50 protein-coding genes (1 of these 50 running past the window's edge) are annotated in these 56,404 nt (G+C 72.7%); 28 read left to right on the top strand and 22 right to left on the bottom strand.

Annotation, left to right across the window (positions count from 1 at the left end; all coding sequences use genetic code 11):
• Window positions 1-298: 298 nt before the first annotated feature.
• Window positions 299-781 (bottom strand): DUF456 domain-containing protein, encoded by a 483-nt coding sequence (locus tag AB0C66_RS24170; RefSeq protein WP_362442222.1) that lies wholly within the window; start codon window positions 779-781, stop codon window positions 299-301.
• A gap of 86 nt (window positions 782-867) precedes the next feature.
• Here AB0C66_RS24170 and AB0C66_RS24175 point away from each other — a divergent pair, with 86 nt between their 5' ends.
• A complete protein-coding gene (locus tag AB0C66_RS24175; protein ID WP_362442225.1) occupies window positions 868-2,253 on the top strand; it encodes a protein phosphatase 2C domain-containing protein in 1,386 nt (461 codons plus the stop codon).
• A gap of 94 nt (window positions 2,254-2,347) precedes the next feature.
• A complete protein-coding gene (locus tag AB0C66_RS24180; protein WP_362442228.1) occupies window positions 2,348-4,090 on the top strand; it encodes a pyruvate dehydrogenase in 1,743 nt (580 codons plus the stop codon).
• A 30-nt stretch (window positions 4,091-4,120) separates the two neighbouring features.
• Here AB0C66_RS24180 and AB0C66_RS24185 read toward each other — a convergent pair whose 3' ends face one another.
• Window positions 4,121-5,869 carry a hypothetical protein gene (locus tag AB0C66_RS24185; protein WP_362442230.1) on the bottom strand — a complete coding sequence of 583 codons (1,749 nt, stop codon included), beginning with the start codon at window positions 5,867-5,869 and terminating at the stop codon, window positions 4,121-4,123.
• A gap of 82 nt (window positions 5,870-5,951) precedes the next feature.
• On the opposite strand from AB0C66_RS24185, the gene AB0C66_RS24190 reads away from it, so the two are divergent.
• Window positions 5,952-6,134: a hypothetical protein gene (locus AB0C66_RS24190; RefSeq protein ID WP_362442233.1), complete on the top strand. Its 183-nt coding sequence runs from the start codon at window positions 5,952-5,954 to the stop codon at window positions 6,132-6,134.
• Window positions 6,135-6,170: 36 nt separating this feature from the next.
• Here AB0C66_RS24190 and AB0C66_RS24195 read toward each other — a convergent pair whose 3' ends face one another.
• On the bottom strand, window positions 6,171-9,329 hold the full coding sequence (locus AB0C66_RS24195; RefSeq protein ID WP_362442236.1) for a glycoside hydrolase family 38 C-terminal domain-containing protein: 3,159 nt from the start codon (window positions 9,327-9,329) through the stop codon (window positions 6,171-6,173).
• Between the two features lie 231 nt (window positions 9,330-9,560).
• Between AB0C66_RS24195 and AB0C66_RS24200 the strand changes: the two genes are divergently transcribed.
• Window positions 9,561-9,980 carry an ATP-binding protein gene (locus AB0C66_RS24200; protein WP_362442239.1) on the top strand — a complete coding sequence of 140 codons (420 nt, stop codon included), beginning with the start codon at window positions 9,561-9,563 and terminating at the stop codon, window positions 9,978-9,980.
• A 78-nt stretch (window positions 9,981-10,058) separates the two neighbouring features.
• Here AB0C66_RS24200 and AB0C66_RS24205 read toward each other — a convergent pair whose 3' ends face one another.
• Together AB0C66_RS24205 and AB0C66_RS24210 are read right to left on the bottom strand one after the other, a co-directional pair.
• Window positions 10,059-11,243 carry a DUF2637 domain-containing protein gene (locus tag AB0C66_RS24205; protein ID WP_362442242.1) on the bottom strand — a complete coding sequence of 395 codons (1,185 nt, stop codon included), beginning with the start codon at window positions 11,241-11,243 and terminating at the stop codon, window positions 10,059-10,061.
• A 217-nt stretch (window positions 11,244-11,460) separates the two neighbouring features.
• The gene (locus AB0C66_RS24210) at window positions 11,461-12,327 is read right to left on the bottom strand and encodes a (2Fe-2S)-binding protein (RefSeq protein WP_362442245.1); all 867 of its coding nucleotides are present in this window, start codon (window positions 12,325-12,327) and stop codon (window positions 11,461-11,463) included.
• 119 nt (window positions 12,328-12,446) lie between these two features.
• Between AB0C66_RS24210 and AB0C66_RS24215 the strand changes: the two genes are divergently transcribed.
• On the top strand, window positions 12,447-13,136 hold the full coding sequence (locus AB0C66_RS24215; RefSeq protein ID WP_362442248.1) for a GntR family transcriptional regulator: 690 nt from the start codon (window positions 12,447-12,449) through the stop codon (window positions 13,134-13,136).
• A gap of 85 nt (window positions 13,137-13,221) precedes the next feature.
• Here AB0C66_RS24215 and AB0C66_RS24220 read toward each other — a convergent pair whose 3' ends face one another.
• A complete protein-coding gene (locus AB0C66_RS24220; protein ID WP_362442633.1) occupies window positions 13,222-14,043 on the bottom strand; it encodes a hypothetical protein in 822 nt (273 codons plus the stop codon).
• A gap of 225 nt (window positions 14,044-14,268) precedes the next feature.
• Window positions 14,269-16,056: a PucR family transcriptional regulator ligand-binding domain-containing protein gene (locus AB0C66_RS24225; protein ID WP_362442636.1), complete on the bottom strand. Its 1,788-nt coding sequence runs from the start codon at window positions 16,054-16,056 to the stop codon at window positions 14,269-14,271.
• A gap of 244 nt (window positions 16,057-16,300) precedes the next feature.
• Between AB0C66_RS24225 and AB0C66_RS24230 the strand changes: the two genes are divergently transcribed.
• From AB0C66_RS24230 to AB0C66_RS24255, 6 genes are all read left to right on the top strand, one after another.
• Window positions 16,301-17,191: a xanthine dehydrogenase family protein subunit M gene (locus tag AB0C66_RS24230; protein ID WP_362442251.1), complete on the top strand. Its 891-nt coding sequence runs from the start codon at window positions 16,301-16,303 to the stop codon at window positions 17,189-17,191.
• The gene (locus AB0C66_RS24235; protein ID WP_362442254.1) at window positions 17,182-17,754 is read left to right on the top strand and encodes a (2Fe-2S)-binding protein; all 573 of its coding nucleotides are present in this window, start codon (window positions 17,182-17,184) and stop codon (window positions 17,752-17,754) included. The genes AB0C66_RS24230 and AB0C66_RS24235 overlap by 10 nt, the downstream gene beginning before the upstream one ends.
• A 2-nt stretch (window positions 17,755-17,756) precedes the next feature.
• Window positions 17,757-20,138 carry a xanthine dehydrogenase subunit D gene (gene pucD, locus AB0C66_RS24240; RefSeq protein ID WP_362442257.1) on the top strand — a complete coding sequence of 794 codons (2,382 nt, stop codon included), beginning with the start codon at window positions 17,757-17,759 and terminating at the stop codon, window positions 20,136-20,138.
• 125 nt (window positions 20,139-20,263) lie between these two features.
• The gene (locus AB0C66_RS24245; RefSeq protein WP_362442259.1) at window positions 20,264-21,694 is read left to right on the top strand and encodes an NCS2 family permease; all 1,431 of its coding nucleotides are present in this window, start codon (window positions 20,264-20,266) and stop codon (window positions 21,692-21,694) included.
• 24 nt (window positions 21,695-21,718) lie between these two features.
• Entirely contained in the window at window positions 21,719-22,900 is a 1,182-nt protein-coding gene (locus AB0C66_RS24250) for an XdhC/CoxI family protein (RefSeq protein ID WP_362442262.1), read from the top strand.
• A 131-nt stretch (window positions 22,901-23,031) separates the two neighbouring features.
• Window positions 23,032-24,969 carry a glycoside hydrolase family 6 protein gene (locus AB0C66_RS24255; RefSeq protein ID WP_362442265.1) on the top strand — a complete coding sequence of 646 codons (1,938 nt, stop codon included), beginning with the start codon at window positions 23,032-23,034 and terminating at the stop codon, window positions 24,967-24,969.
• 11 nt (window positions 24,970-24,980) lie between these two features.
• Here AB0C66_RS24255 and AB0C66_RS24260 read toward each other — a convergent pair whose 3' ends face one another.
• Complete coding sequence (locus AB0C66_RS24260; protein ID WP_362442268.1) at window positions 24,981-25,865, bottom strand: phosphatidylinositol-specific phospholipase C; 885 nt, start codon at window positions 25,863-25,865, stop codon at window positions 24,981-24,983.
• A gap of 158 nt (window positions 25,866-26,023) precedes the next feature.
• Here AB0C66_RS24260 and AB0C66_RS24265 point away from each other — a divergent pair, with 158 nt between their 5' ends.
• Window positions 26,024-27,160 carry a winged helix DNA-binding domain-containing protein gene (locus AB0C66_RS24265; protein ID WP_362442271.1) on the top strand — a complete coding sequence of 379 codons (1,137 nt, stop codon included), beginning with the start codon at window positions 26,024-26,026 and terminating at the stop codon, window positions 27,158-27,160.
• Between the two features lie 25 nt (window positions 27,161-27,185).
• Here the strand turns inward: AB0C66_RS24265 and AB0C66_RS24270 are convergent, their stop codons facing one another.
• The 3 genes from AB0C66_RS24270 to AB0C66_RS24280 all read right to left on the bottom strand — a co-directional run bounded on the left by AB0C66_RS24270 (window position 27,186) and on the right by AB0C66_RS24280 (window position 31,024).
• Complete coding sequence (locus AB0C66_RS24270; RefSeq protein WP_362442274.1) at window positions 27,186-28,550, bottom strand: aminotransferase class I/II-fold pyridoxal phosphate-dependent enzyme; 1,365 nt, start codon at window positions 28,548-28,550, stop codon at window positions 27,186-27,188.
• A 130-nt stretch (window positions 28,551-28,680) separates the two neighbouring features.
• Window positions 28,681-29,880 (bottom strand): CorA family divalent cation transporter, encoded by a 1,200-nt coding sequence (locus AB0C66_RS24275; protein WP_362442277.1) that lies wholly within the window; start codon window positions 29,878-29,880, stop codon window positions 28,681-28,683.
• 292 nt (window positions 29,881-30,172) lie between these two features.
• Window positions 30,173-31,024: a LuxR C-terminal-related transcriptional regulator gene (locus AB0C66_RS24280; RefSeq protein WP_362442280.1), complete on the bottom strand. Its 852-nt coding sequence runs from the start codon at window positions 31,022-31,024 to the stop codon at window positions 30,173-30,175.
• A gap of 100 nt (window positions 31,025-31,124) precedes the next feature.
• On the opposite strand from AB0C66_RS24280, the gene AB0C66_RS24285 reads away from it, so the two are divergent.
• Both AB0C66_RS24285 and AB0C66_RS24290 read left to right on the top strand, forming a co-directional pair.
• The gene (locus tag AB0C66_RS24285; protein ID WP_362442283.1) at window positions 31,125-32,825 is read left to right on the top strand and encodes an AMP-binding protein; all 1,701 of its coding nucleotides are present in this window, start codon (window positions 31,125-31,127) and stop codon (window positions 32,823-32,825) included.
• A gap of 47 nt (window positions 32,826-32,872) precedes the next feature.
• The gene (locus AB0C66_RS24290) at window positions 32,873-34,609 is read left to right on the top strand and encodes an AMP-binding protein (RefSeq protein ID WP_362442286.1); all 1,737 of its coding nucleotides are present in this window, start codon (window positions 32,873-32,875) and stop codon (window positions 34,607-34,609) included.
• Window positions 34,610-34,663: 54 nt separating this feature from the next.
• On the opposite strand, the gene AB0C66_RS24295 is transcribed toward AB0C66_RS24290, so the two are convergent.
• The 4 genes from AB0C66_RS24295 to AB0C66_RS24310 form a co-directional block, all read right to left on the bottom strand.
• Window positions 34,664-35,455, bottom strand: coding sequence for a hypothetical protein (locus tag AB0C66_RS24295; RefSeq protein ID WP_362442289.1), 792 nt, complete (start codon window positions 35,453-35,455; stop codon window positions 34,664-34,666).
• A gap of 308 nt (window positions 35,456-35,763) precedes the next feature.
• Window positions 35,764-36,450: a hypothetical protein gene (locus tag AB0C66_RS24300; protein WP_362442292.1), complete on the bottom strand. Its 687-nt coding sequence runs from the start codon at window positions 36,448-36,450 to the stop codon at window positions 35,764-35,766.
• 198 nt (window positions 36,451-36,648) lie between these two features.
• Complete coding sequence (locus tag AB0C66_RS24305) at window positions 36,649-37,557, bottom strand: 2-hydroxy-3-oxopropionate reductase (protein ID WP_362442295.1); 909 nt, start codon at window positions 37,555-37,557, stop codon at window positions 36,649-36,651.
• 37 nt (window positions 37,558-37,594) lie between these two features.
• A complete protein-coding gene (locus tag AB0C66_RS24310) occupies window positions 37,595-38,446 on the bottom strand; it encodes a TIM barrel protein (protein WP_362442298.1) in 852 nt (283 codons plus the stop codon).
• Window positions 38,447-38,586: 140 nt separating this feature from the next.
• Here AB0C66_RS24310 and AB0C66_RS24315 point away from each other — a divergent pair, with 140 nt between their 5' ends.
• Window positions 38,587-38,856 carry a hypothetical protein gene (locus AB0C66_RS24315; protein ID WP_362442300.1) on the top strand — a complete coding sequence of 90 codons (270 nt, stop codon included), beginning with the start codon at window positions 38,587-38,589 and terminating at the stop codon, window positions 38,854-38,856.
• Complete coding sequence (locus AB0C66_RS24320) at window positions 38,853-39,233, top strand: helix-turn-helix domain-containing protein (RefSeq protein ID WP_362442302.1); 381 nt, start codon at window positions 38,853-38,855, stop codon at window positions 39,231-39,233. Before AB0C66_RS24315 ends, AB0C66_RS24320 begins: the two co-directional genes overlap by 4 nt.
• Here the strand turns inward: AB0C66_RS24320 and AB0C66_RS24325 are convergent.
• The gene (locus AB0C66_RS24325) at window positions 39,199-39,657 is read right to left on the bottom strand and encodes a hydrolase (RefSeq protein WP_362442305.1); all 459 of its coding nucleotides are present in this window, start codon (window positions 39,655-39,657) and stop codon (window positions 39,199-39,201) included. The two genes, AB0C66_RS24320 and AB0C66_RS24325, sit on opposite strands and share 35 nt — an antisense overlap.
• A 108-nt stretch (window positions 39,658-39,765) precedes the next feature.
• Between AB0C66_RS24325 and uraD the strand changes: the two genes are divergently transcribed.
• Genes uraD through AB0C66_RS24345 form a run of 4 tightly spaced genes read left to right on the top strand, consistent with a single transcriptional unit; the run spans window position 39,766 to window position 42,884 of the window.
• Window positions 39,766-40,278 (top strand): 2-oxo-4-hydroxy-4-carboxy-5-ureidoimidazoline decarboxylase, encoded by a 513-nt coding sequence (uraD, locus tag AB0C66_RS24330; RefSeq protein WP_362442308.1) that lies wholly within the window; start codon window positions 39,766-39,768, stop codon window positions 40,276-40,278.
• Window positions 40,278-40,613 carry a hydroxyisourate hydrolase gene (gene uraH, locus AB0C66_RS24335; protein ID WP_362442311.1) on the top strand — a complete coding sequence of 112 codons (336 nt, stop codon included), beginning with the start codon at window positions 40,278-40,280 and terminating at the stop codon, window positions 40,611-40,613. Before uraD ends, uraH begins: the two co-directional genes overlap by 1 nt.
• Window positions 40,614-40,618: 5 nt before the next feature.
• Entirely contained in the window at window positions 40,619-41,500 is an 882-nt protein-coding gene (gene pucL, locus AB0C66_RS24340) for a factor-independent urate hydroxylase (RefSeq protein WP_362442314.1), read from the top strand.
• 13 nt (window positions 41,501-41,513) lie between these two features.
• On the top strand, window positions 41,514-42,884 hold the full coding sequence (locus tag AB0C66_RS24345; RefSeq protein WP_362442317.1) for an 8-oxoguanine deaminase: 1,371 nt from the start codon (window positions 41,514-41,516) through the stop codon (window positions 42,882-42,884).
• Between the two features lie 148 nt (window positions 42,885-43,032).
• Here the strand turns inward: AB0C66_RS24345 and aceB are convergent, their stop codons facing one another.
• The gene (gene aceB, locus AB0C66_RS24350) at window positions 43,033-44,652 is read right to left on the bottom strand and encodes a malate synthase A (RefSeq protein WP_362442320.1); all 1,620 of its coding nucleotides are present in this window, start codon (window positions 44,650-44,652) and stop codon (window positions 43,033-43,035) included.
• Between the two features lie 208 nt (window positions 44,653-44,860).
• The gene (locus tag AB0C66_RS24355; protein WP_362442323.1) at window positions 44,861-45,469 is read right to left on the bottom strand and encodes a nucleotidyltransferase family protein; all 609 of its coding nucleotides are present in this window, start codon (window positions 45,467-45,469) and stop codon (window positions 44,861-44,863) included.
• A 295-nt stretch (window positions 45,470-45,764) separates the two neighbouring features.
• Here AB0C66_RS24355 and AB0C66_RS24360 point away from each other — a divergent pair, with 295 nt between their 5' ends.
• Entirely contained in the window at window positions 45,765-46,079 is a 315-nt protein-coding gene (locus tag AB0C66_RS24360; protein ID WP_362442639.1) for a DUF5955 family protein, read from the top strand.
• Window positions 46,080-46,166: 87 nt separating this feature from the next.
• Here the strand turns inward: AB0C66_RS24360 and AB0C66_RS24365 are convergent, their stop codons facing one another.
• Window positions 46,167-46,952 (bottom strand): IclR family transcriptional regulator, encoded by a 786-nt coding sequence (locus AB0C66_RS24365; RefSeq protein ID WP_362442326.1) that lies wholly within the window; start codon window positions 46,950-46,952, stop codon window positions 46,167-46,169.
• Between the two features lie 264 nt (window positions 46,953-47,216).
• Between AB0C66_RS24365 and allB the strand changes: the two genes are divergently transcribed.
• On the top strand, window positions 47,217-48,575 hold the full coding sequence (allB, locus tag AB0C66_RS24370; protein WP_362442329.1) for an allantoinase AllB: 1,359 nt from the start codon (window positions 47,217-47,219) through the stop codon (window positions 48,573-48,575).
• The gene (gene alc / locus AB0C66_RS24375; RefSeq protein WP_362442332.1) at window positions 48,572-49,717 is read left to right on the top strand and encodes an allantoicase; all 1,146 of its coding nucleotides are present in this window, start codon (window positions 48,572-48,574) and stop codon (window positions 49,715-49,717) included. The genes allB and alc overlap by 4 nt, the downstream gene beginning before the upstream one ends.
• A gap of 7 nt (window positions 49,718-49,724) precedes the next feature.
• Here the strand turns inward: alc and AB0C66_RS24380 are convergent, their stop codons facing one another.
• The 3 genes from AB0C66_RS24380 to AB0C66_RS24390 form a co-directional block, all read right to left on the bottom strand.
• Window positions 49,725-50,582, bottom strand: a complete 858-nt coding sequence (locus AB0C66_RS24380) for a hypothetical protein (RefSeq protein ID WP_362442335.1) — start codon at window positions 50,580-50,582, stop codon at window positions 49,725-49,727.
• A gap of 178 nt (window positions 50,583-50,760) precedes the next feature.
• Entirely contained in the window at window positions 50,761-50,940 is a 180-nt protein-coding gene (locus AB0C66_RS24385) for a DUF6126 family protein (RefSeq protein WP_362442337.1), read from the bottom strand.
• Window positions 50,937-51,614, bottom strand: a complete 678-nt coding sequence (locus AB0C66_RS24390) for an XRE family transcriptional regulator (RefSeq protein ID WP_362442340.1) — start codon at window positions 51,612-51,614, stop codon at window positions 50,937-50,939. The genes AB0C66_RS24385 and AB0C66_RS24390 overlap by 4 nt, the downstream gene beginning before the upstream one ends.
• Window positions 51,615-51,783: 169 nt before the next feature.
• Between AB0C66_RS24390 and AB0C66_RS24395 the strand changes: the two genes are divergently transcribed.
• The 5 genes from AB0C66_RS24395 to AB0C66_RS24415 all read left to right on the top strand — a co-directional run.
• Complete coding sequence (locus AB0C66_RS24395) at window positions 51,784-52,206, top strand: ribonuclease (protein WP_362442343.1); 423 nt, start codon at window positions 51,784-51,786, stop codon at window positions 52,204-52,206.
• A 223-nt stretch (window positions 52,207-52,429) separates the two neighbouring features.
• Window positions 52,430-53,395, top strand: a complete 966-nt coding sequence (locus AB0C66_RS24400) for a sugar kinase (RefSeq protein ID WP_362442346.1) — start codon at window positions 52,430-52,432, stop codon at window positions 53,393-53,395.
• Between the two features lie 262 nt (window positions 53,396-53,657).
• The gene (eda, locus tag AB0C66_RS24405) at window positions 53,658-54,311 is read left to right on the top strand and encodes a bifunctional 4-hydroxy-2-oxoglutarate aldolase/2-dehydro-3-deoxy-phosphogluconate aldolase (RefSeq protein ID WP_362442349.1); all 654 of its coding nucleotides are present in this window, start codon (window positions 53,658-53,660) and stop codon (window positions 54,309-54,311) included.
• 219 nt (window positions 54,312-54,530) lie between these two features.
• Complete coding sequence (locus AB0C66_RS24410; protein WP_362442351.1) at window positions 54,531-55,820, top strand: cytochrome P450; 1,290 nt, start codon at window positions 54,531-54,533, stop codon at window positions 55,818-55,820.
• Between the two features lie 160 nt (window positions 55,821-55,980).
• A protein-coding gene (locus AB0C66_RS24415; RefSeq protein WP_362442641.1) for a GntR family transcriptional regulator crosses the window boundary here: on the top strand, window positions 55,981-56,404 show its 5' portion. The gene runs 341 nt beyond the window's last position; only the first 424 of its 765 coding nucleotides appear in the window; its start codon is at window positions 55,981-55,983; its stop codon lies beyond the right edge, outside the window.

Consider the following 56,404-nt stretch of genomic DNA (forward strand, 5'->3'; position numbering starts at 1 on the left):
TAAGGGTGGTGCCCCCCTTTTCGTTCTTACCCTAGTTTTAGCGTTTTGTGCAACGGGGTGCTGGTGACTTCCCGGGGTTTGGTCGTGTCGTTCGGATCTTCGCGGACCCGCGAAAGATCCGAACGACACGGACTAGGTCCGGTCCGGCGATTCCGGCGGCGCGCTGCGAGGGCCTTCTCGTGTGGAGGGCGGTGGTGCGGCGGGGGCTGGTGGCTCCCGCCGTACCGCGCGGTGTGCGCCGGGGCGCTCGTATGCGCTGCCGTACGCCCCCGGCGTGCCCCAGGCGGCCCATGGCGGCTCAGTACAGGATGACCAGCGTCAGCCAGCCGCCCGCGACCAGCAGACAGGCGAAGAGCTCCACCAGCACACTGGTGCCGATCGCCCGCATCACCGTCCGCGTCGACACCCAGGCCTCCCCGTGCCCGCCCAGCCGGTGCCGCTCGGCGCCGTAGATCCCGGCCACGAAGCCGACGGGCGCGCCGATCACCGGGATCACGAAGAAGCCGACGATGCCCGCCGTCCCGGCCAGCAGGAACGTCCGGCGGGTGATTCCCGCCCCACGCATCCGGCGGGCGGGCAGCAGCCATTTCACGGCCTGGTCGAGCAGCAGCAGCGCGGTCGCCCCGACCAGGAAGACCCAGGCCGGTTCGGTCTTCTCGGTCAGCGACCACCACAGGGCCGCGGCCCACACGATGACCGGGCCCGGCAGGCCCGGTACGACCACGCCGACCAGGCCCAGCAGCATCACCAGGCCGCACAGGATCAGCTGCCATGTCGCCATGTCCCCAGGCTGCCGGACGCGGCGGCGGAACGCCCACGGGCCGCGGCGTGGTGTCGCCGTGAAGCCTCCCTGTGGACAATGTGGGGATGAGCCAGCAGGGGGACACACGCGGTCACGAGGACGACTGGTGGGGCGAGTTGTACGACCCCGGTCGGGCCGACGCGGGGCCCGCCGCGGCGACCGACTCCGTCGACGACCGGTTCGACTCGGCCGCCCGCACGCTCGGCTGCCGCCCCGGCGGCGGTGCCGGGCCGCGGCCCGCCGCGGGGGCTCCGTGGGGGCCGCGGGAGGAGGCGGGCGGTGCCGCACCGGGCCCGGACGCCGCCGAGGGAGGTGGCCCGCAGGGGTGGCGATCTCCCGGCGGCGGTGAAGGGCCCGGTGCCGCACCGCCCTCTCCCGCCCGTTCCGCCGCCCGGACCGCGCAGCCGCCTCCCGCCCGGGATTCCGGCACGCGCCCTTCCGCGACGTCCGGCTCCGGCGCCCCGCCCACGGTCCCCTCGCCCGCCGGGCCCGCGGCCCCGGGCCCGGCCCCGGCATCCTCCCGTTCCGGCTCCGGCGCGCCCCCGCCCGACCCCGCCCGGCCCTGGCGGACCGCCTCGGCCGGTTTTGTCGGGAGCGGACCGCCCACCTACGAGGCCGAGCCGACCACCCTGCCGGTCGCCGACCCCGAGGAGCTCGGCGAGCTGGTGCCGGACACCGTGCTGGACGGCGCCCGCTACGGCACCTTCACCCTCCGCGCCGTCTCGCTGCGCGGCGACTCGGCCCGCTACCGCGGGGAGCCCCGCCGGGACGCGCTGCTGACGGCGCGGTTCGGGACCGGTGACGGCGCCCTGGTGCTGGTCGTCGTGGCCGGTGGGGTACGCGCGGCGCCCAGATCGCAGCACGCCGCGCGCGAGATGTGCGAGTGGATCGGCGGCGCGGTCGGCCGCAGCCGTATCCGGCTGACCGAGGATCTGCACACCGCCGACCGCGGCGCCCTGAAGTCCGGGCTGCACCGGCTGACCGCCCGTGGCTACGGCAGGCTGCGCGCCCGCGCCACCACACTCGGCCTGGACCCGGCCGAGTACACCGCCTCGGTGCGTTGTCTGCTGCTGCCCGTCCATCCGGCCTGCCGCACCCGGGCGTTCTTCGGCGCCGGCGGGGGCGGGCTGTTCCGGCTGCGCGAGGGCGGCTGGCAGGACCTGGAGCCCACCCCGGATCCGGCGGCCCCCGCCCACGACATCACCCCCGATGCCCCGGTCGGGGGACCGTTCCTCTTCCGCGCCTGTGTCGCCCGTCCGGGCGACACCCTGCTGCTCTGCGGTGAGGGCCTCGCCGACCCGCTGCGCGGTGAGGCCGCGCTCGCCGACCACTTGGCCGGACGCTGGGCCGGGACCGAGCCGCCGGGGCTCGCCGGCTACCTCGCCGACGCCCAGACCCGGGTGAAGGGGTACGCCGACGACCGTACGGCGGTGGCCGTCTGGGAGGCGTGAGCGCGCCGTCCGTGGGTTGATGGACAGGGATGGACCGGGACGGACAAGGGCTGACGGTCCCCGGTGACCCACGGCGGAAGGGACGAGGCGCGCTATGGGCAAGCAGACGGTCGCGGAGCAATGCGTGGACATCCTGGTGCGCGCCGGGGTGCGACGGCTGTACGGGGTGGTCGGCGACAGCCTCAACCCCGTGGTGGACGCGGTCCGCCGGAACTCCGCCATCGACTGGATCCAGGTCCGCCACGAGGAGACCGCCGCCTTCGCCGCGGGCGCCGAGGCCCAGCTCACCGGTGCCCTCGCCGCCTGTGCGGGCTCCTGCGGCCCGGGCAACCTCCACCTCATCAACGGGCTCTACGACGCCCACCGCTCGATGGCCCCGGTGCTGGCCCTCGCCTCGCATATCCCCAGCAGTGAGATCGGCACCGGCTACTTCCAGGAGACCCACCCCGACCAGCTGTTCCGCGAGTGCAGCCACTACTGCGAGCTGATCTCCAGCCCCCAGCAGATGCCGCGGGTGCTCCAGACCGCCGTCCAGCACGCGATCGGCCGCGGCGGGGTCAGCGTGGTCACCCTGCCCGGGGACATCGCCGCCCGTCCGGCCCCCGAGCGCGCCGAGGAACACGCGCTGGTGACCTCCCGGCCCACCGTGCGCCCGGGCGATACGGAGATCGACGAGCTGGCCCGCATGGTGGACGCGGCGGACCGGATCACGCTCTTCTGCGGCAGCGGCACCGCCGGAGCGCATGACGAGGTGATGGAGTTCGCCGAGCGGGTGAAGGCGCCGGTGGGCCACGCCCTGCGCGGCAAGGAGTGGATCCAGTACAACAACCCCTACGACGTGGGCATGAGCGGACTGCTCGGCTACGGCGCGGCCTACGAGGCCACCCATGAGTGCGATCTGCTGATGCTGCTGGGCACCGATTTCCCGTACGGCGCGTTCCTCCCCGACGATGTGACGACCGTGCAGGTCGATGTGCGCCCCGAACACCTCGGCCGCCGTTCCAAACTGGATCTCGCGGTGTGGGGCGATGTCCGCGAGACACTGCGCTGTCTGACGCCGAAGGTGCGCCCCAAGACCGACCGCCGCTTCCTGGACCGGATGCTGAAGAAGCACGCGGAGGCGCTGGAGGGGGTGGTCCGGGCGTACACCCGCAAGGTCGAGAAGCATGTCCCGATCCACCCCGAGTACGTGGCCTCGGTACTCGACGAGGAGGCCGCCGACGACGCGGTCTTCACCGTGGACACCGGGATGTGCAATGTCTGGGCGGCCCGCTACCTCACCCCCAACGGCCGTCGCCGGGTGATCGGTTCCTTCACCCATGGCTCGATGGCCAACGCGCTGCCGCAGGCCATCGGCGCCCAGTTCCTGGACCGCCGCCGCCAAGTGGTCTCGATGTCCGGGGACGGCGGATTCACCATGCTGTTGGGCGACTTCCTCACCCTCGCCCAGTACGACCTGCCGGTGAAGGTGGTCCTGTTCAACAACTCCTCGCTGGGCATGGTCGAACTGGAGATGCTGGTGTCGGGGCTGCCCGCGTACGGCACCGGCAACCACAACCCCGACTTCGCGGCCCTCGCCGAAGCGGCCGGGATCCACGGCGTCCGGGTGGAGAAGCCCAAACATCTGCGCTCGGCGCTGCGGGACGCGCTGCGGCACAAGGGGCCCGCGCTCGTGGACGTCGTCACGGACCCCAACGCGCTGTCCATTCCGCCGAAGATCAAGGCGGAGATGGTGACCGGATTCGCGCTGTCGGCCAGCAAGATGGTGCTGGACGGCGGTGTCGGCAGGATGGTGCAGATGGCCCGGTCCAATCTGCGCAATGTGCCGCGCCCCTGACCCGCCGCGCGCCGGTGGACCGCCCGCGGTCTAGGGACGTTCTCCCCACTGCGGTGCCGGGGGCCGTGTGGTGGGTTCGGTGATGGGCTTGCCCTTCGCCCAGTCGCGATAGCCGACCTCGAAGGGGTCGTGGTCGAACGTCGACAGCGATCCGGTGTGCCGCACCGGGACGCGGAAGGTCACCTTCACGGGGAGGTAGGAGCGGTCGGTGGTGAGGGTGAAGGCGACCGTGGCGTTCGTGGGCGCCTTTGTGACGTAGGGCCGGTAGAAGAAGCCCCCGTCCCGGTCGGCGGCGAGGGCGCTCAGCGGGGCCCGGCCGGTGAAGACGCGGGTCGTCGCGGTGTTCCGCTGCTGGAACCCGTCGGCCCGGCGCAGCAGTTGGGCGGTGTTCGCGGGGGAGGCGATCCAGCGGGTCTGTAAGGCGTTGCCGACGCGGGTGTCCTTGCTGCCGGACGCCCGGTCGACGACGGTCGTGGGTCCGTAGGCCGAGGTGCCGGTCTCGGCCGGTGTGTTGTCGGGGGTGATCCAGGCGCGGTCGCCGATCACCACCACATCGGGCGGGAACCACGGGTCCTCACCGGGCTCGTAGAGCACATGTGTCGCCGCGGACACGGTGTTGTCGGCCGCCATGTCGATACGGCCGCTCCCGTAGAACTGCGCGGGGTCGCCGATGTTGCGCGCCTTGATGTCGAAGGTCACGAGCCTCTTGCCGGTCATCACCCGGGTGACGGAGGCGGCCACCCGGTCCTGGGTACGGGGCGGCGGTGTGTCGTCGCCCGAGGACCAGGCCCGGAGCGCGAGCACCGCGACGGCGGTCAGGGCGACCCCGGCGGCCGCGGCGCCGATCTGGAGGTTGCGCAGTCGCCGGGTGGTGGGCGGGCGGACGGCCGGCTGCGGGCCCGGGGGAGGGGGCGGGCCGTCCGAGGGGAGGGAGGCGGAGACGTTCGTGGTGCGGATCTCGGTGTCGATCCTGTCCCGCAGCGCCATCCCGGCGGCGACCGGCAGCAGTACGGGCGCGTACGGGCGGATCAGCCGGGTCTTCGTCGCCCGGCAGACCGCGCAGTTGTCGCAGGTCTTACAGGTGTCCAGATGGCGCAGCACGCGCAGCCGCAGCACCTTGGTGAAGTGCTCCCCGTCCCAGGCCGCCTGGTCGAGCAGCCGGGCCAGTTCGGGGCAGTGCGGTCTGCCGTCCCTGGCCAGGACATAGGCGCCGAACCCCTTGGTCAGGCGCCGTTTGTTCTCCCAGGTGTCGTCGTTGGCCTCCTTCTCGCTGACGCCGAGGGCCGTGGCCAGCGCCTTGCCGCGTAGCTGCTGTCGGGTGCTGAGCCGGTAGATCCGCTGCTGGGGTTCGGTGAAGCTGGCGGCGACGATGTCGAGGATGCGGTCGACCTCGGCGAGGCGCCGTCGGCTGGCCGACTCGTACGTGTCCTCCGCCACCTCCGACGGCAGCCCGGCGGATGCCGGACCACGTCCGCGCAGCTCCTCCGAACACCGGTGCCGGGCGATGCCGTACAGCCAGGCGCGCAGCTTATGCGGCTCACGCGGGGGACGCCCCGCGCTCAGATCGCGGTACGCCGCGAGGAAGGCCGCGGCGGCGGCGGACTCGGCGGCGTCCGGATCGTCCGGCAGCAATGACGCGCACCGGTACAGCACGGCATCGGCATGGCGTTCATGGATCCGGGTGAACGCGGCCTCCCGGCCGGTGCGGTCGGGTGCGTCCAGGAACGCCCGCACCAACTCCGCGTCCCCGGCCGGTGCCATGGCCTTTTCGTGATCCACGATTTCCTCCCCCGATTTTCGGGGGAGATTCCGCGCTCTCTCGCCCCAACCCTCCACACGGCAGCGGCCTCCTGGAGGAACCATGAACATCCGGATCGTGACCGGCGTGGTGACCGGTGTCGCGATGGGGCTGGTGCTCCGGCGCGCACCGCGGCTGGTACGGCGGTACCGGACGCACCACTTCCTGCACACGGTCACGCACACCGTCGCCGTCCTCGCCGCCGCACGGCCCAGTGGCGACGACGAGGAACATAGCGTGCGATGAGACGCCGAGACAGTGATTCGGCTGATGTGGGGAGCGCTATCCGGAGACCGGCCGCAGCCGCAGGGTGAGGATCTGATGCGGCCGCAGGGCCAGGCTCAGCCCGGCCGCACCGGCCGCCGCCGGGCGCAGCGGCCGCTCCAGCAGATCGGTCACCTCCGCCCGCGTCACCGGGAATCCGGTGACCAACGTGGACGCCGCCCGGCCGCCGTGCGATTCGTACAGCCGCACCACCACATCGCCGCTGCGGTCCTCGGCCAGCTTGACCGACTCCACGGTGATCGCCGGGTTGTCCACCGAGACCAGGGGCGCCAGCGCCGGGGGACCGGAGGGCAGTGCGCGCAGCGGCAGGTTCAGGGCGAGCCCCCCGGCCACCGCGTCCCCCACCTCCGCGCCCGGCAGCAGGGCGTAGCGGAAGCGATGGGTGCCGAGGTCGGTCTCCGGGTCGGGGCTGTGCGGGGCGCGCAGCAGCGTCAGCCGTACGGTGGTGCCCAGCACCTCCCGCGCGTCCCGGTCACCCGGGTCGCCGTCCGGGACCCGGTGCGCGGTGCGGGTCACCTCGTGGCCGTACGTCGAGTCGTTGAGCAGCGCGGTCCCGTACCCGGGCTCGGCCACCCGCAGCCAGCGGTGGGCGCAGATCTCGAACCGGGCCGCGTCCCAGCCGGTGTTGGTGTGGGTGGCGCGGTCCACATGTCCGAACTGGATCTCCGCGGTGGACACCTGGGCGTGCACATCCAGCGGGAACGCCGCCTTGAGGACCTTCTCCGACTCCTGCCAGTCCACCTCGGTGGCGATGTCGAGACGGTGGCTGCCCGCGGCCAGGGTGAGGTCCTGGACCACCCGCGAGCCACCGAAGGAGCGCACCACCCGGACCGTGGCGCGCAGCGGTCCGGACTCGGTCAGCTCGACGTGCTCCGCCTCGGTGAGATCGGTCCGGGTACGGCGGTAGTGCCGGTCGATATCCCACGCGTCCCACTGGTTGGGGTGGTCGGGGTGGAGCTGGAGGAGGTTGCCGCGGGCGCCGGGGGCCAGCACCTCACGGCCCGCGTCCAGATCCAGCACCGAGGTCAGCAGCCCGTCGGCGTCGATGGTCACCCGCAGCCGGTCGTTGTCCAGCACGATGCTGTGGCCGTCGCTCAGCGCGGTCACCCCCGGCTCGCCCGGGGTGGCGGCGGCCGGCAGCGACGCGGCGCCCAGCCCGGCCACCCGCACCGGCACCGCGGTCCGGCCGTCGCCCAGCGGCTGCGAGGGGGTCTCCGGCGGGAGGGCGGCCGCGGTCTCCGCGTCCACCACGGCCACCTCCTGGCGTTCGTACGGCGAGGAGTTGAGCACCGCGGGACCGCCGCCGCCCAGTGCCGCCACCGCCGTCGCGACGATCCCCTCCAGCTCCGCGAAGACCCGCTCATAGGTCTCCCGCGCCTCGCGGTGCACCCAGGCGATCGACGAACCGGGCAGGATGTCATGGAACTGGTGCAGCAGCACCGTCTTCCAGATCCGGTCCAGGTCGTCGTACGGATAGGCGTAGCCGGGCGCGTGCAGCGCGGCCGCGGTGGCCCACAGCTCCGCCTCGCGCAGCAGATGCTCACCACGCCGGTTGCCCTGCTTGGTCTTGGCCTGGGTGGTGTAGGTGGCCCGGTGCAGTTCGAGATAGAGCTCACCGGACCACACCGGCGCCTTCGCCCCGTACTCCCGCTCGGCCTCGGTGAAGAACACCGACGGCTTGTGGATCTCCACCCGCGGTGAGCCCTCCAGCGAGCCCAGCCGCCGCGCCTTCTCCAGCATCTCGCGGGTGGGGCCGCCCCCGCCGTCGCCCCAGCCGAACGGCACCAGGGAGCGGGTGGCGAGCCCCTTGTCGGCGAAGTTGCGCTCCGCGTGGGCCAGTTCGCTCGCGTGGAACTGCGCGTTGTAGGTGTCCACCGGCGGGAAGTGGGTGAAGACCCGGGTGCCGTCGATCCCCTCCCACCAGAAGGTGTGGTGCGGCATCTTGTTGGTCTGGTTCCACGACAGCTTCTGGGTGAGGAACCACTTCACCCCCGCCAACTTCGCCAGCTGGGGGAACGCGGCCGTGTAGCCGAAGGAGTCCGGCAGCCAGATCTCCTCGGTGTCCACCCCCAGTTCCTCCAGGAAGAACCGCTTGCCGTGCACGATCTGCCGGGCCAGCGCCTCCCCGCCGGGCATATTGGCGTCCGACTCCACCCACATCGAGCCGACCGGTGCCCAGTTGCCGTCCGCCACCGCCTTCTTGATCCGCTCCCAGATATGCGGCTGATTCTCCTTGACCCATGCGTACTGCTGCGCCTGGGAGCAGGCGAAGACCAGCTCGGGGTAGTCGTTCGCGAGCGCGGTGACATTGGCGAAGGTGCGGGACGCCTTGCGCACGGTCTCGCGCAGCGGCCACAGCCACGCCGAGTCGATATGGGCGTGTCCGGCCGCCGAGACCCGGTGGGCGCTGGCGTGCGCGGGACGGCTGAGCGCTTCGGCCAGTTCGGCGCGGGCGGCGGCCGCCGTACCCGGTACGTCGTGCAGGTCGAGGGCGTCGAGCGCGTTCTCCAGGGCGCGCAGGATCTCATGGCGGCGCGGCCGGTCCGCGGGCAGTTCGCGCATCAGCTCCGACAGCACCTCGATGTCCAGCACCAGATGCCAGACGTTCTCGTCGAGGACGGCCAGATCGGCCGAGGCGAAGCGGTACAGCGGGCGGTCCCCGGCGGTCAGTACGTCGCCCAGCCGGGTCGGCGTGAACCCGTCGCGCAGCACCGCGGGGTTGGCGGCCGCCTCCAGCAGCAGCCGCACCGGTTCGCCGCCCTCGGCGGGCGCCGCGACGGGGATATGGCGGTTGCGCGGGTGGATGCCCTTCAACGGCACCCCATGGGCGTCGTACACCAGCCCCTCGGCCTGGAACCCCGGCCCGTCACCGGAGAATCCGGGGTCGATGACGGCCTCGACCCGGCGCCCGGCCCACTCCGCCGGGACCGCGCCCTCCAGCCGGAACCACCAGGTCGACCAGGGCCCGCCCCACTCGGTGCCGGTCTCGAACCGCTCGTACCCGGCCTCCAGCGCCTCCCCGACCGGCACCGGTTCGCCCGGCGCCCGCCAGGCGAAGAGCGCCAGCGGCACCCGCTCCGGATACTGGGCGGGCCGGATGAACTGCTCCAGCGCCCGGTCCAGGCGTCCTTCCACCAACAGTCGGTCGTCGTGCATCACGGCTCCTCGGGCTCGGCGCTGAGCGGATCACTCCCAACAGTTCCCTCGGTGTGTGGGCCGCAACACGCGGGCATGCATCCCGTGAGCGTGTTCGACGGCATTCAACGCTGGACGCCCGCCAGGAACGGGCGGCCGGGGCGGGGGAGGATGAAGCGTCAGCGTGTACGGCCGGACCGGTCGCCGGTCGGCCGGCCGGATCCGAGGACGAAGGCTGCGGAGGCTGTCCAGGTGGAGCGTGGCCCGGTCCTCAGCAGACGATTGGCGCGGGACGAGCTGGCCGCGGTGGCGGAGGTCCGGGCGGGGCTGCGGGAGCTGCTGCGGCACTGGGGCGGGCCGGGCCGGGCCGATCTCGCCGAGCTGCTCATCAGCGAGCTGGTGACCAACGCGCTGGTGCACACCGGCCACGGGGCGCAGGTCACGGCCACCGTGGGGGACGGCCCCGCGGCGCGGGTCGCGGGCCGATTACGGGTGGAGGTACGGGACTTCGACGCCCGGCATCCGACGCTGCGGGCCCGCCCGCCGGAGGACGCCACCTCCGGGCGCGGGCTGCTGCTGGTGCACTCGCTCGCGGACGCGTGGGGTGTACGGACCCATGGGGTGGGCAAGGCCCTGTGGTTCGAGCTGGCGGCCGACGGCATCGTGGAGTGACAGCGGAACGGCCGCCGGCGGGCGGCGGCGACGGCGGGGGAGTGCCCCGCCGACCCCGCCGCCCGCCGGTGTCGGCACTCAGCCGAAGGCGCGCTCGATCTGCGCCAGCTTCTCCTCCAGCGAGTCCAGCCGGGGGAGGGTGAGGGTGTCGTCCTCGGCGGTGAGGTCGACGGTGCGGGAACGGTCGGCTCCGGCGTCCTTGTCCCTGTCCTTGTCCAAGGGACCGTCCTGGTCACCGAAGCCGAAGCTGAAATCCCGGTCACGGTTCCAGTCCCCGCTGTCGGAGTCACCGGCGGTCGCCGACTGGAGGGCGGGTCGGGAGGAGGACGCGGACAGCCGCGTCGGTTCGGCGTTTCCCGCCGGCTCCAGCACCTTGTCCCCTAGGGCGGGTATGGCAGGCTCCGAATTCAGCTGCGCCGGACGGTCGGTGGTGACGGCGACGTCCACCTGACGGCCGCCGCGGCGGCCCCACGCCCGGTGCTGCCGGTTGAGCGCGCGGATCCGCGCCCGGTCCAGCCTCTCCTGCTCACGCTCGCGCTTGCGGCTGGTCTCCTTCTCGCGGCGGTCCTCGCGGACCTCCTCGACCGCCTCGTCCAGCGTCCGCACGCCCTCGAGCAGCATCAGCGACCAGGCCGCGAAGGTCTCACGGGGCGCGCGCAGCCAGCGGACGATCCGGATCTGCGGCAACGGCCGCGGCACCAGGCCCTGTTCGCGCAGTGCCGAGCGGCGGGTCTGCTTGAGCGCGCGGTCGAAGAGGACCGCGGCCGAAAGCGACATGCCCGCGAAGAACTGCGGGGCGCCCGCGTGGCCCATCCCGCGCGGTGCGTGCACCCAGTTGAACCAGGCCGCGGCGCCCGCGAACATCCACACCAGCAGCCGCGAACCGAGCGCCGCGTCACCGTGGCTGGCCTCGCGCACCGCGAGCACCGAGCAGAACATGGCGGCGCCGTCCAGGCCGAACGGGACCAGGTACTCCCAGCCGTCGGTGAGCGCCAGGTTCTCCCGGCCGAAGCCGACCAGACCCTGGAAGGAGAGCGCGGCGGCCACCCCGGCGCAGCAGAACAGCAGTACGTACGAGGCCATCCCGTAGATGGCCTCCTTGCGCCGACGGCGCTCCTCGCTGCGCTCCCAGGAGTCCACGGCGGCGCCCTCCGCCTTCTTGTCATTGCGGCCGCGGGCGAGGATCACCACGGCCCCCACGACACCGAGGAGTGCCACGAGGACCGGCAGGGCCCAGCCCAGCGATATGTCGGTCAGTCTCATCCGGTGCCCCTAGCCTCGCTTCCGTGAAGTTCTGGCCGCAGTGCGGCCTACACGCGCGACATCCTGTCGGAATCAGGCCCGGCTTCGAGCGGTTTCCGGACAAGAGGCCGCCAAGTGGGCGGGGGGACACGCGGATAGGTGCGTTACGGTTCGAACGCTCGCTCTGTGCAAGCGGCTTGATTCTATTCACGGAACCCGATCACGGGTAATCCGTACCTCAGTTCGCCGCCCGCCGGGCGATCCGCTCCGCGTCCGCGGTGCGCGGACAGGTCAGACATGGCTCGTCCGGCCGCAGGGTGTAGAAGAGGCAGCAGCTGGCCCGGTCGCGGGTGACGGCCGGTCCGCCCCCGGCGCCCGCGAGCGCCCGGAACGCGGCCCCGGCCGGATAGAGGTCGCCGGGCCCCGGCAGCAGCGCCGTCAACTCGCCGACCGCGCGCCGCTCTTCGCCCAGCAGTCCGCCGACGTGCCACAGCCCCTCGGTGATCTCGTCCGCGGCCATCCGCCACAGGGCGCGGCTGCCACGGCGCATACGTGGCCGGAAGCCGCCGAGCACCGGGCCGAGGTGTTCGGCCGCGGCGGTGCGGAGTCCGGCGCGCAGCGCCTCCTCGTCCGGAACGGTGCGGGCGCCGGGCAGCGCGGCCGCCGGATCGTCCGGCAGGCACGCGAACTCGCCCATGCGCACCGCGATCCGGCCCCGGGTCCGGTACGACACCTGGCCGACCGTCAGCCGGGGCACCCGCCGGTGCAGGAACCACGGCACGGTGAACAGCAGACAGATATGCCAGGCGTAGCGGTGCAGCCCGAACCCGGCGATCACATCGGGCCGGGCGCCCGGTCCGTGGTCGCGCTCCACCTGCGCCGCGTCCCAGGCGAGGAAGGCGTCGAGCGCGGGTCCGCCCGCGGCGAGGTCCGCCGCGTGCACCCAGCCGCCGCCGGTGGCCGGTACCGCGTCGGCGCTCACCGTGACCGCGCAGGACGGCAGGACCGACGCCAGCCGCTCGTACGCGCCGAGCACCGCGTCCGCGCGGGCGGGGCAGGTGCGGGCGGGTTCGGTATGGACCGGGCGGAGCGCGGGCACGGACATGCGGGACCACCGATTCGCGGAAGCCGAGCTAGGTTAGCCTAACCTTACTTGATGGTGTCCGGGCTTTGACCTCACACGGCGGCCGCATATCGTTTCGATGGCATGTCAGGAGGACCCGAGTGGAGCAGGCCCAAGAGGAGGCGGCAGCCGAGCCGCAGCCCCCGTCCGGTGTGCCCGCGGCGCGCCGGTCCCCCCGGCGTCACTCCGTCCGCGGGCAGATCCTGCACGCCCTGCGGGACGCGCTGGTCGGCGGTGAGCTGACCCCGGGTGAGGTCTACTCCGCCCCGGCCCTCGCCGAGCGCTTCGGCGTCTCGCCCACCCCGGTGCGGGAGGCCATGCAGCAGCTCGCGGGTGAGGGGGCCGTCGAGGTCGTCCCCAACCGCGGCTTCCGGGTCGCCCGGCGCAGCGCGCGCGAGCTGGCCGAGCTGGCCGAGGTCCGCGCCCTGCTGGAGGTCCCCGTGATGCTCGGCCTGGCCCAGGCCATCGCGCCGGAGCGCTGGGCGCTGCTGCGGCCCTTCGCCGAGGCGACGGCGGCCGCCGCCGCCAAGGGCAGCCGGGCCGCCTATCTGGAGGCGGACCGCACCTTCCACCAGAGTGTGCTGAGCCTGTCCGGAAATCAGCAGCTGGTGATCGTCGCCGATGAGCTCCACCGCCGTGCCCAGTGGCCCCTGGCCTGCGGCCGCCCGGTGCGCACCGCCGACCTCCTGGCGGACGCCGCCGAGCACACGGCCCTCCTGGACGCGCTGGCCGCCCGCGACCTGCACACGGTGGAATCCCTGGTCCGCGAGCACTTCACCAGCGGAGCCTGACCGGCCCCCGGCCGGGGCCCGGATGTGGGGGTGCCGGGCGGCCCCCCACGGATCGCCCGGCACCCGGCCGACGACCCCGTGGTGTCTAGGGGCCGTGGCCGTCCAGAGGTGTGGTGTGGCCTAACTGCTCGGCCAGCCACACCGGGACCCCGCCCAGCAGCCGCACCAGACGGCCCGCCTCGGTGCGCATCCGTTCGGCCTCCTCCGGCTCCGTCTCCACATCGGCCAGGGCGGCCAGGGCCGGGGCGATGCCGACCAGGTAGCCCAGCTCCTCCCGGATCCGGAGCGATTCGGCGAAGCCGTGCCGGGCCTCGGGGAGATTGCCCTCCTCCTCGGCCATGGCGGCCAGATGGCGCCAGGTGAACGAGGTGAGCAGGACGTCGCCATGGGCCTTCGCGCCCGCGTGGGCGCGCTGGAAGGCGGCCTGGGCGCCGGTCGGGTTGTGGGCGAGGTGCTGGGAGATCAGCCCGCGCCGGAAGTCCAGCAGCGGGCGGGTCGGGGAGCCGGGCGTCAGCAGCGCCGCCGCGCGGCCCAGCGCGGTGCGCGCCTCGTCGGCCCGGTCGCGGACGCTCAGCAGGGTGGAGACATACGCGAGATAGCCCCGCTCGCACGCGATGGCGCCCCGCTCGGCGTCGGTGAGCGCCAGCGCCTCCGCGGCGCGCAGCGCGTCCTCGGCCGCGTCCCATCCGCTGGAGGTGTACATACACCGTTCGGTCAGGATGACGCTGCGCTTGAGCGCGGCCGAGGCGTCCTCCCCGGCGTAGGGCGTGAGCAGTTCGGCGGCGTCCTTCCAGAGGCCGCGCGAACGCAGCCGCCAGACCGCCGTGTCGAGCGGGGCGTCCCCGCCCCCCGTGGGAACGTCGGAACCTATCTCGGAATCAGAATTTGACGATCCAGGTGGTGACATGGCGGTGTCCGCCACATTGCCCTCCCCAAGCGCGCCATCGAGCCGGAAGCCGTGAGGCGAATCTCAGCATGAATGCGAGGGCGCGGCCAAGGGGTTGGTGTGAACCAATTCACAAACCCCTGACCAGGGCGGTGGCTCCTTGGCGCACCGATGGGGCGCGAGGGTGCGTACGGGGCTCGTGGGAGCTTGTCGGCTTATGCCGGGGCTCGGCCGGCGGCCCGTTCGTCAGCTCATGCGCAGCGCGAGGAAGAAGTCCAGTTTGTCCTCGAGTCGGGACAGTTCGCGCCCGGTCAGCTGCTCTATCCGGCCGACCCGGTAGCGCAGGGTGTTGACGTGGAGGTGCAGCCGTGCCGCACACCGCGTCCACGAGCCGTCGCATGCGAGGAACGCCTCGAGGGTGGGGATGAGTTCGGCGCGATGACGCCGGTCGTACTCGCGCAGCGGATCGAGCAGCCGGGCCGTGAACGCGCGGCGGACGTCGTCCGGTACGAAGGGGAGCAGCAGGACGTGCGAGGCCAGCTCCTGGTGACCGGCGGCGCAGACCCGGCCCGGGCGGGCGGCCGCGACCCGGCGGGCGTGCCGGGCCTCCTCCAGGGCGCCGCGCAGCCCGTCGGCGGAGGGGACGGCGGCGCTCACCCCGAGGGTCAGCCGCCCGTCGCCGTCCAGCCCGCGGGAGAGCGGTTCGCGTACGGCGGCGAGCAGTATGTCCGCGTGCAGCCCGGCGTCGAGGGCGGGGCCGGACGGGGAGGCGCCAGGGGCATCCGGAACATCCGAGGCGTCCGGGGCCTCCGGATGAGCCGGAAGCGGTACGAGCGCCACCGCCTCCTCACCGGTGTGCGCCACGGCGATCCGGTCCGAGGGCTCGGGTCCGGTCGCCTGCGGATCGACGAGGATCTCCTCCAGCAGCGCCTGGGCCACCGGCCCGCCGGGGACGCCGCCGTCCGCGGGGCCGTCCGGGACGGCCTGCCCGTGCTGGCTGTCCTGCCCGTTCTGGCCGTTGTCGCCGTTTCCGGTGAATCCCCACTCCACCCGGGCCACCACCACCTGCCAGTGCGGCGCCGCGCCGAGCCCGGGGAGCAGTACCGGGGCGGCCACCCGCAGCCGGGCCGCGATCTCGGCGGGCGGGGCGCCCGTCTGGACCAGCTCCAGCACCTCCTGGGCCAGCCGTCGCCGCACCGTACGCGCCGCGTCCCGCCGGTCGCGCTCGACCGCGATCAGCTGGGTGACCCCGTGCAGCAGATCGAGCCGCTCCTCCGGCCAGTCGCCCGCGTCCGCGGCGACCGCCAGCAGCCAGTCGGACAGGACGGTGTCGCGCACATCCGCGGACTCACCGCCGCGGATGGGGAAGAGGGAGTAGACCGCGCCGTTCGCCGCGGTGACCCGCTGTGGGCCGCGCCGTCCGGTGCGCCGCGCGGCGAGGAGTTCACCGGCCAGCTCGGCCCGGATCTCCGGCGGCAGCTCGGAGGAGGGGCCCGGGGCGTTCGGCCCCGCGATCCGGCGGCCGGTGGAGGACAGCACCCAGGCGGGCAGATCGAGATCGGAGCCCAGCAGGTCAAGGACGACTTCGGGGCCGCCGCCCGCGGGTCCGGAGGTCATCAGCCGCCGGTGCCGGTCCACCACCGCCGCGAGGTCCCCGGCCCGTTCACCGGAGACCTGGCGCACCACATGCTCGGTGATCGACGCGAACGAGACATCCTCGACCACCGAGAACAGCGGCAGCCGGTGCTGTGCGCAGGCCAGCACCAGATCCTCGGGCACCGAGCCGAGCTCCGCCTCGCCCGCCGCGAGACCGGCCACCCCGGCGGCGGTCAGGATCCGTACGAACCGCTCGGAGTCGCCCGGCTCACGCCGCCAGGCCAGTCCGGTGAGCACCAGCTCGCCGCCGGACAGATAGCGGCTGGGGTCCCGCAGATCGGTGGTCATGACGCCGCGGACGGTGCGGTCCAGCTCGTCCTCGCCGCCCAGCAGGCGAAGGCCCAGGACGTCGGTCTCCAGCAGTGCGCGCAGCCGCATGGTGAGGCCAGCCGATCTCGTTCGTGTCACCGGTCGAATACCGCGAGGATTCCACTCCCCGCTCTTCGTTCGAATCTACAAGACCAGCCCGCTGGCCAGCCAACTGCTTCATGCCTTCGGTGACTGCACCAGGTGGCCCACAGGTCGGTCTACTGGCGGTAAGCCGCGTGCAGAGTTCTTGGGGGAAGCCGGGTCTCCGTCCTCCCGCCCCCGCCCCGCCCACCCGATCCGAGAAGAGTGACCGATGGACTTTCTGCGCCCCGCCGGCTGGCGGGAGGCGCTCGCCGCGAAGGCGGAGCATCCCACGGCCGTGCCCATCGCGGGTGGCACCGATGTCATGGTCGAGATCAACTTCGACCACCGTCGCCCCGACCGCCTGCTGGATCTGAACCGCATCGGCGAGCTGACCGAATGGGAGGTCGGCGAGCGTACGGTCCGGCTGGGTGCCGGTGTCCCGTACACCCGGATCATCGAGGAGCTGCGCACCGAGCTGCCGGGGCTGGCGCTCGCCTCGCACACCGTCGGCTCCCCGCAGATCCGCAACCGCGGCACGGTCGGCGGCAACCTCGGGGCCGCCTCGCCCGCCGGGGACGCCCACCCCGCACTGCTGGCCGCCGGGGCCGAGGTCGAGGTGGAGTCGGTGCGCGGCACCCGGCTGATCCCGGTCGAGGAGTTCTACACCGGCGTCAAGCGCAACGCCCTGGAGCCCGATGAGCTGATCCGGGCGGTGCGTATCGAGAAGGCCGACGGACCGCAGCAGTTCTCCAAGGTCGGTACGCGTAACGCGATGGTCATCGCGGTGTGCGCGTTCTCCGTGGCGCTGCATCCGCGCACCCGCACCGTCCGCACCGGTATCGGCTCGGCCGCGCCCACACCGATCAGGGCGCGGGCGGCGGAGGACTTTCTGAACGCCGCGCTGGCCGACGGCGGCTTCTGGGACAGCGGCGCCGTCATCACCCCGTCGGTCGCCCGGCAGTTCGCCGAGCTGTGCTCCGGCGCCTGCAATCCGATCGACGACGTCCGCGGCAGCGCGGCCTACCGCCGCCACGCCGTGTCGGTGATGGCCCGCCGCACGCTGGGCTGGACCTGGCAGGCGTACCGCGAGGGGAACGGGAGGACCGTACAGTGCGCGTGAATTTCACGGTCAACGGGCGGCCGCAGCAGGCCGACGACGTCTGGGAGGGCGAGTCACTGCTGTACGTGCTGCGTGAGCGGATGGGGCTACCGGGCTCCAAGAACGCCTGTGAGCAGGGCGAATGCGGATCCTGTACGGTCCGCCTCGACGGTGTTCCGGTCTGTGCCTGTCTGGTCGCGGCCGGTCAGGCCGAAGGGCGCGAGGTGGTCACCGTCGAAGGTCTGGCGGAGTTCGCCGAGCGGCGCGAGGCCACCGCGTCCGACGGTCCGGGGAGGGCGTCCGGCACCGGTCTGGACGAGGCCCGGCGCTGGCAGCCCGGCGCGGGTGGCACCACTCCGCTGGCCCCCGTCCAGCAGGCGTTCATCGACGCCGGGGCCGTCCAGTGCGGCTTCTGCACCCCTGGACTCCTCGTCGCCGCCGATGAGTTGCTGGAGCGCAACCCCGAGCCGTCCGACGCCGATATCCGCGAGGCCCTGTCCGGCAATCTGTGCCGCTGCACCGGTTACGAGAAGATCCTCGACGCGGTCCGCCTGGCGGCCGCCCGCACCGGGGAGGAGAGCTGACCATGGGAGCCGGACCCACCCCCGGAGGGGTCACCCAGACCAGCAGCGCCACCAGGGGCGCCATCGGCGAGTCCACCCTGCGCCCCGACGGCACCCTGAAGGTCACCGGGGAGTTCGCGTACTCCTCGGACCTGTGGCACGAGGACATGCTGTGGGGCTTCACCCTCCGCAGCCCGCACGCCCACGCCGAGATCCGGTCCATCGACACCGCCGAGGCGCTGGCCGTGCCCGGGGTCCACGCCGTGATGACACACGACGACCTCCCGGCCGCCACCCACTACGGGCTGGAGATCAAGGACCAGCCCGTACTCGCCAAGGACCGGGTCCGCTACCACGGCGAGGCCGTGGCCATCGTGGCCGCCGACCACCCCGAGACCGCCCGCCGCGCCGCCGCCAAGATCAAGGTGGAGTACGCGGAGCTGCCGCCGGTCGTGGACGAGGCCACCGCCACCGCCGCGGACGCGCCCGTACTCCACCCGGGCCGCTCCGACCACCACGCCGCTCATGTGCCGCACCCCAACATCGTGCACCGGCAGCCCGTCCGGCGCGGCGACGTCATCGCCGCCCGCGCCCGCGCCGATGTGGTGGTCCGCCGCGACTACGAGGTCGGCATGCAGGACCAGGCGTTCCTGGGCCCGGAGTCGGGGCTCGCGGTACCGGCCGAGGACGGCGGTGTCGACCTCTACATCGCCACCCAGTGGCTGCATGTGGACCGTGACCAGCTGGCGCCGGTCCTGGGACTCGCCGCCGATCAGGTGCGGCTGACGCTGTCGGGCGTGGGCGGGGCGTTCGGCGCCCGCGAGGACCTGTCCATGCAGGCGCACGCCTGTCTGCTGGCGCTGCGCACCGGCCGTCCCGTGAAGATCGTCTACAACCGCTACGAGTCGTTCTTCGGCCATGTCCACCGGCATCCCGCCAAGCTCACCTATGAGCACGGCGCCACTCGCGACGGCCAGTTGCTCTACGTCCAGTGCCGCATTGTCCTGGACGGCGGGGCGTACGCCTCTTCCTCCCCGGCGGTGGTCGGTAATGCCGCGTCCCTGGCGGTCGGCCCCTACGTCGTCGACCATGTGGATGTCGAGGCCATCGCCCTCTACAGCAACAATCCGCCCTGTGGTGCGATGCGCGGCTTCGGCGCCGTCCAGGCGTGCTTCGCCTACGAGGCGCAGATGGACGCCGTGGCGGAGGAACTGGGCCTGGACCCGGTCGAGTTCCGGCAGCGCAACGCGATGTCCCAGGGCGCGCTGATGCCCACCGGACAGGTGGTGGACTCCCCGGCGCCGGTGGCCGAACTGCTGCGCCGCGTCAAGGCGATGCCGATGCCGCCCGAGCGCCAGTGGCTGGCCGCCGACGCCTCCGCCGATGTCCGGGCGCTGCCCGGCGGGCTGTCCAACACCACCCACGGCGAAGGGGTGGTGCGCGGAGTCGGCTACGCGGTCGGCATCAAGAACGTCGGCTTCTCCGAGGGGTTCGACGACTACTCCACCGCCCGGATCCGGCTGGAGGTGATCAACGGCGAACCGGTGGCCCTGGTGCACACCGCGATGGCCGAGGTCGGTCAGGGCGGTGTCACCGTGCACGCCCAGATCGCCCGCACCGAACTGGGCGTCAGCCAGGTGACCATCCTTCCCGCCGACACCCGGGTGGGCTCGGCCGGCTCCACCTCCGCCTCCCGCCAGACGTATATGACCGGCGGTGCCGTCAAGCACACCTGTGAGGCGGTGCGCGAGGTGGTGCTGCGGCGCGGCCGGGAGCGGTCCGGCTCCTACCACCCCGCCTGGGCCACCGCCGAACTGCTGCTGGAGGGCGGCAAGGTGGTCACCGACGGCGGTGAGGTGATCGGCGATCTCGCCGAGATCGTCGGCGAGGAACCGATCGAGCTGGAGCTGGAGTTCCGGCACCGCCCCACCGAGCCGTTCGACCTGGAGACCGGACAGGGCTTCGGCCACGTCCAGTACTCCTTCTGCGCCCATCGCGCGGTGGTCGAGGTCGACACCGAACTGGGCCTGGTGAAGGTGATCGAACTGGCCGCCGCCCAGGACGTCGGCAAGGCCCTCAACCCGCTGTCCGTCGTGGGCCAGATCCAGGGCGGCTCCACCCAGGGGCTCGGCCTCGCCGTCATGGAGGAGATCGTGGTCTCCGACGGCGCCCGGGTCCGCAACCCCTCCTTCACCGACTATCTGATCCCCACCATCCTCGACACCCCGACCATCCCGGTGGACGTCCTCGAACTGGCCGACGACAACGCCCCGTACGGGCTGCGCGGGGTCGGCGAGGCACCCACCCTCTCCTCCACCCCGGCCGTCGTGGCCGCCGTCCGCGCGGCGACGGGCCTCCCCCTGAAACGGGTCCCGATCAGGCCGGAGCATCTGACGGGCACCTGACCCCCCACCCGACCCCCACCCGATCCCCCGCCCTACCCTCACCTCACCACCTACCGGGCCGTCCCCCGGGTCGTGGATGCCAGCACACCATCCCAACCCCCTATGACACTTGGGAGTGGCACCGCATGACCCAGCACGCCGTCAAGCCACCGACCACCCCGGAGGGAACGGCCCGCCGGTCCCGTCTCGACCGGTACTTCCAGATATCCGACCGTGGATCCACCTTCGCCCGGGAGATCCGCGGCGGCGTCACCACCTTCATGGCGATGGCGTACATCCTGCTGCTCAACCCGCTGCTGCTGTCCGGTGAGGACGTCCAGCACCATCGGCTCGCCCAGACCGCGCTGATCACCGCCACCGCGTTCGCCGCCGCCCTCTCCACCCTCCTCATGGGCTTCATCGGCAGGGTGCCGCTCGCGCTCGCCGCCGGGCTCAGCGTCTCCGCCGTGCTCACCGGCCAGGTGGTGCCGCATATGAGCTGGCCGCAGGCGATGGGGATGTGTGTGCTGTACGGCACGGTGATCGTGCTGCTGGTGGTCACCGGGCTCCGCGAAGTGATCATGAACGCGATCCCGCTCGCCCTCAAACACGGGATCACCATCGGCATCGGCATGTTCATCGCCCTGATCGGACTGGTCAACGCCGGTTTCGTGGGCAAGGGCGCACCCGTGACGCTCGGCGCGGGGGGTCAGCTCGCGGGCTGGCCGGTCCTCATCTTCAGCGTCACCCTGCTGCTGATCTTCATGCTCCAGGCCCGTGAGGTGCCCGGTGCGATCCTCATCGGCATCGTGGCCGGGACCGTCCTCGCCGTCGTCGTCAACGCGGTGGCCGGGCTCGGCCCCAAGACCTGGGGCGGGCGCGCCCCCGAACTGCCTGCCCACGCCGTCTCCACCCCGGACTTCAGCCTCTTCGGAGACGTCGAGTTCGGCGGCTGGGGCGAGATCGGCGGGATGACGGTCGGCATGATCGTCTTCACCCTGGTACTGGCCGGATTCTTCGACGCCATGGCGACGATCATCGGCGTCGGCACCGAGGCGAAGCTGGCCGACGAACGGGGCCGGATGCCGGGGCTGAGCAAGGCGCTGTTCGTGGACGGCGCGGGCGGAGCCATCGGCGGGATCGCCGGGGCCAGCGGCCAGACCGTCTTCATCGAGTCGGCCACGGGCGTCGGCGAGGGGGCCAGGACCGGGCTGTCCAGCGTGGTCACCGGGCTGCTCTTCGCCTGCGGGCTGTTCTTCACCCCGCTCGCCCAGATCGTGCCCGGCCAGGTCGCGGCGGCCGCCCTGGTGGTCATCGGCGCGATGATGATGCAGAACGCCCGCCATGTGGACTGGGCCGACCGTACCGTGGCCATCCCGGTCTTCCTGACCGTCGCCCTGATGCCGTTCACCTACTCCATCACCGCCGGGGTCGGCGCCGGAGTGATCTCCTACACCGCGATCAAGGCCGCGCAGGGCAGATATCGCGAGCCCGGGGTGTTCATGTGGATATTGACGGCAGTATTCGTCATCTATTTCGCGCTGAACCCGATCGAGCAGTGGCTCGGGGTCCGATAGCGGCGGCACAAGGAGCTGATCACCATGCTGGACATCGCTGCCGAGCTGCACCGCTGGTGCCAGGAGGGGCGTGACTTCGCCGTCGCCACCGTGGTGGCCGTCAGCGGCAGCGCGCCCCGGCAGCCGGGCGCGGCCCTGGCCGTGGACGCCGACGGCACCGCCATCGGCAGCGTGTCCGGCGGCTGTGTGGAAGGCGCGGTCTACGAGCTGTGCCAGGAGGCGCTGACCACCGGCGAGACGGTCAGGACCCGCTTCGGCTACTCCGACGAGGACGCCTTCGCGGTCGGCCTGACCTGCGGCGGGGTCATCGACGTCCTGGTCACCCCGGTCCCGGCCGCCGACACCGTGCTGCGCCCGGTCCTCGCCGCCGCGGTCCGCGCCGCCGGGGCCGGGGGCGGGGCGGCGGCGCTCGCCCGGATCGTGGACGGTCCGGACGGTCTGCTGGGCCGCGCCCTGCTGGTCCGCCCGGACGGGACGTACGAGGGCACGCTCGGCGGCCCGGCGGGCGCCACCGCGGCCGACCGGGCGGCGCTGGACCGCACCGCGGCGGGGGAGGCGCGCGCCCTGCTGGACGCCGGACGGACCGCGAACGTGGTCATCGGTGCCGAGGGCAGCCGCTGCGGCAGCCCGGTCACCCTGCTCGTCGAGTCCAGCGTGGCCCCGCCCCGCATGATCGTCTTCGGGGCGATCGACTTCGCGGGCGCGCTGGTGCGGATCGGGAAGTTCCTCGGCTACCACGTGACGGTCTGCGACGCCCGTCCGGTCTTCGCGGCGGCCCACCGCTTCCCGGAGGCCGACGAGGTGGTCGTCGACTGGCCGCACCGCTATCTGGAGTCGACCGAGGTGGACGCCAGGACCGTGCTGTGCGTCCTCACCCACGACGCCAAGTTCGACGTCCCGCTGCTGGAGCGGGCGCTGCGGATGCCCGTCGCCTACGTCGGCGCGATGGGCTCCCGCCGTACCCACCACGACCGGCTGCGACGGCTGCGCGAGGTGGGCCTGGTCGAACTGGAGCTGGCCCGGCTGCGCTCCCCGATCGGCCTCGACCTCGGCGCCCACACCCCCGAGGAGACGGCCCTGTCCATCGCGGGCGAGATCGTCGCGAGCCGCCGGGGCGGCACCGGGGCGCCGCTGACCGGGGCGCACACCCCCATCCACCACGATCCGAGCCGGGCCGCCGCGGACCGGATCGGATCGGTCGCCTGACGTTCATCCGATCTAAGGCCACTCCTGGGCGGGAAACCGGTACGGCCACCTGGCGTACCGCCGCGTTGCCGGGTCCGGGTTTCTGAGTGAGAGTCAGATTTGACCCGTTCGTCCCTCTCTGGAGTGCGCCTGTGCGTAGCAAGCGGAAAGCCCTCACCGCCCCGATGGCCGTCCTGGCCGCCACCGCCCTTCCCCTGCTGACCAGTTCGGCCGTGCAGGCGGCCGCGCCCCAGGGTGTCGGCGACGCCCTGAGCGGCAGCCGTCTCTATACCCCGCCGCCCGAACGGGACCCCTACCGCCAGGTGTCCCGGCTCGCCTGGCGGGGCGAGAACGGTGAGGCCAGAGGGGTCCTGTCCATGATGCGCACCCCCCAGGCCGTCTGGTACGGGGACGAGAGCCCGGGGGAGGTCGAGCGTTTGGTCCGTACGACCACCCGCCGGGCCGAGCAGCGCGGCACGGTGCCGGTCCTGACGCTGTACGACGTACCGGGCCGCGACTGCGGCAGCTACTCCGCGGGCGGCGCGCGGAGCACCGCCGAGTACCAGGCGTGGATCGACGCCGTCGCCGAGGGCATCGGACAGCGCGAGGCGCTGGTCGTCCTCGAACCCGACTCGCTGGCGCTGCTGCCCTCCGACTGCGCGAAGGGCGCGGCCGGGGACGGCGGGACGGCAGGCGGCGAGGCGGGCGACGGCGGGCCGGGGGAGGCGGAGGCCAGCACCCTGCCCGCCGAGGCCGATCCGGCCAACCCCGCGGACGGCCAGTCCGCGGGCGCGGGCGCCGGGACGGGCGCCGGTGTCGGTGCCGGGGCCACGGGCGAGGGCGAGTTGCCCCCGCTGCCGGACCCGGGTACGCAGTCCGCCCCCGCCACCGGGGCCGGGCCCGGCACGTCATCCGAGGCCGAGACACCGGCGGCGTCCGCGGCCCAGACCCCGGCGGCGTCCGCGGCCCAGACCCCGGCGGCCCAGACCCCCGCGAGCCAGTCTCCGGCGGCCGAGGCGCCCGCGGCCCGGAAGCCCGGTGTCCAGACCCCCGCCGCCCCGAAGCCCGGTGTCCAGACGCCCGCGGCTCCCAAGCCCGCCGCGACCCGGACTCCGGCGGCCGAGCCGCCCGCCGCCCAGCCGCCCGCTGCCCAGGAGCCCGGAGTTCAGGAGCCCGGAGTTCAGAAGCCGGGCGCTCAGAACCCCGGCGTCCAGACGCCCGCCGCCGAGCCCCTCGCGTCGGAGACACCGGCTCCCGCGGCTTCCGCCACCCAGACGCCGAGCGTCCTGCCCAGCCCCGAGCCCTCCGGCTCCGGATCGGCCGCGGCCGATCCCGCCCTCCCCGACACCGGCAATCCGGAGGTCGTCGGCGACCTGGACGATCTGAACGACCTCGAGGGGCTCGACCAGCTCATCGAGGCGGAGGACCCGGGGACCGCCGCCCGCTACTCCGAGATCAACTACGCGGTCGACGTCCTGGCCGCGCTCAGCAAGACCTCGGTCTACCTGGACGCGGGCCACCCCGGCTGGCACGACGTCAGCAGCATCGTGCCCCGCCTCCTCAAGGCCGGGGTCGACCGGGCCACCGGCTTCGCGCTCAATGTCTCGCACTATCAGACCGACGCGTCCAACGCCTGGTACGGACGGCTGATCTCCTCCTGTCTGGCCTACGCCGACGGGGGCGGGGACCCGGCCGACTGCGCCGACCGCACCTGGTCGCACCGGCGGGCCCGGGCCTGGGTCCGGAACCATGCCCCCGCCGACACCTCGGAGCTGAAGCACTTCGTCACCGACACCAGCCGCAACGGCCAGGGGCCATGGGCCCCGGAGGGCAGTGACCACAGCGATCCGCAGCCGTGGTGCAACCCGCCCGACCGGGGCCTGGGCGTCCGGCCGACCACCACCACCGGCGATCCGCTCCAGGACGCGGCGCTGTGGGTGAAGACGCCGGGCGAGTCCGACGGGCGGTGTCTGCGCGGTACGGCCGGGCCCGAGGACCCGGAGCGGGGCACGGTCAACCCCGAGGCGGGGGAGTGGTTCCCCGACCAGGCCCTGGAGCTCGTACGGTTCGCCCGGCCCGCCCTGAATTAGGTCTCCGACCGTCAGCCGGGGTTCTTCCGGATGAGGGCGTCGACCAGGCCGGAGGCGGTGTTCGGGAAGTCCATCGGGACGATGCCGAGCCCTGTCCAGCCCTGTGTTCCGGCGCCCTCGAGGAAGCTCCTGACCTTGGGGTTGAGCCGGTCCGCGTTGTAGCGGGGCGGCAGCAGGGCGGAGGTGCTGACGTAGTTCATGAACAGCTTGCCGGGCTGCTCCGCCGCCTTGCGGAACTGCGCCTCGATCTTGGGGTACTTCCCGAACGGCTCCGCCATGTAGTCGTCCTGGATGTCGAAGAGCTGGCCGTCGCCGTACCGGACACCCGGCATCGCGCCGGAGTCGCCGAGCAGCACCACCCTGCCCCGCGCCTCGCCCAGCGTGGGGAGGGTGGTGTCCAGGCGGAACAGCGAACGCCAGCCCTTGTCGAGGTAGATGTCGAAGATCCGGCGGAACTCCTCGGCGCTCTCCTCCGAGTACTCCTGTTTGACCCGCATCAGCACGGTCTCCGTCGGATGCGCGGAGAGGAACGAGCGGCAGGCGCCCAGCACATCGTCGAAGTTGAGGTGCTGGTAGAAGGCGCCGTGGTGGATCGGGAAGGCGTTGTCGAAGGCCCGGCAGCGGATGTCCAGGAAGCGGATGCCGCTGTTGAGCTGGTCGGCGATGGCGGTGTTCTGGCATTCGGTCCACGGACCGCCGTGGCGGGCACCGGAGTCATGGGTACCGGGCAGGGTCAGCCGTTGGACGGGAGTGGAGTCGGCGATGGCGGCCAGCCAGTCCTGGGGCGCGAGCCGCCGGGGCGGTGCCGCGATGGCCGTCGCCGTACCACCCACGGCGGATATCAGTCCCGCGGTGGAGATCGCGGCCGCGCCTTTGAGAAATCCTCGCCGGTCCATACACATACTCCCGTCGCTTTGTTACTCGCCCGTTCGCTGTGTGCCGCTCGGCATCGAAGCACAAGTCGCCCTGAAAAGCTGCACGTTGGGCAGGGGCGTCAGAAGTGGCATGAGGTGGAGGACAGTGGCTGTCCGCAAGGCCCCGTAGCGTGCGGGGTATGACACACCCCGTGCTCGGCCCCCGCGCGCTCAACCGGGCGCTGCTGGAGCGGCAGCTGCTGCTGACCCCCTCGGCGTCCCTGACCGCCCTCGAGGTCGTCGAGTGGCTGGTCGGTATGCAGTCACAGGCACCGGGCGCGCCGTACCTCGGGCTCTGGACCCGGCTGGAGGACTTCTCCTTCACCGAGCTGGAAACACTGATGACGGAGCGTCAGGTGGTCCGGATGGTGCTGATGCGCGGCACCGTGCATCTGGTCGGCGCCGAGGACGCGCTGCGGCTGCGTCCGCTGATGCAGCCGATGCTGGACCGGTCGTTCCGGCGGACCCCCTTCGCACGCCGGGTGGGCGAGGTGGAGCGGGGCGAGATGGTGGCGGTGGCGCGGGAGCTGCTGGGCCGGGAGCCGCTGGGCCCCGCGGAGCTGCGGCGGGAGCTGGGCGCCCGCTGGCCGGAGGCGGACCCGGGCGCGCTGGTGCACGCGCTGCGGCTGTGGGCGCCGCTGGTCCAGGTGGTCCCGCGCGGCCTGTGGAGCCGTGGCGGCGGCCCCCGCTACGCGACCGTGGAGGACTGGCTCGGACGGCCGATGGAGAGCGGGTCCGTGGGCGCCGCCCTGGACGCGGTGGTGCCGCGCTACCTCGCCGCCTTCGGGCCCGCGACCGTCGCCGACGTCCAGAAGTGGTGCGGGCTGACCGGGCTGCGCGAGGTGCTGGACCGGCTGCGCCCGGGGCTGCGGAGTTTCCGTGACGAGAACGGGCGCGAGCTGTACGACGTCCCCGGCGCGCCGCTGCCGGATCCCGCGACACCCGTTCCGGCGCGGCTGGTGGCCGACTTCGACAATCTGCTGCTCTCGCACGCCGACCGCGCCCGCGTGCTCGACGACGCCTACCGGACGCGGGTGATGGGGGTCAACGGCCTGGTGCGCGGCACGATCCTGGTGGACGGCTTCGTCGGCGGGATCTGGGGGATCGAGCGGACCGGGAAGGGCGACCGCGCCTCGGCCACCCTGACGGTCACCCCGTTCGTCCCGCTCTCCGCCGAGGACGGCGAGGCCCTGGAGGCCCAGGGCGCGCGGCTGCTCATGGCGAGCGATCCGGGGGCCGCGACCCGCGCGGTACGGATCGGGCCCCCGGCACCCTGAGCCCCGCTGCCCTCGCCTGTCGCCGTCAGCCCCGCCGGGCCAACTCCTCGACCTGGTCGTGCAGTTGGCTCACATAGTCCTCGGACTCCGGCTTCATCAGCACGCTCCGCAGAATCCGCGCGCCCTCGGCATCGGAGGTCAGCTTGGGGTGGCGGCCGGTGAACGCCCGGGAGTCGGCCCGGAGCGTGGAGAGGAAGACGGGCGCCTCCCCGGTCATGCCCTCCTGGAGGATCCGGGCCGAGGCGCGGTCGATCGCCGAGAGCGCGGGCGGATCGGTCACCGGGAAATAGCTGACGATGTCCAGCTCCGGCCGCTGGTAGAGCTCCAGCAGCTCCGAGCCCTCGATCAGCTCCGTCCAGGTGAGCGCGGCCCGGCGGCCGGCCGCCAGCACCTGGCCCAGCCCCTCCGGGGTGGGCGGCAGCAGCTGGAAGGTGAGCCAGAGCGCGGCGGCCGAGGCCCCGGCGCGTGAGCACTCCAGGCTGATCTCGCCGAGGTGCAGCTCCTCGGAGGTGAAGTAGGTGTAGGGCGAGTCATGGAGGTAGAAGCGGCCGACCTCCGGATCGGCGAACAGCACCGCCCCGCAGCCGTAGGGCTGGAGCCCGTGCTTATGCGGGTCGACGACGACCGAATCGCACCGGGCGATGGCCCGCCAGGGCGCCTCCGCCAGCCCGGCCGGACCCTCGGCCCCGGCCAGCAGGGTGAAGAAACCCCCGTAGGCGGCGTCCACATGGATGCGTATGTCATAGCGCTCGCGCAGCGCCAGGGCCTGGTCGATGGGGTCGATCGCGCCGAGGCCGGTGGTGCCCGCGGTGAGGACGACGGTGCCCACCCGGCCCGTGGCCAGCAGCTCCTCCAGCGCGTCGAGGTCGATCCGGCCCCGGCCGTCGGTGGGCACGGCATGTCCCTCGATGCCCAGGACGCCGCACATCCGGCCGTGGGTGTAGTGCGCCTCGGAGCTGTAGGCGACGCCCCGGCCGGGGTGGAGCTCCCGGGCGACGAACAGCGCCTCCAGGTTGGCCACCGTGCCGCTGGTGGTGAGGTGGCCGAGGTGGGTCTCGTAGCCGAACATCGCGGCCAGCTGTTCCACCACCTCCCGCTCCATCCGCGCGGTGGCCGGTCCGCCGTCCAGCGCGTGGTTGTTGGGGTTGATCTGCATGGCGGTGAGATAGCCGACCATGGCGGCGGGATGCGGCGGCTTGAGCATCTGTCCCGCGTAGCGGGGGTGGAAGAACGGGTAGTTCTCCTTCAGCCGCTCGGTGAAGGTGCCGAACACCTCGGCGAACCGGTCGTCGTCGATCTCCAGTGACGGATGGGAGGGGAAGGGGCCGAATCCCTCCGTCCACTCGCGGTTCGCCTCCACGGCCCGGCCGAGCCAGTGTCCCAGGTCCATTCGGTGTCCGGCCTTCCCTCGCGCAGGATGGGGATGTTTGGGATCAAACGTAACGGGTCAAACGTAGGGTCCCCGGGCCGCTCTGGCAACCGTCCGGCCGCCGTCCACGGGCGGCGGCCGGACGGCTCACTCAGAGCCAGTCACGGCGTTTGAAGATCACGTAGAGGCTGACGCACACCCCCGCCATCAGCAGCAGCGCGAACGGATAGCCCAGCACCCAGTGGAGCTCGGGCATATGCGTGAAGTTCATCCCGTAGATGGTGCCCACCAGGGTCGGGGCGAACAGGATGGCCGCCCATGCGGAGATCTTCTTGACCTCCTCGTTCTGCTCGAACCCGGCCTCCGCCAGCGCCCGCATCTCGGCGTTCTGCTGCTGGGTCACCAGGGTGGCGTTGACCGCCAGGATGTCGGTGAGCGCCGAACGGAAGACGTCCACCCGCTCGCTGGTGTGGGTGACGTGGTCGGCGACGTCCCGCAGATAGCGCTGGAGCTCCTCGTCGGTGCCGTACTTGTCGAACCCGGCCATCAGCCCGCGCAACATCCCCACCAGGGGGCGGGTCGCCCGCTGGAACTCGACCATCTCGCGGGAGAGTTCATAGATCCGGCGGGACGCCGCCGGATCGCCCCGGAACACCTCGGTCTCGATCTCGTCGATATCGTTCTGCACCCCCGCGACCACCGGTGCGTAGCCGTCCACCACCGCGTCCAGGATCGCGTACAGCACCGCCTCCGCGCCCAGCGCCAGCAGCTCGGGCGTCGACTCCATCCGGGTGCGCACCGCGGACAGATCGGGGGCGGCGCCGTGCCGGACGGTGATCACGAAGTCCGGGCCCACGAAGACATGCAGCTCGCCGAAGTCGACCTCCTCCGGCGCGTCCAGATAGCGCGCGGCGCGCAACACCACGAACAGCGTCTCGCCGTAGCGCTCCAGCTTGGGCCGCTGATGCGCCTCCATCGCGTCCTCGATGGCCAGCTTGTGCAGATCGAACTCCTCGGCCAGCGACAGCAGCTCCGCCTCCGACGGCCGGTACAGGCCGATCCACGCTATCGCGCCGGGCTGCTCGCGCAGCCGCCGGTAGGTGGCGGCCAGGCTGTCGGGGGTGCCGATGCGGCGGCCCCCACGGTAGACCGCGGCGTCCACCACACTGCGCTCCTCGGCGCCGCCGGGCGCGCCTTCGGACCCCGCCGGGAGCGGTTCCCCGCGCGGCGGACCCGGCCGCCGGGAGCCGGGGGAGGACGGCGGACCGGAGTCCGCCTCACGCGCGGCGGTGGGGCGCAGCCAGGGGTACCGCCTCGGGGGCCGCGGGGTGCGGGAGAAACGCTCGGACATGGCGGGTCCTTACGGGTAGCGGGCGCGGACGCGGGTGTCGGGCACACCGCCGGGCACCGCCACCGGACCGGTCAGAACAGCGGCCGGACCGGGGTGGCGCCTCGCGGCGTACGACTGGGAGGTTCACCGTGCATCGCGGACCTCACCTCCTCGTCGCGGGCACGCGGGCGCAGATCACTGACCACAGTGCAGGATATCCCTCCCCACGCCCCCCGGCGCGGCGCGCCCGCGCGACCCCGCGCCCGGCCACGACCCCCGGCCCCGCCGTGGGCCACCGCCGACCGGGACGCGCCTAGGGGAGAAGGCCCGCGCGGCGGGCCTCGACTACTGCGTGGAGGCGGGTGTGCGCTCCCAGTTTGCGCATGGAGGAGCGCAGATAGCTCTTCACCGTCTCCGGGCGCACCCCCAGCCGCTCCGCCGCCGCCGAATTGGTCGCGCCCGACGCCACGCACGCCAGCACATCCACCTCGCGCGGCGACAGCTCCACGGGTCGGCGGCCCGGCGGCACCGGGTCGCCGGCCGAGGAGGCACGGGCCAGGCGGCCGCAGGCGCTGAGGATCTCCTGCCGCAGCTGTGGATCGGACACCCGGTGCGCGAGGGCGCGCAGATCGACATGGGCCTCGCGCACCTCCTCCCACAGCGCCGGATCCGGCTCCGCCGCCGGTGTCGGCCGCTGGGCCACGTCCATCAGCCGCTCCGCCTCGTCCCGCACCGCGAGCGACTGCTCCAGCGCGCGGGCCGCCTCCACCGCGGCGCTCAGCGCGCGGTCGCCGAGGGTCAGCGGCTGGCGCAGCGCGCCGTAGAGCACCCCGCGGACCCGGCCGCGCACCACCACCGGCACCGCCAGCATCGAGCGCAGCCCCTCGGCGCTCACCGCCCCGTCGTACTCATGGCTGATCGCCCGCGAGGTGGGGTAGTCGGCCACCGAGATCGGCCGGGACACGGTGAGCACCTTGCCGCCCAGGCCGTTCCCGGGAGTGACGGCGAGCCCGCGCAGGGAGTTGGTGGTGGTGCCGGTGAGTTCGGAGATGCGGAACTGCCGTGAGCCCGCGAACAGTCCGCCGAACGCCACGGGCAGTCCGCCGCGCCGCCGCATCCGCAGCAGCGATGCCCGTACGTCGCCTGACCCGTCCGAATCCGCCACGGCCACCTCCCCGAAATACCGCCACCCCCGTCCGGGGGTGGTGAGACTCAGATCACCCGTCGCACGATGCTAGCGAGCGGTACGGCATTCAGGAGGACATGTGACAGCAAACAGTCCGTCTCACGACTTCCGCGTGGCACGGGACTTCCTGCTCGACCACCGGGAGGACTACACGGCGGCGTACAGGGGGTTCGGCTGGCCGCGCCCGGAACGGTTCAACTGGGCGCTGGACTGGTTCGACCGTATCGCCGAGGGCAACGACCGCACCGCTCTGCACATCGTCGAGGAAGACCGCACCGAAACCCGAGTGAGCTTCGAGGAGATGCGCCGCCGCTCGGACCGGGCGGCGGGCTGGCTGCGCGACCTCGGGGTCGAGGCGGGCGACCGTATCGTCGTGATGCTCGGCAACCAGCGCGAGCTGTGGGAGACCGCGCTCGCCGCGATGAAGCTGCGGGCCGTCGTCATTCCGGCCACTCCGCTGCTCGGCCCGGTCGACCTGGTGGACCGGATCGAGCGCGGCCGGGCCAAGCACGTCATCGTCCGGGCCGCGGACACCGGCAAGTTCGACGAGGTGCCGGGGGACTACACCCGGATCTCGGTCGGCGGTCTGCGGGACGGCTGGCTCGCCTACGAGGACGCCGGGACCGCCGAGATCACAGCGGACGAGGAGCCGGACGAGCCGTTCGTGCCCGACGGGCCGACCCTCGCCGACGACCCCCTGATGCTGTACTTCACCTCCGGCACCACCGCCCGCCCCAAACTCGTCGAGCACACCCACATCTCGTATCCCATCGGCCATCTGGCCACGATGTACTGGATCGGGCTGCGGCCGGGAGATGTCCACCTCAACATCTCCTCACCGGGTTGGGCCAAGCACGCCTGGTCCAACCTCTTCGCCCCGTGGAACGCCGAGGCGACGGTCTTCGTCCTCAACTACACCAGGTTCGACGCCACCCGGCTGATGGAGGAGATGGATCGCTGTGCCGTCACCACGTTCTGCGCGCCACCGACGGTCTGGCGGATGCTGATCCAGGCCGACCTGACCCAGCTGCGCCACGTCCCGCGCGAGGCCGTGGCCGCGGGCGAACCGCTCAACCCCGAGGTCATCGAGCATGTCCGGCGGGCCTGGGGCGTCACCATCCGGGACGGCTTCGGCCAGACCGAGACCGCCGTCCAGGTGGCCAACACCCCCGGCCAGCCGCTGAAGACCGGTTCGATGGGACGGCCCACACCCGGCTTCACCGTCGTCCTGCTGGACCCGGTCACCGGAGACCCCGCCGACGAGGGCGAGATCTGTCTGGACCTCACCGGCCCCGGCGGCCGTCCGGTCGGCCTGATGACGGGGTACGAGGGCGATGAGGCGCGCACCGCGGAGGCCACCGCGGGCGGCTACTACCGCACCGGCGACATCGGCGCGCGCGACGCCGACGGCTACATCACCTACATCGGCCGCGCCGACGATGTGTTCAAGGCGTCCGACTACAAGATCTCGCCGTTCGAGCTGGAGAGCGCGCTGCTGGAGCACGAGGCGGTGGCCGAGGCCGCGGTGGTGCCCGCGCCCGACCCGGTGCGGCTGGCCGTGCCGAAGGCGTACATCGTGCTGGCGGACGGCTGGGAGCCCGGCCCCGACACCGCCAAGGCGCTGTTCGCCCACTCCCGCGCGGTGCTGGCCCCCTACAAGCGGGTCCGCCGCCTGGAGTTCGCCGAGCTGCCCAAGACCGTCTCCGGCAAGATCCGCCGCATCGAGCTGCGGGAGGCCACCGCACGCGGCGACGGCACCGAATTCCATGAGGAGGGCTGAGCCCTCATGACCAACTCCCCCCACGCATCCGAGTACGAGGAGATCCCATGACCGCCCCGCCGTCGGGCCCATCGGCCCCACCCGCCCCGTCGTACGCCAGCGGTGCGGGTGAGCTGCCGCTGTTGGGCGACACCATCGGCGCCAATCTGGCCCGTGTCGTCGAGCGGTTCGGCGACCGCGACGCGCTGGTCGACGTCGCCTCCGGCCGCCGCTGGACCTACGCCCAGTTCGGCCGGGCCGTGGAAGAGGTCGCGCTCGGGCTGCTGGCCAAGGGCGTCGGCAAGGGCGACCGGGTCGGCATCTGGGCCGTCAACTGCCCCGAGTGGGTGCTGGTGCAGTACGCCACCGCCCGTATCGGCGCCATCATGGTCAACATCAATCCCGCCTACCGCGTCCATGAGCTGCGGTACGTCCTGGGGCAGGCCGGGATCTCCGTCCTGGTCTCCTCCATCGAGCACAAGACCAGCGACTACCGCCGGATGGTCGAGCAGGTGCGCGCCGACTGCCCCGCCCTGCGCGACGTCGTCTACATCGGCGACCGCACCTGGGACGGGCTGGTACGGGCGGGCTCCGAGGTGCCGCCCTCGAAGCTGGCCGAGCGGGAGGCCCGGCTCTCCTGCGACGACCCGGTCAATATCCAGTACACCTCCGGCACCACCGGCTTCCCCAAGGGCGCCACCCTCTCCCACCACAACATCCTCAACAACGGCTACTTCGTGGGGGAGCTGGTCGGCTACACCCACCAGGACCGGGTCTGTCTGCCGGTGCCCTTCTACCACTGCTTCGGCATGGTGATGGGCAACCTGGGCGCCACCAGCCACGGCGCCTGCATCGTCATCCCCGCCCCGGCCTTCGACCCCGCGGCCACCCTCTCGGCCGTCGAACGGGAGCGCTGTACCTCGCTGTACGGCGTGCCCACGATGTTCATCGCCGAGCTGGGCCTGCCCGACTTCGCGACCTTCGACCTCTCGTCGCTGCGCACCGGGATCATGGCGGGCTCGCCCTGTCCGGTGGAGGTGATGCGGCGGGTGGTGTCCGAGATGCATATGGCCGAGGTGTCCATCTGCTACGGCATGACCGAGACCTCACCGGTCTCCACCCAGACCCGGCGTGACGACGACCTGGAGCGGCGCACCGGCACCGTCGGCCGGGTGATGCCGCATGTCGAGGTGAAGGTGATCGACCCGAACACCGGGGTGACCGTCCCCCGCGGCACCCGTGGGGAGCTGTGCACCCGCGGCTATTCGGTGATGCTCGGCTACTGGCAGGAGCCGGATCTGACGGCCGAGGCCATCGACAGCGCCCGCTGGATGCACACCGGTGACCTCGCGGTGATGGGCGAGGACGGCTATGTGCAGATCGTGGGCCGGATCAAGGACATGATCATCCGGGGCGGGGAGAACGTGTACCCGCGGGAGATCGAGGAGTTCCTGTACACCCACCCCAAGATCGCCGATGTACAGGTCGTGGGCGTGCCCGACGAGAAGTACGGCGAGGAGATCATGGCGTGCGTCATCCTCGCGGCCGGCGCGGGCACCCTCACCCGCGAGGAACTCGCCCGCTTCTGCCGGGGACGCCTCGCCCACTACAAGGTCCCCCGCCATCTGCGGCTGATGGACGCCTTCCCGATGACGGTCAGCGGCAAGGTCCGCAAGGTGGAGCTGCGCGAGACCGGCGCCCCTGAGACGACACCGCTCCCGGAGTCCCGTACCGATCCCGACCTGGCCGATCCCGACCTGGCCGAGCCGGAGCCGGAGCCGGAGCCGGAGCCGGCGCCGCGCTGAACGGCGGAACCGGCCGCGGTGGTCGCCGCGGCCGGGCCGCCGTTCAGCCGTGGCTCACTGCCCCGCGTTGGGCAGACAGCCCTTCACCCCGGACCGCGCGCCCCGGCTGAAGGACGACACCCGCTGGGTCGCGTCCCCGTGGTCGGAGGTGTTGGTCCAGGGCGTCTTGTCCGCGAGGGCGGTCAGGGCGTCGGTCAGTTCATCGGTGTCGCCCGCCTCGAAGGTGAGAATCTTGTCGCGGGCGGCGCCGAAGAGCACCGCCCCGGCCAGACAGTCGGCCTGGAGCTCACGGGCCAGGTCGACCAGGCCCGCGTCCAGCCGGTTCTGTACGGCATGGCCCCACTCATGCGCGATGACCAGGTACACCCAGGCGTCGCCCCGCTGATGGCCCCCGCGCATCAGGTCCATGTCCCACGCTATGAAGTCCCCGGCGGGGCAGTAGACGGCGTTGTCGTCGGGCAGCGGTTCGGATCCGCAGAGGGGCACGTCCGCCGCGGCGCCGTCGTACGCGCCCTGTACCCGCGGAGCGCTGTAGGCGCCGGTGAAGAACTCGGACCAGTGGCTGGACCAGTAGGTGGTGGTGACGGACACCGCTGACTGGATGTCCCCCTCCACGGTCTCCGAGCCGCCCCCGCCGCCGCTCGCAGAGCCGTCGCCCACGGGCCCCGGCGAGGTGCCGGGCGGGGTTCCCGCCGGGGTGGTGGCCGGGGTGGTCGTCGCGGGCCCGGGGGAGCTGCCGGAGGGGCGGGTCGGCAGACCGTCGCCGCCTCCACAGCCGGTGGTGAGCAGCAGGGTCAGGGTGGTGAGAAGGGCGGCGGATAATCTGAGGTACCACGGAGCAGCCATCGTTCGCCTCCGGCCGGTCGTGCGGATGGGACGGGCGAGCCAGTGAACGCTGGAGGGTGGTGCCTCAACGGAAGCGTTCACCGGTCGTGAGCGCAAGTCCGGGCGGTGCGCAAAACCGCGGATCTCCGCCGCGGCACCCGCGTGCGCACCGTGAGGGAGGGCCGTTCGGCGGCGAGCGCCGTCAGCTCCTGGTCCAGCCCCTTGACGTAGGCGGCCATCAGCCCGTCGTACCGGGCCAGTTGGTCACCCTCGCCTACGGTCTCCGGATGCCCGCCGCGGGCCATGAGGAACAAGGGGCACGGCGGAGTTCAGCCCTCCGGCGGCCCTGTCCGGATCAGTGCGTCCGCCGGGTCGTTCACCGGCTGTGGAGTGCCGGTCAGATCCATGATGAACAGCGGGATATGCAGGGCGTCCGCGCCCGTCCGCGCCTCCCGGGCGTAACCGGCCAGCGAGAAGAACACGCTCAGGGCCGACCGCTGGAGTCCGTGCAGCCACAGGCATTCGACGGCCCGCAGCGCGGCGGGGCGGGTGGACGGATCGATCCGGGCGACCAGACCCGCGCCGCACAGATCCATCCCGGCCGCCGGGTCGTCCGGCCGCCGGGGATCCCCGAAGCCGATCCACTTCAGATACTGGGCGGCGGCGGTGACCGCGTCCCGGGCGGTGCGGATCGTCACCGGCCGGAAGGCCGGGCGCGCCACCACGGGGCCGGACGGCGGGGGCGCGGTGGGGGCGGGGGGTGTCACCGGGACCCGGACCAGCACCCCGCAGCCGCAGCCGAACTCCGGCTGTGGCCAGTGGCCCTGGCGGCCGCAGGACGGACAGTCGACCAGCACCCAGCTGTCCTGCCAGGTGCGGTGCCCGACCTCCTCGGGCGCGCCGTCGCGCAGCACGGGGAGGGTGAGCGGGGCGCCGCACGAACAGGGGAAGGTCGGCGGGGTGAAGGACTGCTCGCGACGGCACGCGGGACAGTGCACCGGCACGCTGTCTGTCATCTCGGGGCTCCGGGAGGCCATGGGGACGGGCGGGGGCGGTTGTGCCCATGCTCCACGAAGCGGCTTCCCGGCGGGAGGAGTTGGGTGTTTCCGTCCGCGCGACGGGGCAGACGGGTAAGAGCCCGGGCGGCGGCACCGGCGGCGCGACTGGGACAGCTGCCGGTCACCGCCGCCCGGGGGCTCGGTGCGCGCGGGCGGTCAGCGGCCGGTGGCCGCCGCCCCCGAGAGCCGTTCGACACCGCGCAGCAGGGCGGAGTGGTCAAGGCCGCCGTCTCCCTGGGCGCGCAGCGCGGCCACGAGCTGGGCCACCACGGCGCCGACGGGCAGTGCGGCGCCCACTTCGCGGGCGGCGGCGGTGACGATGCCCATGTCCTTGTGGTGCAGATCGATCCGGAAGCCGGGGGCGAAGTCGCGGCGGAGGAAGTTGTCCCGCTTGCGCTGGAGCACGGTGGATCCGGCGAGTCCGCCCGCGAGGACGTCGAGCGCGGCCCCGAGGTCGACCCCGGACTTCTCCAGGAACACCACGGCTTCGGCACACGCCTGGATATTGGCCGCCACGATCAGCTGGTTGGCGGCCTTGACGGTCTGACCGGCGCCGTGCGGACCGCAGCGGACCACGGTCTTCCCGAGCGCGTCGAAGATCGGCCGGGCCCGTTCGAAGTCCTCCTCCTCCCCGCCGACCATGATGGAGAGCACGGCCTCCACCGCACCGGCCTCACCGCCGGAGACCGGGGCGTCCAGGACGCGGACGCCCTTGCCGCCCTCGGCGGCGGCCCGTGCCACGGCCCGCGAGGTCCGCGGGGTGATGGAGGACATGTCGATCAGCAGCGTGCCGGGCCGGGCATGGGCCAGGACGCCGTCCTCGCCGAGCACGACCGCCTCGACCTGGGGTGAGGCGGGCACCATGGTGATCACGACATCGGCGGTACGGACGGCCTCGGCGATCGAGGCGGCCGGGGTGCCACCGGCCGCGGCGAGGCGGTCCAGCTTCTCGCGTTCAAGGGTGAACCCGGTGACGTGGTAGCCCGCCTTGATCAGGTTCTCGGACATGGGGGAGCCCATGATGCCGAGTCCGATCCAGGCGAGGGTGGGAAGGGTTTCGCTCACGGTCCGGCCTTTCTCGTTCAGATCTCGTCGAGGTCCGTCATGTCTGCTGCGGGTCGCTCAGGGGCCGGTTCAGCCAGCCGAAGGACGCGGCGCTCGGCCCGTCGGGCTTGTACTCCAGCCCGATCCAGCCGTCGTAACCGGCGGTGCGCAGCCGGCCGAGGAGCCCGGGGATGTCGAGTCCGCCGGTGCCGGGGGCGCCCCGGCCGGGGACGTCGGCGATCTGCGCATGGCCGGTGCGGTCCGCGTAGGTGTCGATGACGCGCGGCAGGTCCTCGCCGTTCCTCGCCAGGTGGTACAGGTCCATCAGGAAGGCGGCGTTGTCCAGGCCGGTGGCCTTGTTGACCCGCTCCACCACCTCGACCGCGGCGGGTGCGCTCACCAGCGGGTAGTGCGGGGACTCCGCGGCGCCCAGCGCCTCGATCAGCAGAGTCGCGCCCACCCGGTCGGCGGCGCGGGCGGCCAGCGTCAGGTTCTCCAGCGCCAGGGTGTCCTGGACCTCGGGGTCCACGCCCTCGATCCGGTTGCCGTACAGCGCGTTGAGGGCGGTGCAGCCGACGGAGGCGGCGAAGTCGGCGGCGACCTCGACATTGGCGCGGAAGCGCGCGGACTCCTCGCCGGGGACGGACAGCGCCCCGCGGTCGGGGCCGGGCAGTTCGCCCGCGTAGAAGTTGAGCCCCACCAGCTGGGTCCCGGCGCTCTCCAGCGCGGCGCGCAGCGCGTCGAGTTCGGCCCTGGCGGGGGTGGGGTCCCGGGGCCACGGCCACCACAGCTCGACCGCGCCGAAGCCCGCGGCGGCCGCGGCCGCGGGGCGCTCGAGGAGGGGGAGCTCGGTGAAGAGGATCGAGAGATTGACGTCGAAGTGCGCAAAGCGCCCGGCCGTGCGGTCCATGGCCCTCGGCTCCTTCCGTTCCAGTTCCAGGGATTTCGTATAGCGGAAGTTACTTTCTGGATTACGGAAGCATGGGACGGTGGTCCGGGGACTGTCAAGAGGGGCTGCCCGAGCTCCCCCGGGCGCAGTAGGTTGGCGGCGTGAGATTGAGGGTTGAGTTCACCACCGAGCCGTTCGACCTCGACGAGGTGCCGCCGCATGCCGTGGCGGCCCGTGAGACCGTGCAGTCCGCCGCGCTGGACGCGGTGGACGTCGGGCCGTTCGGCAATACCGCCGAGGGCCGGGCGGACGCCGTGCTCGCCGCCGTGGACCAGCTGCTGCGCAGCTCGCTGGCGGCGGGTGCCACCCGGGTCTCGCTCCAGGTCAATGTGATCGGCGAGGCCGACGGGGGCCGGGAGGGCGAGGCGTGAGCGGGCCAGAGGACCACCCGTTCGTCTCGGCCGTCAAACCGCTCGTGGACGCCATGGGCGGCGAGATGATCGCCCCGGAGCGGGCGCGGGGCGACGATGTGGTGCTCTCCTGGGAGGGCCGTGAGGTGGTGGCCGTCCGGCTGCCGCATCTGTCCGACTCGCTCGACCACATCCTGGCTGATCTCCAGCGCCGCCATGGCGTCCCGCTCGCCGACCTGGACCGCAGGACCAAGCAGTCGGTGGTCCGCCTCCTGGAGCAGCGCGGCGCCTTCTCGGTGCGGCATGGTGTGGAGACGGTGGCGGGCGCGCTGGGCGTCAGCCGCTTCACCGTCTACAACTACCTCAACCGCGAGAAGGACGCGCCGCCACCCGCTTGATCCCCACCAGGGTCCGGTAGCGGGGGCGCGCCGCGAAGGCGGCCGGCGGCCAGACGGCGGGCCGCCCCACCTCGGCGCACAGATGCAGAATCGCGTCCGGGCCCGCCCAGACGCCCAGGTGGGCGCCGAAGGCGTCTTCGGTGGCGTTGAAGAGCAACAGGTCGAGCGGGCGCGGGGTGGTCACGCACGCGGTGGTCGCCGTATCGGCCCACAGGTCGCTCGACCGCAGTGCCGGGGGCCGCAGCCCGAAGTGGCGCAGCACCGCGTAGGCGAACAGCTGGCAGTTGGCTCCCTCGGCGAGGCCGGGCCGCTCCGCGACGGCCCGGGAGCCGGGGTGGCGCGCGGCCGCGTAGCGGACCGACCGCAGCTCGGCGGGGAGTGCGGCGAGCGGCCCCGCGGCCCGGCCGCCGTCCCACGAGTTCATCGCCGTTGTCTCCTCCGGTCGCCGCGGTGGTCCACGCGGGCGATGATGGCAGGGAAAACTTTCAACAAAGTGTTGACGTTCGCTACGGGAGACTCCTAGCTTGCCGATGTGACTACCAGCGCACCGCCGGGCCTGACCCGGTTCAACTCCGCGGCCGAGCGCGATGCCGCCGGACTGCTGCACGAGGTGTGCACCGGCCGGGCCTGGGCCGGAGCGGTGGCCTCGGGGCGGCCGTACGCCACCGTCGAGGCGCTGCTCGCCGCCTCCGACGCGGCGATGGCCCGGCTGACCGCCGACGACCTCGCCGAAGCGATGGCCGGGCATCCGCCCATCGGCCGGCCCACCCCGGGCGATGCCACCTCGGCCCGTGAGCAGAGCGGGGTCGGCGAGGAGCTCCGTGCCGAACTCCTCGAGCTCAACCTGGCCTACCAGGAGCGCCACGGCCATGTCTTCCTGATCTGCGCCACCGGACGCAGCGGTGCGGAGATGCTCACCGCTCTCCATGAGCGGATCGGCAACGACGCGGACACCGAGCGCGAGATCGTCCGCACCGAGCTGGGAAAGATCAACCGTATCCGGCTCATCCGCCTCCTGGAGGCCGCAGTGGAAGGAGAGCGCTGATGGCGACCGCCACCTCGGTGTCCACCCACATCCTGGACACCAGCGTGGGCCGCCCGGCCGCGGGTGTGGACGTGGAGCTGTCCGTCCGGGCCGCCGGTGGCGCGGACTGGACCCCGCACGCCACCTCCGCCACCGACGCCGACGGCCGCTGCAAGGATCTGCCCGCCCTCCCCGAGGGCACCACCGAGGTACGGCTGCGCTTCGCCACCGGGCCGTATCTGCCCCACGCCTTCTTCCCCGAAGTGGCGGTCGTCTTCGCCGTCGAGCCGGGTGAGCACTACCACGTACCGCTGCTGCTCACCCCGTTCGGCTACTCCGTATACCGAGGGAGTTAAGCCCGATGCCCGAGCTCGGCCAGAACCAGTACGGCAAAGCCGAATGCCGTGTCGTCCGCGTCGTGCGGGACGGCGCCGTCCACCACATCAGGGACCTGAACGTCTCGGTGGCGCTCTCCGGCGATATGGACGAGGTCCATCTCTCCGGCAGCAACGCGAATGTGCTGCCCACCGACACCACCAAGAACACCGTGTACGCCTTCGCCAAGGAGTACGGCATCACCTCGGCCGAGCAGTTCGGCATCCACCTGGCCCGCCACTTCGTCACGAGCCAGGAGCCGATCCACTCCGCCCGCATCCGGATCGAGGAGTACGGCTGGGACCGGATCGAGACCACCGGCGAGGCCCGGCACTCCTTCGTCCGCTCCGGCCGGGAGACCCGCACCGCCCAGGTCTCCTACGACGGCGAGCGCTGGGAAGTGCTCTCCGGGCTCAAGGACCTCACCGTCCTGAACTCCACCGACTCCGAGTTCTGGGGCTACGTCAAGGACGAGTACACGACCCTGCCCGAGGCCCGCGACCGCATCCTCGCCACCGAGGTGCACGCCCGCTGGCGTTCCGGCTGGAGCGATGACGCGCTGCCGATGCCGGACTGGGAGCAGAGCTATGACGAGACACGCGGCCATCTGCTGACCGCCTTCGCCGAGACCTATTCGCTCTCGCTCCAGCAGACGCTGTACCAGATGGGCGCCCGAGCCATCGAACACCGGCCGGACATCGAGGAGATACGGCTCTCCCTCCCCAACAAGCACCATTTCCTGGTGGACCTGGAGCCCTTCGGCCTCAAGAACGACAACGAGGTGTACTTCGCCGCCGACCGGCCCTACGGCCTGATCGAGGCCACCGTGCTGCGGGACGGCGCCACGCCCCGGATCCCCACCGACTAGAAGGGCGCCGCGCATGAACCGCATCGTCATCGAGAACTGCGCCGTCGCCACCGTGGACGCCGACGACACCGAGTACGCCTCCGGGCACCTCGTCATCGCGGGCAACCGTGTCGAGTCGGTCGGCGCCGGACCCGCCCCCGGTGAACTGGAGGGCGTGGTCCGCCGGATCGACGGCACCGGCCATCTCGCCACTCCGGGCCTGGTCAACACCCATCACCACTTCTACCAATGGCTCACCCGCGGCCTCGCCCAGGACTGCAATCTCTTCGACTGGCTGGTCGCGCTCTATCCGACCTGGGCGCGGATCGACGAGGACATGGTCCACGCGGCGGCCCGCGGCTCGCTCGCGATGATGGCGCGCGGTGGTGTCACCACCGCCATGGACCACCACTACGTCTTCCCGCGCGGCACCGGCGATCTGCTCGGCGCCGAGATCCGCGCGGCGCGGGAGCTGGGGGTGCGGTTCACCGCCGCGCGCGGCTCCATGGACCGCGGGGTCTCCGACGGCGGACTGCCGCCGGACTTCGCCGTGGAGACGACCGAGGGCGCGCTGACCGCCACCGAGGAGGCGATCGACACCCACCACGACGGCTCGTTCGACTCGATGCTCCAGATCGCGGTGGCGCCCTGCTCGCCGTTCTCCGTCTCCACCGATCTGCTCCGCGAGGGCGCGGTCCTGGCCCGCCGCAAGGGCGTACGGCTGCACACCCATGGCTCGGAGACGGTGGAGGAGGAGAAGTTCTGCCATGAGCTCTTCGGGATGGGGCCGACCGACTACTTCGAGTCCACCGGCTGGCTGGGCGAGGACGTGTGGATGGCCCACTGCGTCCATATGAACGACGCCGATATCGCCGCGTTCGCCCGGACCGGCACCGGCGTGGCCCACTGTCCCTCGTCCAACGCCCGGCTCGCCGCCGGGATCGCACGGGTGCCGGACCTGCTCGCGGCGCGGGTGCCGGTGGGGCTCGGAGTGGACGGCACCGCCTCCAACGAGTCCGGTGAACTCCACACCGAACTGCGCAACGCCCTGCTGGTCAACCGGCTCGGCAGCCACCGCGAGAAGGCTCTGACGGTACGTCAGGCGCTGCGGCTCGGCACCTACGGCGGCGCCCAAGTGCTGGGGCGGCAGGACCAGATCGGCTCCCTGGAGCCGGGCAAACTGGCCGACCTGGTGCTCTGGAAGCTGGACGGCATCGGCCACTCGACCATCGCCGACCCGGTCGCCGCCCTCGTCCTCGGCGCGGCGGCCCCGGTGACCCTGTCGCTGGTGAACGGCGAACCGGTGGTGGAGAACGGGCGGTTGCTCACCGCCGACGAGGACACCATCGCGCGCACCGCGCGCGACGAGGCACACCGGCTGGCCCGTATCGCGGCCGACGGGTGACCCAGGGCTCCGGCCGGGAGGGACGGCTCCCGGCCGGACGCGGACCCGGCATACGCACCGGGTCCGTGGCGGCGACCGCACCCGGCGACCGGGGGCTCCGGCCCGCGGCCTCCGGGTGCGGTTCCTTCCGCGCCCCCCTTGATACGGCTCAGTCCAGCAGCGCGTACGCGGGCAGGGTGAGGAACTCCGCGTAGTCCTCGTCGAGTGCGACCCTCAGCAGCAGATCGTGTGCCTGGTCCCACTTTCCGGCCGCGTAGCCCTCCGGGCCCATCTCCTCGCGGATCGCCGCGAGTTCATCGGCGGCCACCCGGCGCACCAGGTCGGCCGTGGCTTTCTCGCCGTTCTCGAACACCACCCCGGCGTTGATCCACTGCCAGATCTGGGAGCGGGAGATCTCGGCGGTGGCGGCGTCCTCCATCAGGTTGAAGATGGCGACGGCGCCCAGTCCGCGCAGCCATGCCTCGATATAGCGGATGCCGACCTGGACGGCGTTGCGCAGCCCCTCGTAGGTGGGCTTGGCGGCCGCGGAGGAGATGTCGATCAGCTCGGCCGCGGTGACCGTCACCTCCTCGCGCAGCCGGTCCTTCTGGTGCGGACGGTCTCCGAGGACCGCGTCGAAACAGGCGCGGGCGACCGGGACCAGATCGGGGTGGGCCACCCAGGAGCCGTCGAACCCGTCGCCCGCCTCCCGGTCCTTGTCGGCCCGGACCTTCTCCAGGGCGACCGCGTTGACCTCCGGATCGCGTCGGCTGGGGATGAACGCGGCCATCCCGCCGATCGCGTGGGCACCGCGCTTATGGCAGGTGCGCACCAGGAGTTCGGTGTACGCGCGCATGAAGGGGGTGGTCATGGTGACCGCGTTGCGGTCGGGGAGGACGAAGGCGGGGCCGCCGTCGCGGAAGTTCTTGACGAGGGAGAAGAGGTAGTCCCAGCGGCCCGCGTTGAGCCCGGAGGCATGGTCGCGCAGCTCGTGGAGGATCTCCTCCATCTCATAGGCGGCGGTGATTGTCTCGATCAGGACGGTGGCGCGGATGGTCCCTTGCGGAATGCCCACATAGTCCTGGGCGAAGACGAAGACGTCGTTCCAGAGGCGGGCCTCGTGGTGCGATTCGGTCTTGGGGAGGTAGAAGTACGGGCCCTTGCCGCGGTCCAGCAGCCGCCGGGCGTTATGGAAGAAGTAGAGCCCGAAGTCGACCAGTGCGCCGGGCACCGCGCGGCCGTCGGACGTCCGCAGATGGCGCTCGTCGAGGTGCCAGCCGCGCGGCCGGGTGACCACGGTGGCCAGCTCCTCGTCCGGGCGCAGGGCGTAGCTCTTGCCCTCCGGGGTGGTGAAGTCGATCCGGCGCTCATAGGCGTCGATCAGATTGAGCTGACCGCCGATCACATTCTCCCAGGTGGGCGCGGACGCGTCCTCGAAGTCGGCGAGCCAGACCCGGGCCCCGGAGTTGAGGGCGTTGATGGTCATCTTGCGGTCGGTGGGACCGGTGATCTCCACCCGGCGGTCCTGGAGGGCGGGCGGCGCCGGGGCCACCCGCCAGTCCGGGTTCGCGCGGACGGCGGCGGTCTCGGGGAGGAAGTCCAGGCTGCTGGTGCGGGCGATCTCGGCGCGGCGCTCCGCACGGCGGACGAGCAGCTCGTCACGGCGCGGGGTGAAGCGGTCGTGCAGCGCGGCGAGGAACGCCAGGGCCGCGTCGGTCAGCACCTCGCCCTGGCGGTCCAGAGGTGCGGTGCCGACGACGGCCAGCGGGGACGGCGCTGGTGCTGGCATGGGCGGACACTCCTTAGGAGGCGGTGCGTGGCACGGGGTGCCGGGGGTGGGAGAAGGGCGGCGGGGCGTCGTGCGGGCAGCCCGGAGCCCCACAGACCTTCTGGCCTGTGGATACTAATTTCCTCATGGTGGAACTTCAATCTTTTGTTGAGGGATGAGCTCCCGGTCACCCCATCGGGTCCCGCATGGCCCCCGGTGCCACCCCGGCTCACTCCAGCAGCGTCAAGTCCTCGGCGGTGTCGATGTCATCCGGTCGAGCGATGTCCGAGCAGTCCACCAGCGTGAGCGCCGACCCGTGCGCCCGCAGATAGTCGCGCGCCCCGCGGTCGCCCACCGCGACCGCCATGACCCCGTCCCAGCGGTCCGCCCCGAAGAGCACCGGATGGCCCCGCACCCCGTCGTACTCCGCGGCCGCCAGGCTGTCCGGCGCCCGGTAGGCGGCCAGCAGCCGGGCCACCGCCCCGGCGCCGATCCCCGGCTGATCCACCAGCGTGACCAGCGCCGCCCGCGCCCCCGTCGCCGCCAGCGAGGCCAGCCCGGCCCGTAGCGAGGAGCCCATCCCGCCCGCCCAGTCCGGGTTGTCGACCAGCACACAGCCCGGCAGGTCGGCCCGTGCGCGCACCTCCTCGGCGGCGGCGCCCAGCACGATGTGCACCGGGGCGCAGCCGCCCTCCCGCAGCGCGCGCGCCGCATGCTCCACCAGTGGCCGCCCCCGGTGCCTCAACAGGGCCTTCGGCCGTCCGCCCAGCCGCCGTCCGCCGCCCGCCGCCAGCAGCACTCCGGCGACCTGCGCATTGTCACGTGAGGTGCGATCCATGGGCCTTGCTTACCTCACCGAACGTCTCTGCGGACGGTCCATCCCAGCCGGTCTGATTTTCGCTCTCCGTATGGCGCGGTGTGCGTACCGTGGCGTTAACTGAGCCGCGGCCCCTTGTGTCCGGTCTTGTGTCCGGTCTTGAATCCGGACCCGACGCCTGGCGGCCGTATGGGAGAGAGGGAGAGGGGGCAGGCTCGTGCACCAGTGTGCGAGGGGGCGAAGGGCAGTGTTCTCCGAGGACGGCGTGAGGATCTGGGACGCGTCCGGTGCCTCGTCGGTGGAGGACGCCGCGGTCATGGAAGCCAGCCGAGTGTCCGGCACCGACGAAGATCCGAGAGCGGCCGAGCTGCGCCTCGCCGTCGCCCGGCTCAGGCGTGACCTGGCCGCCCACCCGGCCGAATTACCCGATCGCGCCATCGCGGACGATGAACTGGCCGTGCTGGACGCCATGGCCCGTACCGGTGCTCCCGAGCTGCACCGGCTGCGCCGCTCCCTGCTGCTGATCGCGGGCGCCCTGGGTTCGGTGAGTGCGCTCGGCGCCGCACTCAGCGGGGTACGGGTCGCGATCGACCTCTTCGGCGGTGTGCCGCAAGGCCGCGGCAGGGAGTGAGCAGAGGGCCCGCCGGACGGCGGGGTCCGGTCCGCTCGTCCGGGGCGGACCGGACCCCGCCGCCGGCGCCATGCGCCCGCCGCGCGGTCAGGCGGTGCCGCTGCTCGCCAGCGCGCCGGACAGCTCGACCGCGACCTCCTTGAGGAGCGGCACGATGTCGGCCGTGGCCTCCTCGGTCACCCGGCCCGCCGGGCCCGAGATCGAGATGGCCGCGGCGGTGGGGGAGTCGGGCACCGGCACCGCGAGACAGCGCACGCCCATCTCCTGCTCGTTGTCGTCCACCGCGTAGCCCGTCTCGCGCACCCGGTGCAGCGCCTCCAGGAACTCCTCCGGCGTGGTGAGGGTCTTGGGGGTCACCGGCGGCATTCCGGTACGGGCCAGCAGGGCGCGCACCTCGTCCGGAGTCGCGGAGGCCAGCAGCGCCTTGCCGACGCCGGTGGTGTGCGGCAGCACCCGCCGTCCGACCTCGGTGAACATCCGCATCGAATGGCGGGACGGCACCTGGGCGACGTACACCACCTCGTCGCCGTCGAGGAGGGCCATATTGGCGGTCTCGCCGGTCTCCTCCACCAGCCGCGCCAGATATGGCCGGGCCCAGGTGCCCAGCAGCCGGGCGGAGCTCTCCCCGAGCCGGATCAGCCGGGGGCCGAGCGCATAGCGCCGGTTGGGCTGCTGGCGGACATAGCCGCAGGCCACCAGCGTGCGCATCAGCCGGTGGATGGTGGGCAGCGGTAGCCCGCTGCTGGTGGAGAGTTCGCTCAGACCCACCTCGCCCCCGGCGTCCGCCATCCGCTCCAGCAGATCGAAGGCGCGCTCGAGGGACTGGACGCCCCCGGAGCTGGCAGCGGCGGACTTGGGCTCGGCGGACGGCACGTCGGCGGTTCCTTTCACAGCGGCTGGTACCGGGCCGTGCGCGGCGACGATCCGCGGCCGGCCGGCCACCGGCAGCCTACCGGGCCGCACCGGGGCCCACAGCGCCTTTCGACGGCTGTCGCGGCCGGTCACGGACGTGTGGCCGGGGGCCCGGCCGACGGGGTCTTGACCGGACCGGTGGCGGGGTGAAGACTCGAGCTTCAACAGAATGTTGATTTCTGGAATCCGGGGGAACCTGGAAGCCGAGGGCCGAGGAGGATGCGGGTGGCCGAACCGGAACCTGAGCTGGTGCTGCGCTCGACGCGCGTCATCACCCCGGACGGTGTGCGCGCGGCGTCCGTCGCCGTGTCCGTGGCCGCCGGGACGATCACCGCCGTCCTGCCGTACGACGCCCCGGACCCACCCGGGGCCCGGGTCGAGGAGCTCGGGGACGATGTCCTGCTGCCCGGCCTCGTCGACACCCATGTCCATGTGAACGACCCCGGCCGCACCGCGTGGGAGGGGTTCGGCTCCGCCACCCGGGCGGCGGCCGCGGGCGGCATCACCACCCTGGTCGACATGCCGCTCAACAGCATCCCCCCGACCACCACCGTCGAGGCCCTGGAGATCAAGCGGGCCGTCGCCCGGCGGGCGGCCCATGTCGACATCGGCTTCTGGGGCGGCGCCGTGCCCGGCAACACGGCGGACCTCGAGCCGCTGCACGACGCGGGGGTCATGGGCTTCAAATGCTTTCTGCTGCCCTCCGGCGTCGATGAGTTCCCGCATCTCACCCCGGCCGGACTGGACACCGCCCTCCGCGAGATCGCGGGCTTCGGCGGACTGCTCATCGTGCACGCCGAGGACCCCCAGCTCATCGAGGGCGCCCCGGCGCCGAGCGGTCCGGCCTACGCCGGATTCCTCGCCTCCCGCCCACGCGACGCCGAGAACCGGGCGATAGAGCGGCTGGTGGCGCTGGCGCGTGAACTGCGCGCCCGCGTCCACGTCCTGCACCTCTCCTCCGCCGAGGCGCTGCCGCTGCTCACCGCCGCCCGGCGCGAGGGCGTCCGCGTCACCGTGGAGACCTGCCCGCACTTCCTGACCCTCACCGCCGAGGAAGTCCCGGACGGCGCCACCGAGTTCAAATGCTGTCCGCCCATCCGCGAGGCCGCCAACCAGGACGCACTGTGGCGGGGGCTGGCCGACGGCACCATCGACTGTGTCGTCTCCGACCACTCCCCGTGCACCGCGGAGCTGAAGGTCGGCGACTTCGGCCGGGCCTGGGGCGGTATCTCCTCGCTCCAGCTCGGACTGCCCGCGGTCTGGACCGAGGCCCGCCGCCGCGGCCACACCCTGACCGACGTGGCCCGCTGGATGTCCGCCGGGCCCGCCGCACTCGTCGGCCTGGACCACCGCAAGGGCGCCGTCGCCGTGGGCCACGACGCCGACTTCGCGGTCCTCGCCCCCGACGAGACGTTCACCGTCGATCCCACCGCGCTCCACCACCGCAACCAGGTCACCGCCTACGCGGGCAGAACCCTCCACGGCGTCGTACGGTCCACCTGGCTGCGCGGACGGAAGATCGCCGATCACGGCGCCCCGACCGAACCCACCGGCCGACTCCTGGAAAGGCAGCCCCGCGTATGACCGCGCCCACCCCCCGTTTCACCGGTGACGCCGAACCGTACGGCGGTGGCGACCCCTACGCCGACTACCGCTCGGCGGAATTCGCCTTCACCCACCTCACCGATCTGGCCGACCGGCGGCTGGGCGGCAGCGTCATCGCGGCCAACGACGAGTTCTTCGCCGAGCGCGAGAACCTGCTCAAGCCGCACGCCCCGCACTTCGACCCCGAGTCCTATGGCCACAAGGGCAAGGTCATGGACGGCTGGGAGACCCGGCGGCGGCGCGGCGCCTCGGCCGCCACCCCGCACCCCGCCGCCACCGACCACGACTGGGCGCTGATCCGCCTGGGCGCGCCCGGGGTCGTCCACGGCATCGTCGTCGACACCGCCCACTTCCGCGGCAACTACCCGCAGGCGGTGGGCGTCGAGGCGGCCTGTGTCCCCGGCGCGCCGTCCCCGGAGGAACTGCTCTCCGACGACGTCGAGTGGACCGAGCTGATCCCGCGCACCCCGGTCGGCGGCCACGCGGCCAACGGCTTCGAGGTCTCCGTACCGCGCCGCTTCACCCATCTGCGCCTCGCGCAGTACCCCGACGGCGGGATCGCCCGGCTCCGGGTGCACGGCGAGGCCGCCCCCGATCCGGCGTGGCTCACCGCGCTCTCCACCTTCGACCTGGCCGCGCTGGAGAACGGCGGCGCGGCCGAGGACGCCTCCGACCGCTTCTTCTCCCCGCCGGCCCACTCCATCCTGCCGGGCCGCTCCCAGCGGATGGACGAGGGCTGGGAGACCCGCCGCCGCCGCGACACCGGCCATGACTGGGTCCGCTACCGGCTCACCGGCCACTCCCGGATCCGTGCCGTGGAGATCGACACCGGCTGTTACAAGGGCAACGCGGCGGGCTGGGCCACGCTCTACGGCCTCGACGCGACGACCGGCGCCGACCCGGCCGACCATACGGCCCCCGGGTGGACCGAACTCCTGCCCCGCACCCGCCTCCAGCCCGACACCGTCCACCGGCTGCCGCTGGACGGTGCCCCGCCGGTGACCCATGTACGGATCGACATCCACCCCGACGGCGGGGTCGCCCGGCTGCGCCTGCACGGCGAGCTGACCGAGGAGGGCGCCAAGCGGCTGGCCGAACGCCATGCGGAGCTCAGCGGCTGACGGCCGCTCAGACGCCGGGCTCCGGCACCCCGATCGGGTTGGGGAAGCGCAGCACCGTCGAGCAGGCCGCGGCCAGCGGCTCCAGCAGGACCGCCAGGGCCGTGGTCTCCTCGGCGTCCAGCGGCCGCCAGGGGCGCTCGGCCGCGCGGTCGGTGGCCGATTCCACCGCGCGCAGCAGCTCGCGCCCGTTCTCGGTCGCGGTGCCGTCCGGCCTCAGCAGTCCGCGGTCGGCCAGCCGGGTGAGGGCCGCCTCCCACTCCTGGTCGGTCCAGCCGCGGTACGGCTGGAGTTCGGCGCGCGGCAGATCGGCCCCCGCGCGCAGCACCAGCGCCTCACAGCCGTCCAGGCCCGCGGCGACCAGGGCCGCCACATGGCCGTCGCCGCGGTGCTCGCGCAGCAGGGTGGTGGCGTGCCACAGCCGCTCCACGGGTTTGTCGGGGAAGTCCAGCGCCGCGTTGGCCGAGGTCAGCACGCGGCCCGCGCTGTCCAGACCGGCGGAGCGCGGCACCAGCGCCTCCGCGGCGCGCTCCATCGCGGCCTCCTGTCCGGTCAGCAGCCGCCGCAGCGCCGCCACCGCCCCCGTACGCCGGATCTCCAGCACCCGCTCGGGAGGGGCCACCGCCCAGGCGTCCGGCAGCGCGCGCGCCACCATCGCGGGCGCGAAGCTGAAGAACGCCGCGACGACGGGCTCCGGACCGACCGGACCCAGCGGTGCGGCGCGTCCCGCGAAATAGCCGCGCCAGAAGCCGCGCAGCCCCGCGTCCTCGAAGGCGCTCAGGGCCTCCGGCGCGAAGTAGGTGACCGCGTGGATCGGCTCGAACAGGGCCCATAGGGTGCGGGCCCGCGCCGGGGCGGTGGCGACCATCGGCGTGCTCCTCTCTGGCTGTTCCGGTCTTGCTGTGCCCGTTCTCGTGGGGCTGGTGTCCTGTGTACCGGGGCGGCGGCCGGAGACCGTGCTCCCGCCGTACGTGTTCCCCGCCGGGCCCGACCGGTGCGGCGACCGCGGCGGTGACACCGGACGCCGGAAATCCCTTCCCGGCGGGCTATTTGGCGCCCGCCAGGTAGAAGAGCAGGAAGAGGAAACCGGCGATGAAGTGGACGCCCACGAGGTAGACGAAGACCCGGACGGTCAAGGTCATCGGCGCCCGGTCCTCCTCGTCGGGGCCCTTGGCCGGCTGCGCGTCCGTGGTCCCGGGGGCGTTGTGCGCGGTCGTGTCGGTCATGGCGTACCGGGCCTTCCTCCGCGGGCCGCGTCACCGAGGCACAGCTCGGCCGCGCCGCTTTGCAGCAGTGTGTGGACAAAGAGCAGATCCGTGCCGCCGGGCGAGGCGGCGGCGATGCGGTGCGGGGTGAGCGAGTCGAAGTGGGCGGCGTCGCCCTCGGCGAGGACATGGACGGCCTCGCCGAGCGTCAGCCGCAGCCGCCCCCGGGCGACGTACAGCCACTCCTCGCCGGGGTGGACCCGCACCAGGGTGTCCTGGGCGCCGGAGCGCTCCGGGACGTGCACCCGCAGCGCCTGCATGGCCCGGCCCGAGCCTCCCGCCCGCCAGTACGTCCAGCCGCCCGCCTCCTGGGGCTCCATCCGGTCGGCCCGGACGACCGGGTCCCGCTCCGGCGGCGCCTCCCCGAGCAGGTCGGATACGGTGGTGCCGTAGGTACGGGCCAAGGCCAGCAGCATGGGCAGCGACGGCTGCCGCCGCCCCGTCTCCAGCCGGGACAGATGGGCGGGGGAGAGGCCGACCCGCCGGGCGGCCGCCTCCAGGGTCAGACCGCTGCGCCGCCGCAGCTCACGCAGGCGCGGGGCGACGGTGGGCAGTTCGGTCGGCGGCCCGTCGCCGGATGCGTGGCCGGGTCCGTCGAGGGGCCGGTCATGGGGTCCGCCGGGGAACGGAGTCATGGCTCCGGTATAGCCAGCCCCTCGCCCCATAGGCAAAAGATTTGCCCGAGAGGCAAAAGTTACATTTTCCTCACCGGGTCCGGCATCTCGCGGAGGTCTTGTGAACTCCTCGGTAACAACGGTCACTTGGCATTGACATGCCATCCTCTACGCGCGTCATGCTAGTGCCATGAAAATCCCCCCACGGATTGCTCGCATCGGTGCCCTGGGCGTTCTCGCCTCGACGCTGCTGCTCGGCGGAACGGCCGTCACGGCCACCGCCGTTCCCACGACCCACAGCGTCGTCTCCGTCCAGGCCGCCGCCGATGTCGGCGACATCTGCTACTCGAAACTGCCCGACGAGGCCCATGACACCCTCGACCTGATCGAGAAGGGCGGCCCCTACCCGTATCCGCAGGACGGCACCGTCTTCGACAACCGCGAGGGCATCCTCCCGGAGCAGTCCTCCGGCTACTACCACGAGTTCACGGTCAAGACCCCCGGCTCACCGGACCGCGGCGCCCGTCGCGTGGTCACCGGTGACAAGGAGAACGAGGACTACTACACGGCCGACCACTACGAGTCCTTCGACCTCGTGGACCGCGGCTGCTGAGCTGACCCGTACCGCCACCCCCCACCATCGCGGCCGCTGCCCGGCACCAGGGCAGCGGCCGCGTGGCGTGTGCCGCCGAGCGCGCCGCGCGTGCGGCGTACGTCCCACGGTGGACGGCGGCGGACGGCATACGGTCCACCCGGCCCTCCCCGAACCCCGCGCGGACCCTTGTCAGCGCCTCCCGATACCGTTTCGGTGGTAGCGGACGGTTGGGGAGGTACCGGTGGCGAACGGCCCGGAAGTGGTCACGTGCGGCGAGGCGATGCTGCTCCTGCTGGCAGATCCCGGAGTGCCGCTGGACCGTGCCGTGCACTTCCGCCGCTCGGTGGCGGGGGCGGAGTCCAATGTGGCCGTGGGCCTGGCCCGGCTCGGCCACGGTGTGCGCTGGCTCGGCCGGGTCGGCGCCGATCCGGCGGGCGAGGCCGTCCTGCGCGAGCTGCGCGCGGACTGTGTGGACGTCGGCCACGCCATCGTGGACGACCACGCCCCCACCGGGCTGCTGATGCGGGACAGCCATCCGCACCGCGCCATCGACGTGCAGTACTACCGCATGGGTTCGGCCGCCTCCCGGCTCACCCCCGAGCAGATCCGCCCCGAATCCGTCGAGGGCGCCCGGCTGCTGCACCTCTCGGGGATCACCCCCATGCTCTCGCCGACCGCCGCGGCAGCCAGCCGACGTCTGGTGGAGCTGGCCCGTGCGGCCGGTGCCCAGGTCTCCTTCGATCCGAACGTCCGGCACAAGCTGGGCGGTGCCGCCCAATGGACCCAGACCGCGGGCCCGTTGATGCGTGAGGCGGACATCGTCCTCGCGGGGGAGGACGAGTTGGAGCTGCTGACCTCCCAGTCCGCCGACAAGGCCGCGGAGGAGCTGCTGGGCGGCGCCGCCCGGGAAGTCGTGATCAAGCACCCCGACCACTCCGCCACCGTGCGGACCGCGGAGGGCAGCTGGCGCCAGGCGCCCCACGCGGTGCCGGTCGTCGATCCGATAGGCGCCGGTGACGCCTTCGCGGCGGGCTATCTCTCGGCCCGGCTGCGGGGTCTGCCCGAGGAGCGCGCCCTGGCCGAGGCCGCCTGTGTGGCCTCGCTCGTCGTCCAGGCCGCCACCGACACCGACGGGCTGCCCACCGCGGCGGCCAGGGACCGCGCCCTCGCGCGGGCCGCGGGCGGTGGGGACGGGGTCCACCGCTGACCCGCCCGCCCGCTGCGTAGGCTCGTCTCGAGCGCCCCGCCCCGCCCCGCCCCGCACCCGCGAGACCCGCACCGCCCGCATCCGCGACATCCGATCCGCGCGTCAGCCCGACGGAAACGCCCCGCTCCACCGTCATCCCGCTACCCGAACCCCTCACAGCACCGCACCTCGTCAACCGCACACCGCACGTGCCGCATATCCCCGGGGCATTCCGGCGCGGCACCACCAGGCAGCACCTCGGAGAGGAAAGGCGGCGACTGCCGTGTACCGCTGGGAGACCACCCGGGCCGCGCTCGCGCAACGCGTCCTGGCGATCGTACGGAGCGACAGCTACGACCATGCCACGGCCACCGCGGACAGCCTGCTCTCCGCCGGTATAGCCAGCCTGGAGATCTCACTGACCACCCCCTTCGCGCTGGAGGCGGTCACCACGCTCATCCGGGAGGTCGGCGATGACGCGGTGATCGGCGCGGGCACGGTGCTCGACGCCACCTCCGCCCGGATGGCCGCCGACGCGGGCGCCCGCTTCCTGGTCTCCCCGAATCTGGACGCCGAGGTCATCCGCACCGGCCACCGCTACGGGCTGCCCGTTTTCCCCGGCGTGGCCACGCCCACCGAGGCGGTGCGCGCCCTGGAGCTGGGCGCGGACGCCCTCAAGCTGTTCCCCGCCTCGGCCTACGGGCCCCGCTGGGTGAAGGACGTCCGGGCCGCGCTGCCCCAGGCGGCGGTGATCCCGACCGGCGGGGTGGGGGTCGCCGAGGCTCCGGAGTGGATCGCCGCGGGGGCGGTGGCCTGCGGGATGGGCGCGTCGCTGGCCGAGGGCGACCGGGACACCGTGGCCAAGCGCGTCGCCGAGCTGCTGGCCCGGCTCGCGGACGCGGGCCCGCCGCTCGACCCCGACCCCGAGCCGTACTGACACCCGAGCCCCGGCGCGGGGTGCCGCGGAGGTGCGCCACGGGCCGGAGTACGTCGATCGGTGGGTGGGTCCAACTGGCCACCCACGTCGGCACCTGTGAGCGGTATGAGGACGAGTGGTTGAAATAACGACCGCTTCGCGTCCGAGACTCCCCACGCTGCCGTGACTGACCTATATTGACCCGGGTTTACATCACCCCTGTGTCATAAGGACTGATCGATGACAGCGCACCTCGAACGCTCCGGGAGCGCCGCGACCACGTCCGGCACCCCCGCCCCGCCGTCCGGCTGCCCCGCCCACTCCGGCGCCCGGCCGCTCAGCGGGCCGGGGTTCCAGACCGACCCGGCCCGGATGTACGCCGATATGCGGCGCGAACACGGGGCGGTGGCCCCGGTGCTGCTCGAGGGCGGGATATCCGCCTGGCTGGTGATGGGCTATCGCGAGCTGCGCCAACTGACCAGCGATCCGGTGCTCTTCACCCGCGATTCCAGCGGTTGGAACGCCTGGGACGACATACCCGACGACTGGCCCCTGCTGCCCATGATCGGCCGCGGTGACACGGCCTTGGTCTACACCGAGGGCGAGGTGCACCGTAAGCGTTCGCTGACCATCAACAACGCGCTGGAGGCCGTCGACCCCTACGAACTGCGCGACCAGGCGGAGAAGTTCGCCGACCTGCTGGTGGACGCGTTCTGCGAACGCGGTGAGGGCGATCTGGTCGCGGAGTACGCGGTACTGCTCCCGGCGCTGGTCATCGCCCGTGTCTTCGGCTTCCCCGACACGATGGGGCTGAGGCTGCTGCGCTCGCTCAACGAGGTGGTGGACGGCAGCCGCAGGGCGCTGAAGGGGCAGAAGGCGCTGCGCGCCGGAATGCGCGAACTGCTGGCCGCCAAGCGCGAGGTCCCCGGGCCGGATGTGGCCTCCCGGATGATCGGCTCCTCGGACCCCTCGCGTGACGAGGAGATCATCCAGGACCTGATGGTGATGTTCGGGGCGGGCCACCAGTCGACGGCCGACTGGATCGGGAACACCCTGCGGCTGATGCTCACCGACGAGCGGTTCGCGCTCTCGCTCTCCGGCGGCCGCCACAGCGTGGCCCGGGCGATGAACGAGGTGCTGTGGGAGGACACCCCCACCCAGAACATCGCGGGCCGCTGGGCCACCCGGGACACGGTCCTGGGCGACCAGCGGATCCGCTCCGGTGATCTGCTGCTGCTCGGCTTCGCCGCCGCCAACGCCGACCCGGAGGTCCGCCCGGACCGGCGGGCCTCCACCGAGGGCAACAGCGCCTTCCTCTCCTTCGGCCACGGCTCGCACCGCTGCCCCTACCCGGCCCAGGAGATCGCCGAGGTCATCGCCAGGACCGGGGTCGAAGTGCTGCTGGACCGGCTGCCCGATCTGCGGCTCGCGGTGTCGCCGAAGGCGCTCGTCTGGCGACCGTCGCCGTGGATGCGCGGACTGTCCGCGCTGCCGGTGGAGTTCACCCCGGCCCCCGGCGGCGTCCGCTGAGGCCGTCCGGCCGCCGTCAGACCGTGAACGGAGGGCCCGTCGGCGGTCACCCGGGGCGGCGCGGCTGATCGCGCTCCGTGATCTTCGGGCAGTTTGTCCGGACAACAGAACTTCACGACTTCCCGTCATGTGCTCATCCGGCTACGCTCGCCCCGTGGCAATGCAGGGAGAAGACTCTTCTGGCGCGGCGGATCTCCATTTCAGCGTGGACCGCAGCAGCCCGGTCCCGCTGTACTTCCAGCTGTCCCAGCAGCTGGAGGCGGCGATCGAACAGGGGCGGCTGGCGCCCGGGAGTCTGCTCGGCAATGAGATCGATCTCGCCGGGCGGCTCGGGCTGTCCCGCCCCACCGTCCGCCAGGCCATACAGTCGCTGGTCGACAAGGGGCTGCTGGTGCGGCGCCGGGGCGTCGGCACCCAGGTGGTGCACAGCCAGGTCAAGCGCCCGCTGGAGCTGAGCAGCCTCTACGACGACCTGGAGGCCGCGGGGCAGCGCCCCGCCACCCGGGTGCTGCGGAACGCGACCGAGCCCGCCACGGCGGAGGTCGCCGCCGCCCTGGGGATCGCGGAGGGCACCGAGGTGGTGC

Source organism: Streptomyces sp. NPDC048636, from assembly GCF_040650655.1.
GTDB lineage: Bacteria > Actinomycetota > Actinomycetes > Streptomycetales > Streptomycetaceae > Streptomyces.

What these genes read in the sequence shown, in the direction of transcription:
- AB0C66_RS24265 (WP_362442271.1), top strand. Translation starts at nt 26,024, where the DNA reads ATGACACACCCCGTGCTCGGCCCCCGCGCGCTCAACCGGGCGCTGCTG.
- alc (WP_362442332.1), top strand. Translation starts at nt 48,572, where the DNA reads ATGACCGCGCCCACCCCCCGTTTCACCGGTGACGCCGAACCGTACGGC.
- AB0C66_RS24180 (WP_362442228.1), top strand. Translation starts at nt 2,348, where the DNA reads ATGGGCAAGCAGACGGTCGCGGAGCAATGCGTGGACATCCTGGTGCGC.
- AB0C66_RS24245 (WP_362442259.1), top strand. Translation starts at nt 20,264, where the DNA reads ATGACCCAGCACGCCGTCAAGCCACCGACCACCCCGGAGGGAACGGCC.
- uraH (WP_362442311.1), top strand. Translation starts at nt 40,278, where the DNA reads ATGGCGACCGCCACCTCGGTGTCCACCCACATCCTGGACACCAGCGTG.
- AB0C66_RS24225 (WP_362442636.1), bottom strand. Translation starts at nt 16,056, where the DNA reads ATGCGGCTGCGCGCACTGCTGGAGACCGACGTCCTGGGCCTTCGCCTG.
- pucL (WP_362442314.1), top strand. Translation starts at nt 40,619, where the DNA reads ATGCCCGAGCTCGGCCAGAACCAGTACGGCAAAGCCGAATGCCGTGTC.
- AB0C66_RS24275 (WP_362442277.1), bottom strand. Translation starts at nt 29,880, where the DNA reads ATGTCCGAGCGTTTCTCCCGCACCCCGCGGCCCCCGAGGCGGTACCCC.
- AB0C66_RS24230 (WP_362442251.1), top strand. Translation starts at nt 16,301, where the DNA reads ATGGACTTTCTGCGCCCCGCCGGCTGGCGGGAGGCGCTCGCCGCGAAG.
- AB0C66_RS24205 (WP_362442242.1), bottom strand. Translation starts at nt 11,243, where the DNA reads ATGAGACTGACCGACATATCGCTGGGCTGGGCCCTGCCGGTCCTCGTG.
- AB0C66_RS24220 (WP_362442633.1), bottom strand. Translation starts at nt 14,043, where the DNA reads ATGTCACCACCTGGATCGTCAAATTCTGATTCCGAGATAGGTTCCGAC.
- AB0C66_RS24360 (WP_362442639.1), top strand. Translation starts at nt 45,765, where the DNA reads ATGGAAGCCAGCCGAGTGTCCGGCACCGACGAAGATCCGAGAGCGGCC.
- AB0C66_RS24170 (WP_362442222.1), bottom strand. Translation starts at nt 781, where the DNA reads ATGGCGACATGGCAGCTGATCCTGTGCGGCCTGGTGATGCTGCTGGGC.
- AB0C66_RS24210 (WP_362442245.1), bottom strand. Translation starts at nt 12,327, where the DNA reads ATGTCCGTGCCCGCGCTCCGCCCGGTCCATACCGAACCCGCCCGCACC.
- AB0C66_RS24395 (WP_362442343.1), top strand. Translation starts at nt 51,784, where the DNA reads ATGAAAATCCCCCCACGGATTGCTCGCATCGGTGCCCTGGGCGTTCTC.
- AB0C66_RS24410 (WP_362442351.1), top strand. Translation starts at nt 54,531, where the DNA reads ATGACAGCGCACCTCGAACGCTCCGGGAGCGCCGCGACCACGTCCGGC.
- AB0C66_RS24310 (WP_362442298.1), bottom strand. Translation starts at nt 38,446, where the DNA reads ATGGACCGCACGGCCGGGCGCTTTGCGCACTTCGACGTCAATCTCTCG.
- aceB (WP_362442320.1), bottom strand. Translation starts at nt 44,652, where the DNA reads ATGCCAGCACCAGCGCCGTCCCCGCTGGCCGTCGTCGGCACCGCACCT.
- AB0C66_RS24390 (WP_362442340.1), bottom strand. Translation starts at nt 51,614, where the DNA reads ATGACTCCGTTCCCCGGCGGACCCCATGACCGGCCCCTCGACGGACCC.
- AB0C66_RS24290 (WP_362442286.1), top strand. Translation starts at nt 32,873, where the DNA reads ATGACCGCCCCGCCGTCGGGCCCATCGGCCCCACCCGCCCCGTCGTAC.
- AB0C66_RS24175 (WP_362442225.1), top strand. Translation starts at nt 868, where the DNA reads ATGAGCCAGCAGGGGGACACACGCGGTCACGAGGACGACTGGTGGGGC.
- AB0C66_RS24385 (WP_362442337.1), bottom strand. Translation starts at nt 50,940, where the DNA reads ATGACCGACACGACCGCGCACAACGCCCCCGGGACCACGGACGCGCAG.
- AB0C66_RS24250 (WP_362442262.1), top strand. Translation starts at nt 21,719, where the DNA reads ATGCTGGACATCGCTGCCGAGCTGCACCGCTGGTGCCAGGAGGGGCGT.
- AB0C66_RS24260 (WP_362442268.1), bottom strand. Translation starts at nt 25,865, where the DNA reads ATGGACCGGCGAGGATTTCTCAAAGGCGCGGCCGCGATCTCCACCGCG.
- AB0C66_RS24190 (WP_362442233.1), top strand. Translation starts at nt 5,952, where the DNA reads ATGAACATCCGGATCGTGACCGGCGTGGTGACCGGTGTCGCGATGGGG.
- pucD (WP_362442257.1), top strand. Translation starts at nt 17,757, where the DNA reads ATGGGAGCCGGACCCACCCCCGGAGGGGTCACCCAGACCAGCAGCGCC.
- AB0C66_RS24270 (WP_362442274.1), bottom strand. Translation starts at nt 28,550, where the DNA reads ATGGACCTGGGACACTGGCTCGGCCGGGCCGTGGAGGCGAACCGCGAG.
- AB0C66_RS24355 (WP_362442323.1), bottom strand. Translation starts at nt 45,469, where the DNA reads ATGGATCGCACCTCACGTGACAATGCGCAGGTCGCCGGAGTGCTGCTG.
- AB0C66_RS24380 (WP_362442335.1), bottom strand. Translation starts at nt 50,582, where the DNA reads ATGGTCGCCACCGCCCCGGCGCGGGCCCGCACCCTATGGGCCCTGTTC.
- AB0C66_RS24300 (WP_362442292.1), bottom strand. Translation starts at nt 36,450, where the DNA reads ATGACAGACAGCGTGCCGGTGCACTGTCCCGCGTGCCGTCGCGAGCAG.
- AB0C66_RS24295 (WP_362442289.1), bottom strand. Translation starts at nt 35,455, where the DNA reads ATGGCTGCTCCGTGGTACCTCAGATTATCCGCCGCCCTTCTCACCACC.
- AB0C66_RS24195 (WP_362442236.1), bottom strand. Translation starts at nt 9,329, where the DNA reads ATGCACGACGACCGACTGTTGGTGGAAGGACGCCTGGACCGGGCGCTG.
- AB0C66_RS24325 (WP_362442305.1), bottom strand. Translation starts at nt 39,657, where the DNA reads ATGAACTCGTGGGACGGCGGCCGGGCCGCGGGGCCGCTCGCCGCACTC.
- AB0C66_RS24345 (WP_362442317.1), top strand. Translation starts at nt 41,514, where the DNA reads ATGAACCGCATCGTCATCGAGAACTGCGCCGTCGCCACCGTGGACGCC.